This window comes from Lawsonibacter hominis (assembly GCF_014287895.1).
Classification (GTDB): Bacteria; Bacillota; Clostridia; order Oscillospirales; family Oscillospiraceae; genus Lawsonibacter_A; species Lawsonibacter_A hominis.
Window position 1 is genome coordinate 1 of the sequence record NZ_JACOPP010000009.1, and the last position, 56,107, is coordinate 56,107.

Sequence of the window (56,107 nt, forward strand, 5' to 3'; positions counted from 1 at the left end):
TGAAAGCCCAAGGAGGGATTGGTCAGCCAGTTGCTCCCCTTATTGTAGCTTAGGCAATGATATGGAAAAAGACACGGCTGGCTGCCGTGCCTTAACCCTAAACATATTATAATAGGAGGAAAGGAACATGGAAAAATGGAACTGCTCTGTCTGTGGTTACATCCACGAAGGCCCCCTGCCAGCCGATTTTGTCTGCCCCGTATGCAAACACCCGCAGAGCTACTTTGAGCCGCACAAAGAAAATTATTGATGGGGCGGGAACAGCGCCGCTGCCGGATGCCACGGACGGTATGACCGGCGTTCCGGAGCCCCCGGATTGGCTGCGGGGCAGGAGCGGAGACCCTCTGCTTCAAGTCCGCCGCGGTCCCCCGAAAAGCGGACGGTGAAGTTCGGTTTTCCGGGGAAATAACGTAAGATTACGGTACGGTTGGGCGCGGCCGGACCGGCGGTTTCCGCATTCCGCGGAACAAGCGGCCCGGGACGCGGGGCGGAAAGCGATCAATAAAATTCGGTGAGAAGGAAGCGTTGCCGAAGAAAGGAAACGAGAATGAAGGTTGTCATTGTTGGCGGGGTTGCCGGAGGAGCGACGGCCGCAGCCCGTATCCGCAGATTGGATGAGAACGCGCAGATCGTTGTTTTTGAGCGCTCTGGCTTCGTTTCCTATGCCAACTGCGGCCTGCCCTACTACATCGGCGGCGTCATAACGGACCCGGAGGAGCTGACGCTCCAGACGCCGGAGCGCTTTTGGCAGCGGTTCCGGGTCGACATGCGGGTACGGCATGAGGTGACCGCGCTGCATCCGCAGCGAAAGAGCGTTGCGGTGCGTGATCTGGAGACCGGAAGAGTTTTTGAAGAACGCTATGATAAGCTCCTCCTGTCGCCCGGGGCCCGCCCCACCCAGCCGGAGCTGCCCGGTGTGGGACTGGACAGGCTCTTTACGCTGCGGACCGTGGAGGACACTCTGCGCATCCGGGCGTTCGTGGAGCGGGAGAAGCCCCGCTCCGCAGTCCTGGCGGGCGGCGGATATATCGGCCTGGAGCTGGCGGAAAACCTGCGCGGGCTTGGAATGGACGTGACCATCGTTCAGCGGCCCCAGCAGCTGCTCAACCCCCTGGACTATGATATGGCGGCCTTTGTCCACGCCAAGATGCGGCAGGAGGGCGTTAAGCTGATGCTGGGCCATTCCGTCGCGGGATTCGAGGCGGATCGTAACGGCGTGAAGGTACTGCTCAAGGGAGAAGCGGCGCTGAAGGCCGATCTGGTGATCTTGGCCATCGGCGTTACTCCGGATACCCGCATTGCCAAGGAAGCGGGCCTGGAGCTGGGCGTCAAGGACAGCATCGTGGTGAACGACCGGATGGAGACCTCTGAGCCGGACATCTATGCCGTGGGCGACGCGGTAGAGGTTAAGCACTGCGTCACCGGGGAACAGACGCTGATCTCCCTGGCGGGCCCGGCCAACAAGCAGGGACGCATCGCCGCGGACAATATCTGCGGCGGGCACAGCGTTTACGGCGGCTCCCAGGGCTCCTCGGTCATCAAGGTGTTCGATATGACGGTGGCCACCACCGGCATCAACGAGCGCACGGCGAAAAAGGCCGGGATCGACTGCGATAAGATCTATCTCTCCCCGGCCAGCCACGCCGCGTACTATCCGGGCGGCAGACTCATGACCATGAAGGTGGTTTTTGAGAAAGGAAGCTGCAGGCTGCTGGGCGCGCAGATCGTGGGCTATGAGGGGGTGGATAAGCGGATCGACGTGCTGGCGTCCGCTCTGTATGCCGGGCTGAATGGGGTGCAGCTGAAGGAGCTGGATCTTGCTTACGCGCCGCCCTATTCCTCGGCAAAGGACCCGGTGAACATGGCCGGCTTTATGATCGAAAACATTGCGCAGGGAAACGTCAAACAGTTCCACTGGGAGGAAGCGGACGCGCTCCCCCGGGACGGTTCGGCACTCCTGCTGGACGCCCGGACGCCGGCGGAATATGCCCGTGGGCACCTGGAGGGGTTCCGCAATCTCCCATTGGACGAGCTGCGGGAGCATCTGGAGGAGCTGGAGCGGGACAAGCCGGTCTATGTGGTCTGCCAAAGCGGCCTGCGAAGCTATCTGGCCTGCCGCATCTTGGCTCAGCACGGTGTGGACTGCTGCCACCTCGCCGGCGGCTACCGGCTTTATGAGGTGATCGCCAAAGAGCGCTGCGCCGCAGAGTGCGCATTCCCCTGCGGCATGGAAGGGAATCATTGAGGAAGGAACACACCCGGGGCGTGCCCCGGGTGTGTTCCGGTTTATGGTTGGGACCCGCCGGTATGCGTCCCATCGCCGGGGCGCTTGCCCCCTGAGCAGCGCCGGCCAGCACGCCGGCGAAAGGACGGCTTTGCCAAGGCCCTTGCCCGGGCAGGGCGGGGGGACTGCGGCACAAGCGGACGGAAAGCGGCGGAACGGACGGGCCTAAAATGCGGATATGGGTAAAATAAACAACTTTTGGGCGAGATATTGCTGGACAAAGTGCACGAAAATGAAATTTTCGAAGATTTTTGTTTGCAAGGACATTTTTTAAAATGCTAAGATAAAGAAAACCAAAAGGGAGGTGTCCTGCATGAAGCGAATCAAATATGCCTGCCTGGCGCAGACGATCCATTTTGCCCTGAAGGACGATGTCAGCCATGAGGAGGCGGTGAACCTGGTCAAACGGGAGGCGGAGGCCTACAGGCAGGGGCTGGATCGCCGCAAGATCCGATATAGGGTAGAGGAGGAGCTCACCCAGCCTGACGGGTCCATCCTGCTCAGGCTGCGCCGGCAATATAACGCCTATCCCTGCGGGGATTATCTGGCATGAGTACAACGGCGCCCTATCCCGTCGGCGCGCTTATCGTCTACGGCGGCAGCGGCGTGTGCAGGGTCATTGGAGTGGGGGTGCCGGAAGGGCAGAGCAAAACGTATTATACCCTTGCGCCCCTGTACGGCACAGAGGTCATTTACGCGCCGGTGGACACCAGGGTATTTCTGCGCCCAGTGCTTACCAAGGAGGAGGCGGACGACCTGATCCGCTCCATGCCTTCTATCCGGGCGGAACGGGTGGAAACAGGCAATTTGCAGCTGCGTTCCCGCCAGTATCAGGCATCCTTCCAAAGTCACGATGCCGCCGACTTGGTCAAACTCATAAAGACCATTCATTGGAGAGACGCGGCAGCCCGGGAGAGCGGAAAGCGCCCCGGGAAGCTGGAAGAAAAGTACCGCAAGCGTGCGGAGGAGCTGCTCTACGGCGAGCTGTCGGCAGCATTGGGGATCTCCCGGGAAACCGTGCCCCAATATATCCGGGGGATGCTGAAGGAAGGAAAGAGCGGGGCGGGCAAAGCGGAGGCGGCGTCTTGAGGATGCCGCCTCTCTTTCGTGCGCTCAGACCGGGGGATCTGCCGTACCGGATTGCAGAACAGGGTGAAATGAGGTATAATTACATTCAAATGGTAGCAGAACGACGAAGGGATGCTACAATTTAGTAGCATTTCTTTGAGGTGTTGCCTTATGCATTTTGGACGGCTGGAGGATCTGCGGGTCGACCACGACAAGACCCAAATCGAAATCGCCCAATATCTGAATCTGAATCGGGAAGTCTACCGCCGCTATGAGAAGGGCATCCGGGAGATCCCAGTGTGGGCCCTGCTCAAACTGGCCGACTTCTATCAGACCAGCACCGACTATATCCTGGGGCGCACGGACCATCCCTCGCCGCCCCATGCGTAAGCTGTGTGCCTTCGCCGGGCCCTTTTCGGCGGCGGTCTTTGCGGCGTTGTTTCTCCTCCCGGAGCGTTTCTGGCTCCCAGTGGGGCTTTGCTGCGGGCTGGGGGCGCTGGCGGGGATGTTTTTCCGGGGGGACGGACGGCTGCGCTGCATTCTGACCGCCCTGGGCCTGTCGGCGGGACTGCTCTGGCTGTGCGCCTATACCGCCCTGTTTCACACGGGGGCCGAAGCCCTGGCGGGAAGCGAGGAGACGGTGGAAGCGGTGGCAGCGGACTAGCCCCGGGAAACTGCCTACGGCTGCTCAGTGGCGGTGCGGGTCTGCCCGGAGGAGGGCGGAAGCGTCAAGACCCAGCTCTACCTGGCTGCCGGGAAGGACGGGAGCCTTCCCGCGCTGCGTCCCGGAGACCGGCTGACCTTCTCCGGCCGCTTCCGGCTGGCGGATACCGTGGCCGGGGAGGAGAGCGAGTACTACCACGCCAGAGGGATCACCCTCATCGCCTATGCCGACGGCGGGGCGACCGCCGTAATCCGGCCGGAACGGATCCCGCCCCGGTACTGGCCCGCCTGGATCGCCAAGGCCCTGAAGGACAGCGTCCGGCGCTGTTTTCCGGACAGCGCCGCGCCTCTGGCCGCCGCCCTGATCACCGGCGACCGTTCCGGCCTGCCGGGGGCGCTGTACTCCGCGCTGCGCCGTTCCGGCATTGCCCATGTGGTGGCGGTCTCGGGATTGCACGTATCCGTCCTGTCCGGGCTGCTTGCCGTCCTGCTGGGGCGGCGCAGGCACTCCGCTGTGGCGGGGATTCTTTTGGTCTTCTTTTTTGCGGCGGTGGCCGGAGACAGCCCCTCGGTGCTGCGGGCGGCCTTTATGCAGTCTATGCTGCTGCTGGCCCCTCTGCTGGGCCGGGAGAACGACACGCCTACGTCGCTGTGTGCCATTTTGCTGCTGCTGTTGGTGCACAACCCCTACGCCGCGGCCAGCGTATCCCTGCAGCTGTCCTTCGCCGCCGTGGCGGGCATCTGCCTGTTTACCGGCAGGCTCTGGGAGCGTTGGGACGGGAAGCTTCCGCGGAAGGGACTGGGGGGCAAGGCGCTGCGCTTTGCCGCGGCCAGCCTGGCCACCACCCTGGGCGCCGTCGTGTTCACTACGCCGCTCTCGGCGTACTACTTCGGCTCGCTCTCTTTGATCGCCCCTGTGACCAATCTGCTTACCCTCTGGGCGGTATCCGGCGCGTTTTTGGGTGCCCTGGCCGTGGCGCTTTTGGGGCTGCTGTTTCCCGCGGCGGCGGCGCTGGCGGCCTGGGCGGCGGCGCTGCCGGTCTGGTATCTTCAGAAGATGGCCGAACTGCTCTCCAGACTCCCCTTCGCGTCGGTGGGGACCGACTCGATCTACCTGCGGCTGTGGCTGCTGCTGGGATACGCCCTGCTGCTGCTCTGGCTGTTCTGGCGGGGGGAACAAAAGCGGATGCTGCTGCCGGTGGGCGCAGGCGGGCTCTGCCTGTGCGCGGCGCTGCTGCTTACCGCAGCCTCCCGTACCTCCGGCCGCCTGAGCGTCTCGGTGCTGGACGTGGGGCAGGGGCAGAGCGTGGTCCTCTACTCCCAGGGGCGCTGTGCGCTGGTGGACTGCGGCGGCAGCGGCCTCAGCGATCCCGGCGACACGGCGGCGGACTACCTGCAATCCCTGGGGACGGCCCGGCTGGACCTGCTGGTGCTCACCCACTATCACACGGACCATGCCTGCGGCGTGCCCCAGCTGCTGGAGCGGCTGGAGGTGGAGCGCCTGCTCCTGCCCGACGTGGAGCCGGAGGAGCCTTTGCGCCGGGAGATCGAAGCGGCGGCGCAGGCGCACGGGGTGGAGCTTGTCTATCTCACACAGGACGCCCATGTCACCCTGGGCGGAGCGTCCCTGCGTGTCTACGCGCCGCTGGGCGACGGGGGCGCCAACGAGGAGGGATTGTCCGTGCTGTGTACGGCGGGGGCGTTCGACGCCCTCATCACCGGCGATATGAACGCCGCGGTGGAGCGCCGCCTGATCAAATACGGGGCGCTGCCCGATCTTGAGCTACTGGTGGCGGGACACCACGGCTCCAAATACGCCACCTCGGAGGAGCTGCTGCTGGCCACGACGCCGGAGCGCGCGGTCCTCTCCGTGGGATACAATACGTATGGCCATCCGGCGGACGAGACGCTGGAGCGCCTGGCCGCCGCCGGGTGTGAGATCTACCGCACCGACTGGATGGGAACGGTGCGCATTACCGCAGAGTAAGGAGAAAATGATATGCCGCCAAGAGGAAAGCCGGATAAGGCCGCCTATCAAAAGCTGAAAAAGGACCTGAAGGAGGGGACGCTGGGCTCCCTTTACGTCTTCCATGGGGAGGAGGTCTATCTCCGGGATTATTACCTGGGAGAGATGAAGCAGAAGCTTTTGCCGCCGGGAATGGAGGAGTTCAATCTTCATACGCTCAGCGGAAAGGAATTTGACGTGAAGGTTCTGGAGCAGCTGGTGGACTGCCTGCCCATGATGAGCCGGCGCACCCTGATCGTGGTCAGCGACTACGATCTTTACAAGGGGGACAAGGAAGCGCTGGCCGCCCTGCTGAGCGATCTGCCGGAGTATGTCTGCCTGGTCTTCGTCTACGACCTGATCGAATACAAGGCCGACGCCCGCACCAAGCTGGCGGGCGTGCTGAAGGAAAAGGGCAGCGTGGTAGGCTTCCAGCGGCAGGAGCAGGGGGATCTGATCGACTGGATCTCCCGCCGCTTCCGGGCCCTGGAGCATGACATCAGCACCGAGGACGCCAAGTATCTCCTGTTCCTGTGCGGGGATCTGATGAATACCCTGATCTCCGAGATCGGAAAGGTGGGCGCTTACGCCAGGGGGCGGCGGGTCACCCGGGCGGATATCGACGCGGTGGCTACCCCACAGCTGGACGCGGTGGTCTTTCAGATGACCGACGCCATCGCTGCGGGGAACTTCGACAAGGCCGCCTCGGTACTGGGAGACCTGCTGCACCTGCAGGAGGCGCCGATCAAACTGCTGGCGGTGCTGGGCCGGCAGCTGCGGCAGCTCTATTCCGCCCGGCTGGCCATCGAGGAGAAGAAGGGGGCCAGTTACCTGATGGAGCTGTGGGGCATGCGCTCGGCTTATCCGGCGGAAAAGCTGATGCAGTCGGCCCGGCGCTTCTCCCTGCCCTGGTGCCGCCGGGCGGTGATCCGCTGCGGAGAGACCGATCTGGCCATGAAATCCACCGGCGCCGATGGGGAGGAGCTGCTGATCTCCCTGCTGATGGAGCTGGCGGTCAAAAAAGGAGCGTAGCCGGTGCTGAAGATCAAAGAGGCCATCGTGGTGGAGGGCCGGTATGATAAGAATACCTTGTCCCAGCTGGTGGACGGCGTGATTTTGGAGACGTCGGGCTTCGGCATTTTCAAGGATGAGGAGCGTCTGGCGCTGCTGCGCCGGCTGGCCGGGCAGCGGGGGATCATCGTGCTCACCGACTCGGACGGCGCGGGGTTCGTCATCCGCAATTTTTTGAAAGGCGCGCTCCCGGCCGGGCAGGTCAAGCACGCGTATATCCCCGACCAGTACGGCAAGGAACGCCGCAAACGCGCACCGGGGAAGGCGGGCAAGCTCGGGGTGGAGGGCATGCGTCCCGAGGTGCTGGAGCGGGCCCTGCGCCGGGCGGGCGCCACCGTTTTGGAGGAAGGGAAGGGGGAGGCGCGGAGGCAGCCTCGACGGGAGATCACCAAGGCCGATCTGTTCGCTCTGGGGCTCTCCGGCGCGCCGGGGGCGACCCAGCGGCGGCAGGCGCTGCTGCGGTCGCTTGCGCTGCCGGAACATCTGAGCGCCAACGCCTTGCTGCCGGTGCTCAACGCGCTGTATTCTTACGAGGAATTCGCATCCGCAACCGCCGGTTGCGAATCTTCCGGCCACGCTTGGTAGCGTGCAACCGGACGCTTTGGTACGCTGGATCCGGAAAGAAGGGCGATGCAATGTCGTTGGGAGAACGCATACAGTCCTGCCGCAAAAGGAGCGGCCGATCACAGGAACAGCTGGCCGAGCATCTGGGCGTATCCCGCCAGGCGGTGTCCAAGTGGGAACGCGGAGTTTCCCATAGTTAAAGACACCACACCGGATAGAACAACACCACGCTTATACATTATTCGCTATAATAAAACGCAAGGGCAGCAACTGCTGTCCGTTTGCCTTTACGAATTTGCGGTAAGCAGAGAAAAAATGTGTAATCAGGGATATATTTTGTCCGCTGTAACGTTTCGCGGACATTTGCCTGTTATGCTATCTGCAAAAAGCAAAGGAAGTGAGGATATGAAGCAGATTTTAATTGTCGAGGACGACAGTTTTTTGAATAAGATGTTGGCCTATAACCTGACCGCAGACGGCTACGGCGTGACTTCTGCCCTAAATGCCAGAACCGCAGCCGAAGCCATCCGCCAGCGGGAATTTAATCTGGTGCTGCTGGACATCAACCTGCCGGACGGGAACGGTTTTGAGTTGTGCAAGCTGATAAAGCCCCGGCACCCGGACACCATTGTGATTTTCCTGACCGCCAACGATCAGGAGAGCGATCAGATACGGGGCTATGAGGTGGGCGCGGTGGACTACATCACAAAGCCTTTTGTGATCGGGGCCTTGCAGCGGAAAATCAAAGCTATGTTTGCCATGCTGGAACGCCACAAACCGGCCAAGGACATTTACAACGACGGGCGGCTGTTTCTGGACTTCTCGGAGCAGACGGCTTCCTTAAATGGCAAGCCCCTGACCCTATCCCCGATGGAATACAAAATGATGAACCTGTTCCGTAAAAATCCCCGGCAAGTGCTGACCCGTGGGCAGCTTTTGGAAAAGCTGTGGGATATAGACGAGAAGTTTGTGGACGAACACACCCTGACCACCTCCATCAGCCGGATTCGCAGCAAGATCGAATCCGACGGCGGAGTGCCCTACATCAAGACCGTCTACGGCATGGGCTATCAATGGACGGGAGGCGAGGCAAAATGAAGTTTAAGAACCTCTCGGTAAAGCGGCTGTTTGGCCGGGTGGCACTGGGGCTTGTCCTCTCCATGTCCGGGATCACCATAGCCCTGTTTCTTGTGACAAAACAGACGGCGGTGCTGTTGACTGGCGGAGCGCTGCTGCTGTGCGCCCTTGTGGGGATTTTTGTACTGACGCAGGCGTTTGGAAAGCGGCTGTCGCAGTTCACCGCTGATCTGTGCCAGACCTTAGACCACATGATCGCCGGGAATGAAGCGCCCCAGCGCCCAGAGGACAGCGAAACCCAGCTTGCCAGAATCGGACACCGGCTGGCAAGGCTTTATCAGATCATGCAGGAAAACCGCCGCCGGGTGGATGAGGAACGGCAGGAATTACAGACCCTTGTATCGGATATTTCCCATCAGGTGAAAACGCCGGTAAGCAATCTGAAAATGGCGACGGACACCCTGCTGGAAAAGCCCATGACCGAGGCGGAGCGCACCGACTTTATCCGGGGAATCCGCAGCCAGACGGATAAGCTGGACTTTCTCTTTCAGGCCCTTGTGAAAACCTCCCGTTTGGAAACGGGCGTGATCCAGTTGGATAAGAAACCGGGCCGCCTCTTTGATACCGTGGCGCAGGCCATGAGTGGGATCGTGTATGCAGCGGAGAAAAAGGAAATCGCCGTGTCCGTGGACTGCCCGGAGGATTTGACCGTTTTCCATGACAGCAAGTGGACATCCGAAGCCCTCTTTAACCTGCTGGACAATGCGGTGAAGTACACCCCGGCAGGCGGGAAAATCGCTGTGTCGGTGGTGCTGCGGGAAATGTATGTGGAGATCAAAGTGACCGACACCGGCAAGGGCATTTCCGAGAGCAACCAGGCCGCCATCTTCCGGCGTTTCTATCGTGAGGAAGAAGTCCACGAACAGCAGGGCGTGGGCATTGGCCTGTATCTGGCCCGCGAGATCGTAACGCGGCAGGGCGGCTATATCAAAGTGGTTTCGGAGCCGGGCAAGGGTTCGGAATTTTCCATTATGCTGCCTATAAAATAGAACGCGGCGGACGGCCATTTCCGGCTGCCCGCCGTAATTTTTTTTGAAATGTCCGAGCGTTGTAACATTTCACCCCGATTTTCAATGAAATTTTTTGGCCGCTGTAACATTTCGCGGACATTTGGGTTTTACAATACCCTTATCAACAGGCAGAAAGCCTTGAAAGGAGTTTTGAGTATGAGCATTTTACAGACCATCGACCTGAAAAAGTATTACGGCACAGAGCCAAACATTACCCGCGCCCTTGACGGCGTGAACTTCGACCTGGAGGACGGCGAGTTTGTGGCCGTTGTGGGAACCTCCGGCAGCGGCAAGTCCACCCTGCTTCACATGATGGGCGGGCTGGACACCCCTACTTCCGGTAATGTCATTGTTCGAGACAAAGAACTGTCGAAAATGAACGACGAACAGCTCACCATCTTCCGCCGCCGCAATATCGGCTTTATCTTCCAGAACTACAACCTTGTTCCCATCCTGAATGTGTATGAGAACATCGTCCTGCCGGTGGAGCTGGACGGGGACACGGTGGATCAGAAGTTTTTGGACGAGATCGTTCACCTGCTGGGGCTGGAAGATAAACTGAAAAATATGCCGAACAATCTTTCCGGCGGCCAACAGCAGCGTGTGGCGATTGCCCGCGCCCTGATTACCAAACCGGCTATCGTGCTGGCCGACGAGCCGACCGGCAACCTTGACAGCAAGACCAGCGCCGAGGTGCTGGGGCTTATCAAGCGCACCAGTGCGGAGTTCCGGCAAACTGTTGTAATGATTACCCACAACAACGACATCGCCCGCCTTGCAGATCGGATCGTCCGCATTGAGGACGGCAAGATTGTGGAGTAAGGAGGTGGCAGACTATGACATGGCCTTTTGAGAATGATACCAGTGCGATTACAAAGAAGCTGGCAAACAGAAGCATTAAAGCAGATAAGCGAAGAAACATCTTTATTATTGTAACGATTGCTTTTGCTGCTTGTCTTATGACCGTTCTTGCGCTCTATACATTCGGAAAATCACATGAATTGAAAACATTTTTACAGGGGCGCTACCAAGCGGCAGTTATTGATGTGGATTTGGAAACAATCAATGATTTAAGGCAAGATTCTAACATTGAAATGGTAGGAACAGAGGCTTTAGTTGACAGTTTCCGTGTTGATGATTATACATTGAATGTTAATTTTCGGGACAGCAATAATCTATATTTGTATTCCACAGAATTTGTTGGGAACTTACCTGATAAGGAAAATGAAGTTGCAGTTTCGGAAGCCTATTTGAAACATATTGGCCGCCCTGTTGAATTGAATCAGGAAATCGAATTGCCGTTGCAAAATGGGGAAAATGCAAATTTCACTGTATGCGGTCTTTTACATGACGATGGTGCAAATAGGCGGTATCAAGTATTAGTATCTGATTCTTTTCTGCAATCGTATTTTCAAGATCACATCCCTTATAATGCTACACTACGGATAATGGGAAGCGGATCATTCAAAGAGGACGAATTGAAAGATTTGATTAAATCCTGTTTGACCCCTTATGGAATCAGAGAAGAACAGATCGCTTATAGTTCGTCTTATTTTGATAGTGTTGATAATTCAAGTCGAGATATGCTGGGGGTAGCGGCAATTAGTATTCTAATTGTGATTGCCTGTTCCACCGTCATATACAGTCTATTTTATATTTCAGTCGTTGGGAAAGTCAAAGAATATGGCCGTTTAAGGGTAATTGGCATGACCCAAAAACAGATTAAACGCATGGTAAAAAGAGAAAGCTGGCAATTATCCCGTACTTCAATTCCATTAGGGATCGTGGTTGGCTGCTTAATAGGATATGTGCTTGTACCCAAAGGCTGGAATTGGCTAAACACATTGGCGATTATCGTTATTATCTCTATATTGACTGAATTATCGGTTGTTCTATCAATTCGCAAGCCGATTAAAATTGCAGCAAGTATTTCTCCCATTGAAGCTGTACGCATATCAACGACAACTGATAACGAAAAGGTAAACACCAAAAAATTAAGGAGAAAACTAACTCCTGAAAATTTAGCTAAAATCGGTTTTATGCGAAACCACAAAAAAGTGATTTTGACTTTAATATCATTGGGATTTTCAGGAATTTTACTGATGAGTGCAGCAACATTTCTGGCTTCTATTGATGAAGAAGATATGGCCCGTCAGTCATTTGGTGATAAGGAATTTTTGATTACACTTTCCGATGAATATAGTGGCAATTCCTTGAAAGATAATCCGCTGGACGATAGCATGATGAATCTTTTGACAGATTCTCCATACATCACAGAGGTTAAATCTATAAAGGGATGTTCCGCAGACATTTTACTTCCAGATAAAAAAGAACCGTCCTCGTTCCGTGAAATTATAGGATTGTCGGACGATGAATTTTCCAGCTTATCGAATAACCTGCTATCAGAGGAAATAAGCTACCAAGAACTTGTCGAGAAAAATGGTATCTTAATTGACGACACAGCCGGTATGCTAAAGTCATGGGAAGATTATAGTGTTGCTTTAGGAGATGTGGTAACAATAGTATCTGCTTCTGGAAAGAAAATCGAATTAGCTGTCATCGGAACTATTGATATGAGCGATACGGACTACAACGGAACATATTTCTTTGTCCCGGAAAATGTACTATCCGAGATATATCCAGAGAAGAAGAATTTTAATACTGAATTTGTTATAAATGCAGATGTGAACCAACTTTCTGCGGCAGAAAATGTTGTCTTAAATGCAATCGGTGACAATCCTGATATTCAATTTAATAGCTTTGATGATGCACTATCTTCCATAAAAATGCACATGACAGGGTATCAGATTCCGATCTACGGGTTAATTGTTTTTATTGCAATTTTCGGTATTATCAACCTTTGCAATACCTTGATGACGAACCTTATATCCAGACAACAAGAATTTGGAGTATTGCAATCTATCGGTCTGTCAAACAAGCAATTATATAAGATGTTGAGAATGGAATGTCTGTACTATGTGTTCGGTACAATGGCGATAACATTTGTTTTCGGCACAGCGGCAGGTTATATTCTATGCCAGATATTTAATCAAGTTGGAGTGTTTGGAAAATTGCATTATACTTTCCCGTTCTTGCAAGTGCTTCTATTTTTTGCGGTTCTCGTAGTAATTGCATTGATATATTCGACTTTAGCCATTCGCTATTGCCATAAGCAATCACTTGTAGACCGCATTAAGGCGATGGAATAACCGTATGGGATTGGCGGGGCGGCGTGTGCTGCCCCGCTTTTTCCGCCATTTCTCAAAGGAATTTTTGAAATGTCCGAGCTTTGTAACAATTCAGCCTGTTTTTTATCAAAACCAGGTTGCCCCGGACACTTGTGTAACATTTATACTGTATGATAAAGGTAGATCAGATAATAAATATCTGCCCGGCGGCGAACGCTCCGTTCCACAACCTCTTTTTTCACTTTTTATTTTTTCCTCCATGCTTTCCGGCCTGCCGGGACACCAACCAGACAGGCCGCTTTACGCCCCCCTGACGGCCGGAGCAAACGCTCCGGCCGCCGTTTGACCTCATAAAAATTTTTCCAGGAATTCGAAAAAAACACTTGACGAACAGAGTGGCCTGTGGTATCTTATAAACAGAAATGATAATCATTACTGATTATCAGATTCAAAAATGATTTGTAATATGTAGAATAAGAAAATTTGTAGGAGGTAACGTATTATGAAAAAGTGGGTTTGCTCTGTCTGCGGTTACGTACATGAAGGCGACACCCCCCCTGATTTCTGCCCGATCTGCAAGGCTCCCAAGGAGAAGTTCATCCTTCAGGGCGGCGATCGTTCCTGGGCTGCCGAGCATGTGGTCGGCGTAGCCAAGGGCGCGCCCGAAGAGATCCTCCAGGGCCTGCGTGAGAATTTCCAGGGCGAGTGCTCCGAGGTCGGTATGTACCTGGCCATGGCCCGTGTGGCCCATCGCGAGGGCTATCCCGAGATCGGCCTGTACTGGGAGAAGGCCGCCTATGAGGAGGCCGAGCACGCCGCCAAGTTTGCAGAGCTGCTGGGCGAGGTGGTCACCGATTCCACCAAGAAGAACCTGGAGATGCGTGTGGACGCCGAGAACGGCGCCACCGAGGGCAAGTTCCAGCTGGCGAAGAAGGCCAAGGAGCTCAACCTGGACGCCATTCACGACACCGTCCACGAGATGGCCCGCGACGAGGCCCGCCACGGCAAGGCTTTTGAGGGCCTGCTGAAGCGTTACTTCGGCTGATTTGACCTGGAGATGAGGGTGGAGCGTAAGCTCCGCCCTCATTTCTTTGTACCAATAGAGCGGAGGGACGGAAAATCCGCCCCTCCGCTGCCGTTAAAGCGCATCCTCGTTCAGACGTACCATGTGAATATGATCTTCCCAGACGCCGTTGATGTTCAGGTAACGCCGGGAGAGGCCCTCCCGGACGAAGCCCGCCTTTTCGGCCGCCCGCAGGGAGGCCGGGTTCCTGGGCATGATGTTGGCCTCCACCCGGTGCAGGCCCAGATTGCGGAAGGCCCAGGCCGTGGCATACCGGATGGCCTCGGAGCCATAGCCGCGGTTCCAGAGGGTGCGGTCGATCTTATAGGAGAGAAAACAGGATTGGAAGGCGCCCCGGACGATTTCGTTGAACCCGAGCATCCCAACGACCTTGCCGGGGTGGCGGGGCTGGACCAGCAGGAAGCGGTACGCCCGGTCACACTCCGCCCAGGAGCGCTCCAGCTCCAGACGCGCCCGCTGTCCCGGCTCAGTGAAGAATTCCTCTTCCGGGACAGGATCAAAGGGGGCGAAGGCAGCGCGGTTGCGGCGGTAAAAGGCGGCCGCCGGTGCGGACAGGGACGGCTCCACCGCCCGGAAGCCCAGGCGGGGCGAGCGAAATACATAAGAATTCATCTGCGTTCCTCCGGCGTCCAGAGATCGGTGAGCGCGGTAACGGTGTTCCCCTGCCAGCCGACGGTGGTATGGGCGGTGAGGAGACTGTTGAGCACCGCTTCCTCGGCGCATTCGGCGGCGGGCAGCTTGTGGACGAAGGGATTTTCCGGGCAGGGGAGCAGGATGGTCACTCCGGTCTTGTGTTCCGGCGTGTCCACGGTGCAGTGGCCCACCGTCACGCCGGGCACGTCGGTGATTTTATTTCGTGGCCTGCGGGGAGCCGCCCTATGGTCAGCCCCCAGTCGCGGGCGCGCTTGCGCGTCATGACGTCGCCTCCTAAACATGGCGTTGGCTATGCTTATCAGCCGCAGAACGGCTTGGTTTCTCCGCGACATTATAGCACAGCGGCTTAGAAAGAGGAATAGAAATAAAAATCTTGTTTTCATAAAAGGAAAAGGTGGCGCCGCAACAAATCATTGCTTGACCGTTTGCGGCGGTCTGTGCGATGATATCCACGAGGTGATCGATTCATGTCAATTCATAATAACCTTCGCCAACTGCGTCTGTACAGCGGCATGACACAGGAACAGGCGGCAGGAAAGCTGGGCGTTGCCCGTCAGACCTTATCCAGCTACGAATCAGGGCGGACCAGGCCGGATATTGATATGCTTGTACGTCTGTGCGATATATATGAAACGGATTTGGACGGAATGATATACGGGCAAAATCGCACGCTGAAAGCGGTGCAGCGAGTGAAAAAGACGGCTGTGCTGATTTTGATCCTGCTGATCGGGCTGACGCTGGTCAGTTCGTCCTTGCTTTGGAGCGCCAATCACTTTTTCCCGGTTGCAGAAGGGTGGCTGACGTCGGCGGAGCAAGCGGTGTTCGAATCCCATCGCCGGTTGACCGGGGCGTGGGAAGCCGCCGATAAAACCATCCTGGCGCTCTCCCTTTTGGGGTTTGCCGCCTTGCTGATGTTTATGCTGACCGGAAAGTGTGTCGTGCCCTTGAAGCAAAAAATACTATATATGATGGTTTTAGCGGCCGGAATTCTGCTGGCTCCTCTGCCCTTTGCCGTCACAGACGCCGTGTTTTTGAAAATAGATTATTATATGACGCCAACCTATGTCATTGGCCGTATGCTGCTCTTTTTTGGAGTTGGCCTGATCATAGAACTGGTGCGGAAACGGAAAAGGCGTGTTTCCGGAGCATGAAGCAGGAAGCGCGTCTTTCGGCGCGGCTGTTTTCGGGGCCAAACGGAAAAGATTCCTGCCGGGTGGTTGACCTTGTCCCCGCTTTCGGATAAAATAAGGATACACGAAAAGAGCCGTCCACGGGTTGGGCGGCTCCTGCATTGCTTGAAGGAGCGTATCCATGCTGACAAGAGAAGAAGAACTGCGCTTTTGCAAAGCGCGCCGGGCAGCCATCGAACTGGATTTCCAGAACCTGAATCCGGAGCAGCGCCGCGCCGCGCTGTGTACCGAGGGGCCGCTGCTGCTGCTGGCGGGCGCGGGAAGCGGCAAGACCACGGTGCTCATCCACCGCATCGCAAACCTGATGAAATACGGCCGCGGGTCGGATTCGGACGAGGTGCCCGCCTGGGTGCAGCGGGCCGACCTGGACGTTCTGGAGCAGTACGTGCGCGCCCCGCGTCCGGAGCAGAAGCAGGAGCAGGAGCGGCTGTGCCGCCTGGACCCCGCGGTCCCCTGGTCCATCATCGCCATTACCTTTACCAACAAGGCGGCCGGAGAACTGAAGGAGCGGCTGGAGCGCCTGCTGGGCCCGCAGGCCAACGACATTTGGGCCAGTACGTTCCACTCGGCCTGTGTGCGCATCCTCCGGCGGGACATCGAGCGTCTGGGCTTCCGGAGCGGCTTTACCATCTACGACAGCGCCGACTCCGAGCGTGTGGTGAAGGATATCCTCAAGGAGTTCGGCCTGGACGACAAGACCTTCCCGCCCAAGTCTGTTCTGGGCTATATCTCCCGCGCCAAGGACGCCATGAAGCTGGGCGCGGACTACCTCCGGGAATGCGAAAAGAGCGGGGATTTCCGTCTGGTGAAGATCGCCAGGATCTATGCGGAGTACGAACGGCGGCTGCGGGACGCCAACGCCCTGGACTTTGACGATATCATTCTCCATACCGTGCGGTTGCTGAAGCAGTTTGACGACGTGCGGGCCTATTATCAGAAAAAGTTCCGCTATGTGCTCATCGATGAATACCAGGACACCAATCACCTCCAGTACCAGCTGGCCTCCGCGCTGGCGGGGGGGTATGAGAACATCTGTGTGGTGGGAGACGACGACCAGTCCATCTACCGCTTCCGGGGCGCTACCATCGAGAATATCCTCTCCTTCGAACATCAGTACAAGGGGGCGCGGGTCATCCGCCTGGAGCAGAATTACCGCTCCACAAAAAATATCCTGGAGGCGTCCAACGCCGTCATCCGCAATAACCAGGGCCGGAAGGGAAAGGAGCTGTGGACCGAGCACGGCGCGGGCGATAAGGTGATGTGCTATACCGCCATGAACGAGCACGACGAGGCCCAGTACGTGGCGGCTCAGATCCTGACAGGCTTCTCCGGCGGGCGGGCGTGGAAGGATCACGCGGTGCTCTACCGGATGAACGCCCAGTCCAACCAGCTGGAGCAGGCCTTCAAGCGCAACGGGATCCCTTACCGCATCATCGGGGGCATCCGCTTTTTCGACCGGGCGGAGGTCAAGGACATGCTGGCCTACCTGTGCGTGGTCAATAACCCGGACGACGATCTGCGCCTGGGGCGCATCATCAACAATCCGCCCCGGGGGATCGGCGCCACTACGGTGGAGCGGGCCCAGACCATCGCACAGCAGGAGGGGCGCTCCCTGTGGCAGGTGGTCAGCCGCCCCGGGGATTATCCCGAACTGCAGAAGGCGGCGGCCAAGCTGGCCCAGTTTGCCGAGCTGATCGGGGCGCTGCGGCGGCGCTGCGCCGAGCTCCCGCTGCCCGATTTTTACGAAGAACTGGCGGCGCGTACCGGCTACGCGGCGATGCTGGAGCAGAAGAATACGATAGAGGACCGCACCCGCCTGGAAAACGTCCACGAGGTGCTCTCCTCCATCCAGAATTACCTGGAGAATACCCAGGAGGAACCTTCCCTGGCGGGCTTTTTGGACGAGATCGCCCTTTACACCGACTTGGACAGCCACGACGCCGGCGAGGACTGCGTGGTGATGATGACCATGCACTCGGCCAAGGGACTGGAGTTCCCAGTGGTCTTTGTGGTGGGCGTGGAAGAGGGCATCTTCCCCGGTATCCGGGCCATCGGGGAGGCGGAGGAGATGGAGGAGGAGCGGCGCCTGTGCTACGTGGCCATGACGCGGGCCAAGGAAAAGCTGTACATGACCTGTGCCAGCCAGCGCATGCTCTTCGGGCGCACCAACGCCAACCGGCCTTCCCGCTTTTTGGGGGAGATCCCGCCGGAATACCTGGAGCGCTCCGGCCGGAGCCTTTACGGCGGGCACAGGGAAGAGGAGCAGGGCGGCGGACAGACCCCCGAGCGGGAGCAGCGCGCCTTCCAGCGGCCCGCCCGCGTCCGGCGGACCTATGACCGGGGCTATTCGATGGGCAGCCCGTATGGCGGCAGCTCCGGCGGCGGGGCGGCGGAACGCTCCGCGCCGGACTGGAAGAGCCCGGCGGCGGGTGCGGCCGCGCCGAAGGCGGCCCTGCCCGGGTTTCGGAAAGGGGATACGGTGTTCCATCGCGCCTTCGGCAAGGGGCTGGTCACCGGCCTGACCCCCATGGGGGGCGACGCCCTCATCGAGATCGCCTTCGACAGCGTGGGCACCAAAAAGCTCATGCTGAAGTCTGCCGCCCAGTACATGAGCCGGGACGAGGGATAACGCCCCGGCAGGGGAGAACTCACCCGAGCAACTCGGTAAAGCTTTTGAGATACCCGTCGCAGCTGCGCCGCAGCTGCTGTTCGTAGGACGCGTAAAAGGGGTCGTATACCGCTACCACGGTCAGGCCCGCGGCCTTCGCGGCGGCGCAGGCGGCGGGGGAGTCTTCGTAGAGGGTGCACTCGGACGCCTGGACCCCCAGCCGCTCCAGAGCCATACGGAATGCCCGGGGGTCCCGTTTTTCCACCCCAAGCTCCTCCACATAGACCACCGCGCGGAAGTATCCGGTCAATCCATGCCGCTCCAGGGCGGCTTGACAGAAGCGCGGAACGCAGGCGGTGACCAGGGCCATGTCCTCGCCGCGTCCGGCGCAACGCTCCAAAAATCCCGCAGCGCCGGGCTTCATGGGGATCTGGTGGGCGTAGGCCTGCCAGCCAAGCTCCAGCCATTCCGCCATGATGGCCTGGGGGGTCAGGTCCAGATGATAGAAATCCTTCGTGATCTGCGCGGCGATGGGGAAAATTGAGTGGCCCATCTGCTCACTGTATTCCCGGGTGGGAGAGAGCCCGCGGCGGGCGAGGAAGGCCCGGTCGATCTCTTCCCATACGCCGTTGGAATCCACCAGGGTGCCGTCAAAATCAAATAAACGCATAGCCGCCTCCTGTATGGCTCAGATCCAAAAGCGCCAGGGGAACTCCACCGCCTCCTGGGCGTAGTCGATCCCGATGCGCGGTCCCGTATGGCAATCAGGCGCCGGTTCGCCGGCGTCCCAGAGGAACAGCTCGTCGCCGGTCAGGTCCAGCCCGTTCTGCGCCCGGGTGAGCCCCAGCGCCTGGCAGACTTTTCCCGGACCGTTGAGAAACTGCCTGCGCTGATAGGCGTTCAGTTCGTCCTGGGGCTTGCCGTACCGCATCCGGGCCAGGGCGTCTCCGTCCCCTGCGCACTCCAGGCCCCGCAGCAGCACCGCGCAGGGCTCCCCCTCGGGCTCGGTGACGAAGTTGAGACAGTGGTACATGCCGTAGATCAAATAGAGATAGGCGGTGCCCGGCTGGGCGAACAGAGTCTCGGTGCGCCGGGTGCGCTTGTAGCCGTAGGCATGGCAGGCTTTGTCGATGCGGCCCACGTAAGCCTCGGTCTCCACGATGCGGCCGCAGAGGACCATCCCGTCCAGCCGCCGTACCAGATACTTGCCCAAAAGGTCACGGGCCACGTCCAGCGTGTCCCGATTATAAAATTCCCGCGTCAATTTTGGCAATGCAGCCACCTCCTGTGAAACCTGTCGTAATGCGTGCGACAGTATCGTAACACAACTGCGGTAAAGGAGACAAGAAGCGATGAACGAATCCGTACTGAAAAAACTGGCAAAGCCCATGCTGATCCTGGCTCCGATCATTTGGGGCAGCTCCTTTGTGGTGATGAAGCACTCTCTGGACAGCTTCACCCCCTTCTATCTGCTGGCCTTCCGCTTTACCGCCGCGGCCATCGTGCTGGGCCTGGTATTCTGGAAATCCTGGAAGGTCATGGACCGGCAGTATTTCAAGGCGGGCGCCATTATCGGCACGTTCCTGTTTCTGGCCTATGCCTTTCAGACGTTTGGACTGGACCGCACCACTTCCGGCAAAAACGCCTTCCTTACCGCGGTATACTGCGTGATCGTACCCTTCCTGTACTGGCTCATTGCCCGCAAGCGGCCGGACAGATACAATATCCTGGCGGCGGTGGTGTGCATCGTTGGGATCGGGCTGGTCTCCCTCTCCAATGACGGCGGCGCCCTGAGCATCAACCTGGGGGACGTGCTTACCCTGATCGGCGGCTTCTTCTTCGCGGCCCATATCGTAGCGGTGAACAAATACGCGGAGGGCCGGGACATTTTTCTCATCACCACCCTCCAGTTCGCCTTTTTCGGCGCCTGGAGCTGGGTGGGGGCTCTGGCCGTTCGGGAGCCATTCCCCGCGGCGGTCTCCGGCGGCGCCCTGTTCGGTATGTTCTACCTGGTGATCTTCTCCTCCTGCGGGGCCCTTCTGTTCCAGAACATCGGGCAGAAGTACACCGCGCCCGCCACCGCGGCCGTGCTTTTGTCCCTGGAAGCGCCCTTCGGCGTACTGTGCTCCATCCTGGTGGGGGAGGAAGCGCTGAACGCCCTGATGGTGCTGGGCTTCGTGCTGATCTTTTTCGCCGTCATCTGCTCGGAGACGAAATTCGCCTTCCTGCGCAAAAAAAGGGTTGACAAAGTCTGAACAGGTGCGTATAATGCGTTATAACAATTGAACCACGCAAACCTGTGAGGAAGAGAAGTAACCGGCGATTCCGATGCAAAGAGAGCCCCGGAGGGTGAGATCGGGGCCTGAGGAGACCGGCGAATGGACTTCTGAGGGCGGCTTGAACGGGCGACCAAGTAGATGCCGACGGGATCCCACCCGTTACCCATCGGGCACGCATGATGGTGCGTGAAGCGAGCGGACGTTTTTAACGTCAATTTGGGTGGTATCGCAGGAGCGTTCAAACGCTTTTGTCCCAGCAATGGGGCAAAAGCGTTTTTTTGCGCTTCAGCCCCGGCACCCCCGGCAAGGGGCCGGCTCCATCTGCCGCCTGGATTTTACTTTATTGGAGGAAACGAACATGAAACTGCACACTGGAACCAAACTCGTCTCCCTGGCCGCCGCTGCGGCCCTGACCCTGTCTCTGGCCGCCTGTTCCGGCCCCGCCGCCTCTCCCACGCCCGCCGGAGGCGATACTCCCCCCACCGGAGAGCCCGCCGCCGTCTACAAGGTGGGCATCTGCAACTACGTGGACGACGCCTCCCTGAACCAGATCGTGGAGAACATCCGGGACCGGCTGGCCGCTATCGGAGAAGAGAAGGGCGTGCGCTTTGAGGTCTCCTATGACAACTGCAACGCCGACTCCAACGTAATGAACCAGATCATTGCCAACTTCATTGCCGACGATGTGGACCTGATGGTGGGCGTGGCCACCCCGGTGGCCATGGCCATGCAGGCCGCGACCGAGGATAACCGGATCCCCGTGGTCTTCTCCGCCGTGTCCGACCCGGTGAGCGCCGGCGTCGTGGAGAGCCTGGAGGCCCCCGGCGCCAACCTGACCGGCACCTCTGATTACCTGGATACAAACTCCATCATGAATCTGATCCTGGCCGCCGACCCCGAGGCATCCAAGATCGGCCTGCTGTACGACCAGGGCCAGGATTCCTCCGCCACGCCCATCGCCCACGCCAAGGAGTTCCTGGAGGCCAATCATATCGATTACGTGGAGCGTACCGGCACGACCACCGACGAGGTGATGCTGGCCGCCCAGGCCCTGGTGGCCGACGGGGTGGACGCCGTTTTTACACCCACCGACAATACCATTATGACCGCCGAGCTGTCCATCTATGAGACCTTTATCGAAGCGGGGATCCCCCATTATACCGGCGCCGACTCCTTTGCCCTGAACGGAGCGTTCCTGGGCTATGGTGTGGACTATGCCAATCTGGGCGTGGAGACCGCTAATATGGCCGCCGGCATCCTGCTGGACGGCAGCGACCCGGCTTCCACCCCGGTCATGACCTTCGATAACGGCACCGCGACCGTCAATACCGATACCTGCGCGGCGCTGGGGCTGGATTTCGATGCCGTAGAGGCTGCCTTCGCGCCTCTGTGCACCAAGGTCGCCACCATCACCACGGCCGAGAGCTTCGGCGAACTGGCCCAATAATCCGGCTTGTCGAAAAACCCTCCCGCAGGAGCGCCCGGCAGAAGTATGCCCTCCTCCCCGCGCTGCGCGCCGGAAATGACGCTTCTCGTGAACGGTATGCCGGCCATTTCGCAAGAGCGCAGGGGGAAGCGTTCGTGCAGCCTTCCGGAAGAAGCGGCGCAGCGCTTTTCCACCGTCTCAATCATCATCCCGATTCCATACGCAGACACCGGGGGATCGCGTGAAGCGGTCCCCGCGGCGTGTCTTAAGGAGGCTTGTCCGATATGGACCTGACGACCGTCCTCTCCCTGGGCCAGACCGCCCTGGAGCTTGGGCTGATCTGCTCGCTGACCGTACTGGCGCTGTTTTTGAGCTATTCCATGCTCAATGTGTGCGACCTGTCCACCGACGGGTGTTTTACCCTGGGGGCTGCGGTCGGGGCCGCGGTGGCCCTCTCCGGTCACCCCTTCCTGGCGCTGGCCGCGGCCATGGCGGCGGGGGTGTGCTCCGGCTTCATTACCGCTCTGCTCCAGACCCGGCTGGGGGTGGACAGCCTGTTGGCCGGCATCATCGTCAATACCGCGCTCTATTCCATCAATATCGCGGTCATGAGCGGCGCCTCCCTGCTGAACATGAACAAGGCGGAGACGGTCTTCACCCTGGTCAAAGATCGGCTGGAGGGCACCCCCCTGGCGGGGCAGTATAAGCTTGTGGTGGCCCTGGCCGCAGTGGCGCTGGCGCTGGCGGTGCTGACGCTGTTCCTGAATACGAAGCTGGGGCTTGCCATCCGGGCCACCGGCAACAACCCGGACATGGTGCGGGCCTCCTCCATCAATCCCATCTTCACCACTACCGTGGGCCTGTGCGTGGCAAACGCCTTTACCGGCCTGTCCGGCTGCCTGCTGGCCCAGTCTCAGAAGTCGGCGGAGATCAACATCGGCACGGGTATGGTGACCATTGCCCTGGCCTCCCTGCTCATCGGCCGCACCATCCTGGGCAGGGGGAGCATCCTCAGCCGGGCCGTGGGGGTGGTGCTGGGCTCCTTCCTGTTCCGGCTGGTATACACCGTGGCCCTGCGCTTCAACATGCCGGCCTTCATGCTCAAGCTGGTGTCCTCGGTCATCGTGGTGCTGGCCATCTCCGGGCCCTATCTGAAGCGCCGATGGCCCATGATCCGCCGCCGCCTGTCCCACCGCAGCGGCACGGCGAAGGGAGGGCGGTAAGCCATGCTGACCATTTCCAACATCTCAAAGACCTTTAACCCAGGCACTGTCAACGAAAAGCAGGCGCTGACCGGGCTGTCCCTCCACCTGGAGCGGGGGGATTTCGTCACCATCATCGGCTCCAACGGCGCGGGCAAGTCCACGCTGTTCAACGCAATCTCAGGCAGCTTCCTCACCGACTCCGGCTCCATTCTGCTTGCCGGGCGGGACATTACCTTCCAGCCGGAGTATCGGCGGGCCAAGCGCATCGGCCGCCTGTTCCAGGACCCTCTGCGGGGCACCGCCCCCGGTATGACCATCGAAGAGAACCTGGCCCTGGCTGCGGGAAGCGGCGGCTGGTTTTCCCGGGTGAGCCGGGCGGAAAAGACCCGCTTCCGGGACCGGCTGGCCCTGCTGGACATGGGCCTGGAGGACCGGATGCGCCAGCCGGTTGGCCTGCTCTCCGGCGGACAGCGGCAGGCGCTGACCCTGCTGATGGCCACCATGGTGCCCCCCAAGCTGCTGCTGCTGGACGAACACACCGCCGCCCTGGACCCCGGCGCGGCGGAAAAGGTACTGGGGCTTACCCGGGACATCGTGGCCGAGCATAAGCTGACCACCATGATGATCACCCACAATATGCAGCAGGCCCTGTCCCTGGGCAACCGCACTCTGATGATGGATTCCGGCCGCATCGTGCTGGATGTGTCCGGCGAAGAGCGCTCGGGCCTCACCGTCAGCGGCCTGCTGGAGCGCTTCAAGGCGGGCGTGGGGAAGGGACTGGACAACGACCGCATCCTGCTGTCCGGCTGACGCGCACCGGCAGGCCGCCCAGCGGCCTGCCGGTGCGCGCTGTGTCTGTTCGAAGAACCATTGGAGCTTCATGGCCTTTCCGCCGGGGCCCGGCCGGACGGGCAGGGATCCGGCGTATTTGCAGCCCCTTTCCGCATGGGCGCGGCTGATCGCCGCGTGCCCCGCCAGCTCTGCGGCGGCGGCCTTCGCCGGCGTATCCAGGGTGTAATGGCGCCGCAGCCGCTTCAGGTTTCGGGCCAGAATACGGCGCAAAGGAATACCCCCTTTTGGATAGGATACGGCCGGGAGAGCGCCCGGTCAGCCAACCGGAACGGGTATCCCGCGTTAGATCTGGTTACAGCTGATCACGGCGCGCCCGGCTTTTCAAGGCGGCGCTTGACACCATCGCACCCGCGTGATAATATACTAAAGCATAGGAAACGACCGCGAGGAACGGAAAGAGTAACCCGGCAAAGACCCGCCAGAGAGGGAGCGTCACCGGCTGAGAGCGCGCCCAGGGAGGAACCGGGCCAAGTGCGTCCGGGAGCGGTGGGAGTATCCCCGGTTGGCCCCGTTAACGGCTTTCAAGTGAGAAATGAGAGTGGAACCGCGATTTTGTCGCCTCTTATGCCTGCGGGCATAAGAGGCGTTTTTCGTTTTGCGGACAGGGGGGCGCCATGGACATCGACCTGCATGATACGCAGCGGGGGAGCGGATTTCCCCTGGTGCTCCTCCACGGAAACGGGGAAGAGAGCGGTTACTTCCTCCACCAGTTGGAGTACTTCGCCCAAACGTACCGCGTGATCGCGGTGGATACCCGCGGCCATGGGCAAAGTCCGCGGGGCAGCGCACCCTTCACGCTGGAGCAATTTGCCCTGGATCTGAAGGAATTCCTGGACGGACGGGGGCTGCGCCGGGTCCATCTGCTGGGGTTTTCCGACGGGGCCAACATCGCTCTGCTCTTTGCCTTGCGCTGGCCGGAGTATGTGCAGACGCTGATCCTCAACGGGGCGAACCTGGACCCCGGGGGAGTCCGGGCGTCGGTACAGCTGCCCATCTGTCTGGGCTGGGCTTTGGCCGGCCTCTGCGCCAGGTTCGATCCCAGGGCGGCCGCAAAGCAGGAACGGCTGGGCCTCATGGTCACACAGCCGCACATCGATCCGGCTTCGCTGGGTGCGCTGACCATGCCCACCCTGGTGATTGCAGGAGAGCGGGATATGATCCGCGCCGGCCACACCCGGCGCATCTGCGCCTCCATTCCGGGGGCGGAGCTGGTCATCCTGCCTGGGGACCACTTTATTGCAAACCGAAACAGCGCGGCCTTTAACCGGGCCGTGGAAGATTTTTTGCGCGAGAGGAGCCGCTTATGACCAGACTCGGCGAGACCCTGCGGGCGTATCAGGCCCGCGACCCGGCGGCCCGCAGCCGCCTGGAGATTTTTTTGCTCTACCCCGGCGTGCACGCCGTCCTTTACCATCGGATCGCCCATTTCCTGTACTGCCGCAGGCTGAAATTCCTGGCCCGGGTGGTCTCCCAGTGGAGCCGCTGCTGGACGGGGATCGAGATCCACCCCGGCGCCAAAATCGGACGCAGGCTGGTCATCGATCATGGCATGGGCATCGTCATCGGCGAGACCGCCGAGGTGGGGGACGACTGCCTGATCTATCACGGAGTGACCCTGGGCGGTACCGGTAAGGACCAGGGCAAGCGTCACCCCACGCTGGGCAACAATGTGCTGGTCTCCACCGGGGCCAAGGTGCTGGGACCGTTCAAGGTGGGGGATAATTCCCGTATCGCCGCCAACGCGGTGGTCCTGAGCGAGATCCCGCCGGACTCCACCGCCGTGGGCGTACCGGCGCGGGTGGTGCGGATCGCGGGCGAGAAGGTGGACTATGCCGGCCAGGTGGATCAGATCCACGTGACGGACCCCGTGCAAAAGGAACTGCAGGCCCTCAGCTCCCGGCTGGAGTGGCTGGAACAATTACTGGATGAACAGGCAAGGAGTAAAAACGTATGAAACTGTATAATTCCGCGACCCACAAAAAAGAGGACTTCGTTGCCCGGGAGCCGGGCAAGGTGAAGATGTACACCTGCGGCCCCACCGTTTACCACTTCGCCCATATCGGCAACCTGCGCAGCTACATCATGGAGGACGTGCTGGAGAAATTCCTGCGCTACGAAGGCTATGACGTGCTGCGGGTCATGAACATCACCGACGTGGGCCATCTGGCTTCCGACGCGGATACCGGCGAAGACAAGATGCTCAAGGGGGCCAAGCGGGAGCATAAGGGCGTCATGGAGATCGCAAAATTCTATACCGACGCCTTTTTTGACGACTGCAAAAAGCTCAACATCAAGTATCCCGACGTGGTACAGCCTGCCACCGGCATGATCGGGGACTATATCAAGGTGATCTCCGCCCTGCTGGAGAAAGGCTACGCCTATACAGCGGGGGGCAACGTGTATTTCGACACCTCCAAGCTGGCGAAATACTACGCCTTCAACGACCACGACGAGGAGGATCTGGCGGTAGGCGTGCGGGAGGGCGTGGAAGCAGACGCCAACAAGCGCAACCGGAACGACTTTGTCCTGTGGTTTACCAAGTCCAAGTTCGAGGACCAGGCCCTCAAGTGGGATTCCCCCTGGGGGGTTGGCTATCCCGGCTGGCACATCGAGTGCTCCTGCATCTCCATGAAATACTGCGGCGAGCATCTGGACATCCACTGCGGCGGCGTGGATAACGCCTTCCCCCACCACACCAACGAGATCGCCCAGTCCGAGGCCTATCTGGGCCATCCCTGGTGCAACTACTGGATGCACGTGGCCCACCTGGACACGGCCGGAGGGAAAATGTCGAAGTCCAAGGGCGGCTTCACCACCGTCTCCACCCTGGAGGAGCGGGGATACGACCCCTTGGTCTACCGGCTGTTCTGCCTTCAGTCCCACTACCGCAAGGCGCTGGTGTTTTCGTGGGAAAACCTGGACAATGCCAAGGCCGCTTACGATAAGCTGGTCTCCCGCGTGGCCGCTCTCACCGAAGCGGGTGCGGTGGACGCACAGGCGGCGGCGCAGTACGAGGCGGCCTTCCGGGAGGCGGTGGGCAACGACCTGAACACCTCCCTGGGGGTCACCGCCCTGTACGACGTGCTCAAGGCGGACCTGAACGACGCGACCAAGCGCGCGCTGATCGCAAGCTACGACCAGGTGCTGGGACTGGAGCTGCTGGAGCGCGCCGCCGCCCGGAAGGAGCAGCAGGCCCAGGCTGCGTCCGGCGAGGGGGCCGCGGAGATCGAGGCGCTCATCACCCGGCGCTCCGAGGCCAAACGCGCCAAGGACTGGGGGAAGGCCGACGCCATCCGGGACCAGCTGAAGGCCATGGGCGTTGAGATCAAGGACACGCCCAACGGCGTGGAGTGGAAACGGATCTGATCCGACACAGCGGCGCCCCGGACGGCTTGGACGTCCGGGGCGCGTTTTAATGGAGCGGCTCCCCAGGGGCGTCCAGCCCCAACAGGGCCGACTGCGCCAGCAGGGCGGCGCCCAGAGGAAGTGCGGAGTCGTCGGTGCAAAAGCGCTCGCTGTGCCAGCAGGCGTTGGCCCGGCCGGGGAAGCCGGAACCCAGCCAGTAGAAGAAGGCAGGCATCTCACGGGCGAGTACGGCAAAGTCCTCCGAGCCCATATCGGGCGGGGGGCAAAGCACGTTGGCCTTCCCGGCCAGGGCCTCGGCGGCCCTGCGGGCCAGGGCGGTCAGGGCGGGGGAGTTGACGGTGGCGGGCACGCCGGGCTGGAAGGTCACTTGGGCGGTACAGCCGTAAGCGGCGGACACGCCCTCGGCCAGCATCTGGAGCCGCTGTTCGGCCCGGGCGTGGACCGCGCCGTCGTGGGCGCGGATGCTGCCCGTCATCGTCAGGGTATCAGGGACAAAGTTTTCCGGCGTGCCCGCGTGGATGGAGAGCACGGAGCACACCAGACTGTCCAGCGGATCGGTACTGCGGCTGACCACCGTTTGCAGGGCGCTCACCACCGCGGAGGCCGCCACGATCACATCGGCGCACTTGTGCGGCGAGCCCCCGTGGCCCGCCTTGCCGTGAAGGGTGATGGTGAAGTGGGATTTCCCGGCCATCACCGGCCCTTCCATGACTGCGATGGTCCCGGCGGGCAGCTCGGGGCGGTTATGAAGGCCGAACAGGCAGCGGGGCCGGGCGGGAAGCTTCTCCAGCAGGCCGTGCTCCAGCATGGCCCGGGCGCCTTGCGTGATCTCCTCGGCGGGCTGGAACAGGAAAACCACGTTTCCCGCCAGCGCCTCACGCCGCTGGGACAGCAGCCGGGCCGCGCCCCAGAGACAGGCGGTATGAAAATCGTGCCCGCAGCCGTGCATCACGCCGGGGACCTCCGACCGCGCTCCTTCCCGGGGGGCCTCCTGCTGGGCGATGGCGTCGATGTCGGCGCGCAGGGCGACCGTGGGGCCTGGCCGGCCGCCCCGCAGCAGGGCGGCCGCGCCGGTGGGCATGCCAAGCTCCGCCAGCTCCAGGCCCAGGCCGGTCAGGCGCGCCTTCAGAAGCGCCGTGGTACGTGTTTCCTGAAAGCTCAGTTCCGGATGCCGGTGCAGGTCGTCCTTCAGAGACCGGAGCTCCGGCAAAAGCCGCCGGGCGTCCGGTAAAAGCGTATCTGCGCAAAGCGGCTGCATAGACGATCCCTCCCTCTTGTCCAACAGGATAAAAGAAGTTATAATATTATATTAAAGCCTATTTTCTGTAAAAAAGCAAGAGAGGGGGGCCAAGGGTGGCTGCCGACGCCAACGACTTTTCCAAGGGGAGCGTGCCCCGCAATATTCTGCGTATGGCTGTGCCCATGACGGTGGCGCAGCTCATCAATATTCTTTATAATATCGTGGACCGGATGTACCTGGGCCGTCTGCCGGGCCATTTGGCCCTGACCGGCCTGGGGCTGTGCCTGCCCATCATTTCCATTCTGATGGGCTTTGCCAACCTGTGCGGTATGGGCGGCTCGCCCCTGTGCTCCATCCACCGGGGGCGGGGGGAGAACGAAGAGGCCGAGCGCATCATGGGCAACTCCTTTGTGCTGCTGCTGCTGTTCGGCGCGGGGCTGTCCGTGTTCTGCCTCGTGTTCCGGCGTCCCATCCTGTATTTGTTCGGGGCCAGCGACGTGACCTTTCCCTACGCCAACGACTATCTGACCATTTACCTGCTGGGGACCCTGTTTGTGATGATCGGGCTTGGGATGAATCCCTTCATCAACGCCCAGGGCTTTTCCGTGATGGGCATGCTCACCGTGGCCCTGGGGGCGGTGGTGAATATCGTGCTGGACCCCATCTTCATTTTTGCGCTGGATCTGGGCGTGAAGGGCGCGGCTCTGGCCACCATCCTCTCCCAGGCCTGCTCCGCCGCCTGGGTGCTGAAATTCCTGACGGGAAAGAAGGTCATCCTGCGCCTGCGCCTGTCTGCCTTCCATCTTCAGGCCGCCCGGGTGAAGCGCATCCTCGGCCTGGGCCTTTCCGGCTTTGTCATGGCCCTGACCAATTCCCTGGTGCAGATCCTGTGCAACGCCAGCCTCCAGCACTATGGCGGGGATCTGTATGTGGGCGTGATGACCGTGGTCAACTCCATCCGGGAGGTCATCTCCATGCCGGTCACGGGCATCACCCACGGCTGCCAGCCGGTGCTGGGCTATAATTACGGAGCCGGAGCATACGGGCGGGTGCGGCAGGGCATCCGGTTCACCGCCGTGGTGACGGTAGGCTATTCCATTGTGGTCTGGGCCTTGACGCTGGTTTTTCCGGAGACCCTGATCCGGATCTTCAACGATGAACCCGACCTGATCGCCGAAGGGATCCGGGCGTTTCGCATTTACTTCGCCACGTTCTTTTTCATGTCCTTTCAGTTCGTGGGACAATCTACCTTTGTTGGCCTTGGAAAGTCCAGGCAGGCGGTCTTTTTTTCCCTGCTGCGCAAGGCCTTTATCGTGGCGCCCCTGACGCTGCTCCTTCCGCCGCTGGGCCTGGGGGTGGACGGGGTGTATCTGGCCGAGCCCATCTCCAACGTGATTGGAGGCCTGGCCTGCATTATCACCATGTATTTCGCCGTGTACCGCCCCCTGGACCGGATGAGGCCCGAGCGGCCGCATTAGGCGTTGGCGGAAGCGCCCTGCCGCCGGCGCAAAAAGGGATGAGGCCGGGCGTTCAAGCGTCGTGGAGCGCCGCCCCGCGGGGCGGCGCTCCACGTTCGGTCAATGTGCCGGGGGGGAGGAAAACGGCCGGATGGCGCTTGCCCGTTTTGGGGAAAACTGTTATACTGTATTCTGATATCTTATGCCCGGGTATTTTTACCCGGAGGCGGGAGGTTCCCCATGAAGCTCATGGTCATCGACGGCAATTCCATCATCAACCGGGCTTTTTACGGCGTGCGGATGCTCACCACCCGGGACGGCCAGCCCACCAACGCCGTCTACGGATTTTTGAACATCCTTCAAAAGCTGACGGACGAGGAGCAGCCGGACGCCCTGTGCGTCACCTTCGACCTGCCCGCGCCTACCTTCCGGCATTTGGCCTACGAGGGATACAAGGCCCAGCGCAAGGGGATGCCCGACGAGCTTGCCAGCCAGATGCCCCTTTTGAAGGACGTGCTGGAGGCGATGAACATCCCCCGCTACGAGCTGGAGGGCTGGGAGGCCGACGACCTTATCGGCACCATTGCCGCCCGGGACGCCGCGGCGGGCTGGGATACGGTGGTGGTGACCGGAGACAAGGACTCCCTGCAGCTGGTGGATGAGCATACCCGGGTCAAGCTGGTGTCCACCCGTATGGGGCAGACCACCACGAAGGAGATGACGCCCGAAACCTTTCGTGCGGCCTACGGCTTTGCGCCCATCCACATGATCGACCTGAAGGCCCTGATGGGGGATGCCAGCGACAACATCCCCGGCGTCAAAGGCATCGGGGAGAAGACCGCCATGGACCTGATCCAGCGCTACGGCAGCGTGGAGGCCGTCTACGCGGACCTGGAGCAGGTGGAGGCCAAGCCCGCGGTGCGGAAAAGGCTGGCCGAGGGAGCGGAGCAGGCCCGTATGTCCTATGAGCTGGCCGCCATCCGCTGCGACGCGCCCCTGGACTTCCGGCCTGAGGACGCAAAGTGTGTCCCGGTAAATGCCCCCGCCCTCTACGAGCTGTTTTTGCGGCTGGAGTTTTCCAAGCTGATCGAGAAGCTGGGCCTCTCCGCGCCGGGGGTTTCCCCGGCGGAAGCGTCTGCTCCGGCGGCCTGCGCGCGGGAAACGGTGACCGAGCGGGCGCGGATGGAGGAGCTGCTGGCCCTCTGGCGGGAGCGCTCCCACGTATCCCTGGTGGCGCTGCCCGACCGAAACGCGGTGTGCGTGGAGTGGGGCGAGCCGGAGCACAGCCGTACCGCGCTTTTCTGCGCAGACCGGCTGGAGAGCTACAACGACTTTCTCCGGGGCCTGTTCGCCCCCGACATCCCGAAGGTGGCCCACAACGTCAAGGACCTGATGCGCGGTTTACTGGAGGAGGGGCTGCCCATCGGGGGCTTCGTGTTTGATACCGCCCTGGCGGCTTACCTGCTCTCTCCCACCGACGGCAGCTATGAGCTGGAAAAGCTCTGCGTCACCTACTTCAACCGCGAGATTTCAAAGGCCGGGGAGTACCTGGCTCCGGACGCCTTCGGCCCTCTGGCCGATCCGGCGGGGCCGGAAAAGGCCCTTTCCAGCCATACCGCGCTGGTCGAACAGCTCTACCGCACCCTCGCGCCCCGGCTGGCCGAGCTGGGGCTGGAGCAGGTCTTCTCCCGGGTGGAGCTGCCCCTGTGCCCGGTGCTCGCCGAGATGGAGCGGGCGGGGATGCTGGTGGACCGGAAGGCCCTGGCGGACTTCGGCGTCATGCTGGACGAGCGCCTCCGCTCCGACGAGGCGGCGATTTACGCCTTGGCGGGGGAGCGATTCAATATCAACTCCACCCAGCAGCTGGGGAACATCCTGTTCGACAAGCTGGGCCTGCCGCCGGTGAAAAAGACCAAGACCGGCTGGTCCACCAATGCGGAGGTGCTGGAGAAGCTGAAGGGCCGGCACGCGATCATTGACACGATCCTGGAGTACCGGCAGTACGCCAAGCTCAAAAGCACCTATGTGGACGGCCTGAGCAAGGTCATCGCCTCCGACGGGCGCATCCACACCTGCTTCCAGAACACCGTCACCGCCACCGGGCGGCTCTCTTCCACGGAGCCCAACCTTCAGAACATCCCTGTGCGCACCGAGCTGGGAGCCGAGCTGCGCAAGATGTTCGTCGCCCCCGCCGGCTGGGTGCTGGTGGATGCGGACTACTCCCAGATCGAGCTGCGGCTGCTGGCCCACATCGCCGGGGATGAGGCCATGATCGCCGCCTTCCGCTCCGGGGAGGATTTTCACACCGTCACCGCCGCCCGGGTATTCGGCGTGGCGCCGGGGGAGGTCACCCATGAGATGCGCCGCCGGGCCAAGGCGGTCAACTTCGGCATCGTCTATGGGATCTCCGACTTCTCCCTGTCCCAGGACCTGGGCGTGACCCGGGCCGAGGCCAGGGCATATATGGAGAAGTATTTTGAAACTTATTCCGGTGTGCGCGCCTACATGTCCGGCGTGGTGGAACAGGCCCGGAAGGACGGCTATGTCTCCACCCTTATGGGGCGCCGCCGCTGGCTGCCTGAGCTGAAGTCCTCCAACTTCAATCTGCGTTCCTTTGGAGAGCGGGTGGCGCTGAATATGCCCATCCAGGGGACTGCCGCGGATATCATCAAGCTGGCCATGATCCGGGTACGGGACCGGCTGCGCGCCGAGGGCTTGGCGGCCCGGCTGGTGCTTCAGGTCCACGACGAGCTGATCGTGGAGTGCCCGGAGGAGGAGGCAGCCGCGGTGAAGCGGCTGCTGACGGAGGAGATGGAGTCGGCGGCCGCCCTGGCGGTGCCCCTCACCGCAGAGGCGCATGCAGGCCGCAGCTGGGCGGAAGCAAAGGAGTAGGCCGGAGCGGGAGAGGAGTGCGCCATGTATCTGCGTCCCATGACAGCGTCCGAAGTGAAGCAATGGTATGACCGTGAGCTGACCAGGGCCTTCCCGCCCGATGAATGCAAGCCGCTGTCCGAGATCGCCGCGCTGATGGAGCGCGGTCGGTACGAAGCCCTGGGCCTCTATGCGGAAGACGCCCTGCTGGGCTACGCCACACTGCTGTGGGAGCCGGCTTGGCCGGGCTATGTGCTGCTGGATTATTTGGGAGTCACCGCCGCGCACCGGAACAGAGGACTGGGCGGGCGGATCTGTTCCCAGCTGAGGGCGCGCTGCCGGGACAGGGCTGTGATGATCACCGAGGCGGAGGCCCCGGTACCCGGCGGCGACCCGGCGGAGAACGCCCTGCGCTGCCGGAGGCTGGCATTCTATGAGCGCTGCGGATTCCGGCCGGTGTATGAGATAGGCGCCTGCGGAGCGCGCTTTCAGGCGCTGGTGCTGGGGACACCGCCGGAGGGCCGGGCGGAGCTGGCGGCGGCCCATCGGGCCATCTACGGGCCGGAGCGGACCGACGTGAAGGTGCCCCTTGGTCCGGAAGAGTGTCCCCCGCCGCCCCGTGAAAGGAAAGGATGAACGGAATTGAACTATCGCTTGGTCCCCATGGACCGTTCCCACCTGATGCAGGTGGCGGACATCGAACGCGCCTGCTTTTCCCATCCCTGGTCGCTGGAACTGCTGGAGCAGGAGCTTTACAACGACATGCTCTCCCTGATCGTGGCCGAGGGGGAGGACGGCACGGTGCTGGGCTACGGCGAGGTGCGGGCCATTTTGGACGAAGGAACGCTGGAGAAGATCGCGGTGGCCCCGGCGTACCGCCGCCAGGGGGTGGCCGAGGCCATCCTCTCCGCATTCCTGCGGTTTGGACAGGCGCACCTGGCGTTTCTGACCCTGGAGGTGCGGGAAACGAACGCCCCCGCCATTGCGCTGTACGAGAAGCTGGGCTTTGAGCCGGTGGGCCGCCGGAAGAACTATTACCGGCAGCTTCATGAGGACGCCCTCCTCATGACACGTACCTTCCGCCCGGCCGGCTGAACCGGCCACGCGCCCCACAGGGCAGAAAGGAGCGCCGCGATGCGCCGCGAGATTCGTCCCATGACCGTTCCCGAGATCGAGAAGTGGTACGCGGAAGAACTGGCCGAGGCCTTCGCCCCCGCCGAGCGCAAGCCCCTGGCCGACATCCTGTCCCTCCGGGCGGAGGGGCGCTACGAGCTGTTGGGCCTGTTCAACGAGCGGGACGAACTGCTGGGCTATGCCACCATCTGGCGGCAGCCGGACGGGGCGGGACTGGTACTGCTGGACTATCTGGGCGTGTCCGCCCGCCTGCGCAACGGCGGCCTGGGGGCCGAGCTGTGCGCCCACCTGGCCCGGCGCTACGGCGGGCAGGGCCTGATCCTGGAATCCGAGGCCCCGGTACCCGGCGGCAGCCCGGCGGAGAACGAGCTCCGGCGCCGGCGCATCGCCTTTTACGCGCGCAACGGCTTTCAACCAGTATACGAAATGGCCACCTGCGGGATGCGGTGGCAAGCCATGCTCTGGGGCCCGCCGCCCCGCGACCTGACCGCTGTGATGGCGGCCCATCGTGCGCTCTATGGCCCTGAGCGCACGGATGTAAAGGTGCCTCTTGCTCCGGACGAGGTGCCGGAGCGTCCCTATTGGATGAAAGGAAACTGATAGCGTCAGATCCTTGCCATGGAATGCTCCTGCGATGCGTGCCCAGAAAGCGCGGGGCGCTTTCTGGGCGCCGTTTGATTTTATTTCTTGGCCGCGGGAAGTGAATCCACGCGGCCGCCGCGTCAAGAGGCGCTGGCGCGCCGGGCCGTCTTGCCCGTCGGTCTCCGTGCCCGCGGAAGAAGGGATGATAGCCATGAATATCCTTGCCATTGAATCCTCCTGCGATGAGACGGCTGTGGCGGTGGTCCGGGACGGACGCACCGTCCTGGCCGACGCCATCGCGTCCCAGGTGGACATGCATACCATCTACGGCGGCGTGGTGCCGGAAATCGCCTCCCGAAAGCACGTGGAGGCCATCGTCGGTCTGGCCGACCGGGCTCTGGCCCAGGCCGGTATCCCGAAAAGCCGGATCGACGCGGTAGCCGTCACGTATGCCCCGGGGCTGATCGGGGCGGTGCTGGTAGGCGTCAACTTTGCCAAGTCGGTCTCCTATGCGCTCAACGTGCCGCTGATCCCGGTCCACCATGTCCGGGGCCACATCGCCGCCAATTACATTGCCCATCCGGAGCTGGAGCCGCCCTTTGTCTGCCTGTGCGTCTCGGGCGGAAACACCCTGATCGTGGACGTGCGCGGCTACACAGAACTGGAGCTGCTGGGCGCCACCCGGGACGACGCGGCGGGGGAATGCTTTGACAAGGTGGCCCGGGTGCTGGGCATCGGCTATCCCGGCGGGGCCCCCATGGACCGGCTGGCCCAGGGAGGCGACGATACCCGTTATGAGCTGCCCCGCGCGCACGTAGCGGACGCGCCGCTGGATCTGTCCTTCTCGGGCTTGAAGACGGCGGTGCTCAATCTGGTGCACAATGCCCAGCAGAAGGGCGAGACGCTGGATTTGCCGGGGCTGGCGGCCAGCTTTGCCGCCGCGGTCAGCGACACGCTGGTCCCCCGTACGATGGAGGCTGCCGGCAGGTTGGGTTACGGGAAGGTGGCGGTAGCCGGAGGCGTGGCGGCCAATTCCCGCATCCGGGCGGATTTGGAGTCTGCCTGCCGGGCCAGCGGAGACAAGCTTTACCTGCCGCCGCTGTCTTTGTGCGGGGATAACGGCGCGATGATCGGCTGCCAGGGCTATTACGAGTATTTGGCGGGGGTCCGGGCCGGGATGGACCTGAATGCCTATGCCAACCGGGACATCGGAAAAGGCTGAACGGGCCGTCCCTTTTTGAAAGAGAGTCTGCAGGAAAGTGCAGATAAAATGGATTGCAGCATTATGTTTACCGAAAGCGGAGGGGGGAAAAATGGCGGACTTTCATTAAAGTATGTGGAGAAACATGTGGACAAGTGGAAAAGTCACCTGTTTTCAACGGAAAGAGCCGGTGGAAAAGCTGGTGGAAAATGTGAATAACGCTAAGTAGATGAAATTACTGGATAAAGTTATGTAAAGTAAATGGAGAAAAATGGAGATTAAAAGCGGGCGTAGTAAGCGGAAGGAAAGCCGCATGGTTTCAGCAATACCCATGTTCTGGAATAGGGCGAAAACGGGCGCGTGAGGGGTGCAGGGGACAAAAATATTGCAGATGTTCCGCCATGTACGGCGGGGATATACGTATTGTAATCTGAAGGAAAAAAGAAAACAGACCATTTACGCGAAACTCTACCGTTGACGGCAGGGAAAAAATGTGCTATCATTTTATATCGCTGATGGCATGGCGCTCGGGCGGCGGCACAGAAGGCGCAGCGATCAGCCCTCGGTATGAAAACAGGAAATGCTGGTATAGCTCAGTCGGTAGAGCAGCTGATTCGTAATCAGCAGGTCGTGTGTTCGAGTCACATTACCAGCTCCAGAACAAAAGGACATCCGTAAGGATGTCCTTTTGTTCTGAGCTCCGCCGCCGGAGGCGGCTCTACCCTCCGGGATCGAACCGCCCGGGTAAATTCCCGCTGCGCCCGGCCGTGTTGCGCGGGCGCTGACACAGGTATCCTTCAGAGCTGCTGTAGGGGGCGCACCGTCCAAGCGCGCCCCATTCCTAGGCCCATGGGCGGGGGAGCGCACTCCGGCGGGTCCGGCCGCCGGCATGCACCTCGGGAAATAAAGAGGCAGCGGTTCCAAGTGAACCGCTGCCTCTTTGCGCCGGGCGGCCCTCCGAACGGAACGGACCACTCGTTTGAAATTGGGATGCGCCGCAGAAAAGACATCGTGCAGAGTCTGGACAAAGCACTTGGGAAAGCGGTTGCCGGAACTCACAAACGCAGGGGATACAAACTGTGTTCTCCGCCGAAATCATTGAGATCATCCTTCAAATACTGCAGGATGGCGTCCAGGTCCTTCGCCTGGAGCGCGTGCAGGATGGCGCTGTGATTTTTCGTGTCGAATGCCAGGGCGGCCTGAGGCTTGCCCCAATAGAATTGCGCGTAGGCCCGCTTGAGCCGGTCCATACACCGCTGCAGCTGATCCAGCGCATAGTTGTTGCCGCAAAATGCGGTCATCCGCAGGTGAAATTCCGTATTAAAAGCCCAATGCGACCAGATGTCGTCCGTGGCGCTTCTGCAGGCCTGGTCGATTTGCTCCAGACAGTCCAGCTGGGCCGCACCGAATTTTTCACAGTTGGCGCTCAGAAGGCCGCCCTCCAGGACGAGCCGGAATTGGAGCATCTCCTGGATGTCTTCGACGGTCAGCCGCACCACCTCGTATCCATACCGCGGGATATTGCGCAGTACGTTGTCGTTGCACAGCGATACCAGCGCCTCACGGACAGGGCTCTTGCTGCAGCCGTATTTTTCCACCAGTGTTTTTTCATTCAGCACCTGGTTGGGCCGGTACTCCTGGGAAATGATGCTTTCCAGGATCGCGTTATAGATGGCGTCCTTGAGGCTGTCCTTGCCCTTCATGGAAGATTGCTCCTTTGTGGGGGATCCGTCTCCGGTCCCGGATTATGGTAGCAATATTCTATCAAACCGGGCGGAAATTGCAAGGGAAAACATCCGGCGGAAATTCGGCCTTGACATTTTGAGAAAGAGAGCTGATAATATTAATGAAAATACTATTAATATGATTAGAGAGAAAGGATGGATCGCTATGGATGCGCTGCAGGAGGCCAATTATATCAATATCCTGAAAAGCGAGCTGGTCCCGGCCCTGGGATGTACCGAACCGATCGCGATCGCCTATGCCGCGGCCAAAGCAAGAGCCGTCCTGGGGGAATTCCCGGAGCACATCGAGATCTGCTGCAGCGGAAATATTTTTAAAAATGTAAAGGGCGTCACAGTGCCCAACTCCGGGGGCCTTAAGGGCGTGGGCGTGGCCGCGGTCCTGGGTGTGGTGGGCGGAAACCCGCAGCGTGAGCTGGAGGTTTTGGAAGAGATCACGCCGGAGCACATCGCACGTACCCAGGAGCTGATGGAGCAGGGCTACTTTTCCTGCACCCTGCGGGAAAATGTCGCCAATTTGTACATCGACGCCAGGGTGCGGGCCGGGGAGCATTCCGCCCATGTGACCATCATCAACCGGCATACGCTGATCACGGAGATCGGGCTGGATGGAAGGGTACTCTACCAAACCAGCCCGACCGAGGGGGACGAGATCGCTGTGGACCGGTCCAGGCTCAACGTAAAGGACATCCTGGAATTTGCGGATACGGTGGAGCTGGAGAAGGTCCGGGCCATCCTGGACCGGCAGATCGAGCTGAACTCGGCCATCGCGGATGTGGGACTCAGCCACGGATACGGCACGCAGGTGGGGCGGACCCTGCTGGATATTTACGGCGACAATGTGCAGGCCCGTGCCAAGGCCAGGGCGGCCGCCGGTTCAGACGCCCGTATGGGAGGCTGCTCCCTTCCGGTGGTCATCAACTCCGGCAGCGGGAACCAGGGCATGACGGTCTCCCTTCCGGTGATCGAATACGCCAAAGAGCGGAAGGTCTCCCGGGAGACCCTGTACCGCGCACTGCTCGTCAGCAACCTGATCTCCATCCATCAAAAGCATTACATCGGCAGCCTTTCGGCCTTTTGCGGCGCCGTTACGGCAGCCTGCGGCAGCGGCGCGGCCATCACCTATCTCAGCGGCGGGCGCTATGAGGAGGTCTCCCGCACCATCGTCAATACCATCGCCAACGTGGGCGGTATCATCTGCGACGGCGCCAAGGCGTCCTGCGCGGCCAAGATCGCCTCTGCCGTGGATGCGGCGATCCTGGCCCATCACCTGAGCATGCGCGGCTTGACCTTTCATGCGGGCGAGGGGATCATCCAGGACGATGTGGAGGCGACCATCCAGAGCGTGGGATACATCGGACGGGTGGGCATGAATCATACCGATACCGAGATCCTCAACATCATGATGGATCAGGTCAAATTCGAGCACGCCGAGTAAACGAAACCGGGGTCCGCTGTGCGATCACTTGAGATCGCGCAGCGGACCCCGGCTTTTTGCGGGCGGGGCTCGGCGGAGCTTCAGTCGGCCGCCGGGAGGAGACGGGCGGTAAGCTCCACCTCCACCGGCAGCCCGAAGGGCAGGCCGTACACCCCCACGGCAGAGCGGCTGTGGCGGCCCCGGACGCCCAGTACGGAGAGAAACAGGTCGGAGGCCCCGTTGAGCACTCCGGGGTAGTCGGCAAAATCGGGTCCGGCGGCGATAAAGCCCAGTACACGCACCAGCTCCACCCGCTCCAGGCCGCCGGCTGCCTGACGGAGCACGGCCAGGAGGTTCAGGGCAGAGAGACGGGCGGCGTCATAGCCCTGCTCCACTGTCAGGTCCACGCCCACCCGGCCGGTGTAGCGCAGCACGCCCTCCACCAGCGGGCCCTGGCCGGACAGCGTGATCCATTCCCCGGCCTGCCGCCAGGTGCAGTAGCTTCCTTTGGGCTGGGGCGCTTGGGGAAGCGTCAGTCCCAGCTCCTTCAGCCGCGCCTGCGCACTCATGCGTCCGTCCCCCTTGCCTTGATGTAGTGGTACAGGGTCTTCACGCCGAAGCCCGTGCCGCCCTCGCCCTGACAGTCGCTTTTGCTCTTGACGAAGGGCATGGCGCCGAAGTCTACGTGGAGGAAGGGGACGTCCTCGTGGAAGGACGCCAGAAACAGCCCGGCCAAAATGCCGCCCGCCCCGCCTTCCGGGGCGTTGTTCAGGTCGGCCATGGGCGTTTTGAGCAGCTCCCGGTACTCCGGGAAGTCGGGCATCCGGGCATACTTTTCCCCGGTCACCGGCATGAGGGCGGCGATGCGGTCAAAAAGCGCCGGATCGGTGGTCAGGGCGGCGGCACACACTTTGCCGTAAAAATTGCACACGCTTCCGGTAAGGCCCGCCACCTCCAGGATCTCGGAGGGGGATTCCTTCCGGACGCAGTAGGTGATGGCGTCGGCCATGGTGAGGCGGCCCTCCGCGTCGGTGTTGCGCACGTATACCGTCTTGCCGCTCATGGAAGGGAATACGTCCCCGTTGCGGTAGCTCCTGGCGTCCACCATGTTCTCACAGGCGGCGACCACCGCCACCACGTTCCGGGGCAGGGCGTTGTCCGCCACGGCGCACATCGCACCAATGACGGCGGCGGCCCCATTCATGTCGTAGCGCATCAGCTCCATGCCGCTGCCCTTGAGGGCAAGGCCGCCGCTGTCATAGGTAATGCCTTTGCCCACCAGGGCGATGGGAGGCTGCGCGCCGCCGCCCCGATAGCGCATGACGATGAATTGAGGCTCCAAGGCGCTGCCGCGGGCTACGGCGAGGAAGAGCCCCATGCCCAGCGCCTGACACTGCGCCCGGTCCAGCACTTCCACCGAAAAACCGTGGCACGCGCCCAGGTCCCGGCAGCGGCGGGCCAGTTCGGCGGGGGTGAGGGTTTCGGCAATGTCGTTGACCAGGTCCCGGGCGGTCATGACAGCGCCGGCCAGGGACGCGCCCTCCGCAAGGACCGGAGCGAGCGCCCCGTCCGCCAGTACGGAGACGGTGTGCTCCCTCCTGGGGTCTTTTTCGGTACGATAGCGGTCAAAGGTATACTCGCACAGGGGCAGTACGGCGCATGCCTGGGCCAGCAGTTCCGCCTCTGAGGCAAAGGAAAATTCGTTCAGGGCGTCCAGAAAGACATTGGACGCCCTGCACTCGGCCAGAAGGGCGCCCAGCCGAGCCCAGAGGGACCGGAATGCATCCATGGGGGCAGGGACGCCCGCGTCGAAGCCGGCCAGCAGCAGGGTGGTGAAGCCGCCCAGCAGAGGCAGACGCAGGGTCAGCACCTGCCGATGCTCCAAAGTCAGGGGGTCGCCCCCCAAATGAGCCTGCCAGGCCGCCTGAAGCGCCTGGTCGCAAAAGCGGACCGGCGCGCCTGCGGGCAGGACGCGCAGCGCCGCGTCATAAGGACCCGCGGCGGCGGATACGGTTTTGAATTGCATGGATCTCCCTCGCTCTTTCCTAAAGTCTGCGGCACAGTCCTCACATCCGGAACCCGGGCGGACTGCGGCAACCGCAGGGGCTCGTCCAAACCGTCCATGGAGCCTCCGCCTGCGGAATCAGCAGACATCATTATAGTGCCATTCTTCGTGTTTGTCAAACAAAAATTGACTTTTTGCACAAATGGAATGGGAAAATAATGTGCAATTTTGTCATATATACAGCTGAAATATCACGTGATATAATTTAAAATATACTGGAAAAGATACTTTATTGCTTTAAGGGGCTGAATTTATGGATACCAGAGCCATGGTCAATATCGCGCTGAAGCTGGCGGGGCTGGAGGAGGATACGGTGGATACCGAGATCGGCTGTGCAGGTCAGGACGTCAAGCGGGTGCTGGCGGGCATCGATATGGATACCGCCACTCTGCTGGCCGCCAAGCAGAGGGGTTATGACTGTGTGGCCGAACACCACGGCATCATGGGCCGGGCGGTGCGCATTGGAGAGCAGATGCTCAAGGACCAGATGATGCTGATGTACCGCTTCGGCGTGCCCATCAATGTGGCCCAGAAGGCCATTGAGAAGCGGGCGCGGCAGGAGAGCCAAAAGATGCACTCCAAGAACCTGAACCGGCAGGCAGACTTTGCCAAATTCATCGACATGCCCTATCTCGGCCTGCATACCCCGGCCGACCTGATCGGCCAGGCCATCGTGCAGGAGCGGATGGATGCGCTGACGAAGGACAAGCCCTTCACCACCCTCCAGGATGTGGTGGACGTCCTTAACGAGTTTCCGGAGGTGCGCGGCGCCCTCCAGGACCCGGCCATCCGGGTGGGAGAGCCGGGCAGCTACGCGGGAAAGGTGTGCGTGCTCTTTGCCGGCGTCACCGGCGGCGGAGCCCAGGTGTACAACACCTTCTTCGACTACGGCGTCGGCACGCTGATCGTGATGCATATGCCGGAGGACGACATCAAGGCGGTGGCGGAACACAACAAGGGCAACGTGATCATCGCCGGACATATGGCCAGCGATTCCATCGGCTTTAACCGTGTGCTGGACGCATGGCAGGCCGAAGGGCTGGAGGTCACGCGCATCGGCGGACTGGTATCATCCGCCGGCTGTTGAAGAAACGCTTTGACGCGCTGGAAGCCTGCGGCGGTTCCCGCTGCGGCGGGCGGCCCCGGCGGTCGAAACGAGGAGAAGAGGATTTTGAATGGATGAGAGGTGGGTCCGGGCGCTGCGCGCGCAGTTCCCGGTCACAGAGAAGACTGCCTTTTTCGACATCGCTTACGAAAACTGCGGCTCCCGCTTCGCCCGGGAGGCAATGGAACGGTTTTATGAAGATAAGGCGGCAGTGGGACCCGGCCTGGTAAAGGCGGGAGGGGCGGGGAAGGGCCCCGCCATTGAGGTCATCGCCCGGACAAGAGCGCGCCTGGCCCGTTTTCTGGGCGCGCCGGATATCCGTCGCATCGCCTTTACCAAGAATACCAACGAGGGCGTCAACCTGCTGCTGCAGGGCTTTCCCTTCCGGCGGGGGGACAGCGTGGTGGTGGGGGATCTGGAGCACGCCTCGGTGCTGATGCCCTGCCTGAATGTGCGGCGGCTGGGGGCGGAGTGCCGGGTGGCCCGCTCGCCCGACGGCTGCACCCTGCCGGAGGAGCTCCTGCTCTCCGCCGCCGACGAGACGACCCGCATCATGGTGGTCAGCGCCGTCCAGTCCTGTTCCGGCTATCAGCTGGATCTGAAGCGGCTGGCCGGGGAGTGCCATACCCGGGGGATCTATCTCATCGTGGATGGGATCCAGGCCCTGGGGTTCCGGCGCATGGATGTGAGCGACCTGGGGATCGACGCGCTGACGGCCTCCTGCTACAAGGGGCTGCTGGCGACCGAGGGGGTCGGGTTCCTCTACTGTGCACAGGCGCTGATGGAACAGGTGGCGCCCGTCTTTGCCGCCGACAGCCCCGCCCTTGGCATCGACCGGGAGAGCTGGAGCATTACCTGCCCCGATCCCGGCGACGCCCGAAAGCTGGAGAACGGTACCATTTCCTTTATGGGCATCTATGGGCTGGATGCGGGCCTGGAGCGCCTGATGGAGATCGGCATGGACCGGGTGGAGCGCCACGTGTCCGACTGCTTCGAATACCTGTACCGGGGCCTGGAGGGGCTGGGCTTTGTGATCGATACCCCCTTCCTTCCGGCCCGCCGCTGCCACAGCCTGCTGGTGCGGGAGCAGCGCAGTCAGGAACTGGTGGACTACTGCCTGGAGCGGGGGGTGCTCTTCAGCCGGGGAAGGGACGGCCATGTGCGCATTTCTGTGGCGCCGTTCACCACCCGCGGAGATATGGACAAGCTGCTGGATACCTTCCGGCAGTGGAAACAGGCATAAAATCACAATCTGGGAAAGGAGGCGGTAGGATGCCGTCCAAGGCGATGGAGCTGTACGAACGCATCAAGGAGGATGTCATTCGGCTGAGGTTCCGAGCCGACGAGATCATCAACGAGAAGGACCTGGCAGAGCAGCACGGCGTCAGCAAGACGCCGGTGCGGGAGGCCCTGAGCATGCTGGTCCAGGAGGGGTATCTGAAAAAGATCCCCCGCGTGGGCTATCTGCTGCGGGAACTCAGCGAGGAGGAGTACGCCAAGCTGATCTACCTGCGCTATACCCTGGAAAAGGGCGTAGTGCAGTGGATCATCGACCACTGCAGCGACACGGAGATCGACTCGCTGCGGGAATACTGCCAGGCCACCGACGTGGCCTATCGGGAATTTGCGGGGATCAACTATGATTTCCATATGGCCATGGCCCGGCTCACCGGCAACGAGCCGCTGTACGCCAGCGTGCAAAATACCTTTGACCGGATGATCCGGGTACCCAGCATGAACCTGTTTGCCGAGATCCAGAGCGAGCCGCACCGGTACCACCTCCGGTTGGTGGACGCCATGAAGGCCCGGGATAAGGATCAGGCACTGGAGCTCATCCGGCATGAATGCCGGAGAGACGACGACAAGGACCCAATGTTTTAACACATCAGAAAAGAGGGGAATTTTATGAAAAAGCGTACTTTTGCACTTCTGCTGGCAGCCGTGATGGCCTGCTCCGCCCTGGCCGGCTGCGGCGGCGGGAACGCTGCGCCCGAGACCACCCAGCCCAGCGCCGGGCCCCAGACGCCCGACGCCCAGGGGACCCAGCTGGCCGAAAAGCAGGAAATCCAGCTCCACTGGGCGGCCGCCAACTTCTACTCCTTTGACAACAATGCCAACTATGCCGCCGAGGAGATCCAGGTCCAGTCCCACGTGCTGGAGGGCCTGGTGCGTCCCACCACCGACGAGGCGGGCAACCAGATCCTGGCCCCCGCGGGCGCCGAGCGCTGGGATGTCTCCGACGACGGGCTGACCTATACCTTCCATCTGCGGGAGTATTACTGGTCCGACGGCGTACAGGTCACGGCCCAGCACTTCGTGGACTCCTTCCGCCGCATCGGCGATCCCCGCAACGCCTTTGACTTCGCCTCCTTTATCGGCGATATCGTAGGCGGCGAGGCGCTGTATACCATGGATACCGAGACGGCCAGCGACGCCGACATCGAAGCGGCAAAGGAGGCCCTGGCGGTGAAGGCCCTGGACGACACCACGCTGGAGGTCACTCTGGCCAACCCGGCGCCCCAGTTCCTCTCCAAGGTGGGTGCCACGTATCTCTACCCCGTGCGCCTGGATGTGATCGAGGCCGCCGGCGAGCTCTACGACACGGACTATACCACCCATGTCTGGTGCGGGCCCTTCGTGGTCACCGGCTTTGTCAAGGACAACAGCATGACCCTGGAGAAGAACCCCACCTACTGGGACGCTGAGAACGTACACCTGACCCGTGTCACACTGATCAACATCGATGAGGTCTCCACCCAGAATACCATGTTCAAAAACGGCGAGCTGGCCGCCATCGTGCCCACCGGCGATTATGTGCAGCCCTATCGGGAGGGCCTGGCCGGCGACAACTACAGCTATGTCCACGGCGACTTCCCCGGCGTGAGCTATTTCTACTTCAACCGGGGCGGCAACTCCACCTCCGGTTTGATGGAGAGCCAGAAGGTCCGCCTGGCCATGTCCCTGGCCATCAACCGGGAGGAATTCACCCAGGTGGTCTTTGACCGCTACTATGCCGCCTACGGCTTTGTGCCCTACGGCGTGCAGAACGGCGAACTGACCTTCCGCGACGATGTGACCGAGCCCCTGAAGGCGGAGTTCGACGCGTACGCGCTGGACAACGAGAAGCTGCGGGCCCTGTTTAAGGAGGGCATGGAGGAGCTGGGCGACACCCGCGAGCTGTCTGAGGTCACCATCACCTACATCTGCACCGGCGATACCGCCATCAAGCGCCAGCAGCAGGAGTACTGGAAAAACGCCTGGGAGACGGCGCTGGGGATCACCGTCAACGTAAACGTCCTGGGCGACAGCTCCCTGTTCCGGGAAGAGCGCAACGCCGGGCGCTATGACATCGGGCAGGCCGGCTGGAACGGCGACTACAACGACCCCATGGCCTTCGTGGAGATGTGGAGCAGCCATGGCACCTCCATCCGCTACTCCGGCTGGACCGAGGAGCGGGCCGCGCAGTTCGACACCTTTATCGACCGTCTGAACGCCGAGCCCGATCCCGCCGGGCGTGAGAAGATCTTTGCCGAAGCCGAGCAGTGGATCGTCTGCGACGAGGTGGCGGCCATCCCCTATATGTACAGCGACACCATCCTCTGCGTCAGCAACCAGATCCAGGGCATGACGTTCCCCTTTGTGGGTCCCCGGTTCGACTTCTCCCGGGCGTATGTCGTCGCATAAGAGAAGGGCTCCATAAGTCCTGTGGTCAAAAGGGGGCCAGACCGACCGTTGGCCGGTTTGGCCCCCTTTGACAGAAACGAGGGATAGACTGTGTTGAAGTATACGGTGCGCCGTTTCTTTGAGATGCTCTTGACGATCTTCGTCATTGCCACGGCCACTTTTTTCCTCCTGGCCGCTGTGCCCGGAGACCCGCTCTCCGACCGGGCTGACCGCCTGCCGGAGTCCATCCGGGAAAATCTGTACCGCAAATACGGCCTGGACAAGCCCGTGCTGGAACGCTACGTCATCACCATGAAGGGGATGCTCCACGGCGACTTCGGCGAATCGGTGCGTATGCCGGGCTATGATATCCAGAAGCTTTTGCAGGAGACCCTGGCGCCCTCGGCCCGGCTGGGACTGCAGACCATCGTGGTCGGTGTGGGGGTCGGCCTTCTCTTAGGCATATTGGCAGCCATGTTCAAGGGAACGTGGCTGGATTATATCATCGTCTTTTTTTCCGTGCTGATGATCTCGGTGCCGACGCTGATCTTCGGCCTTCTGCTGCAAAAGTATGTGGCGGGGGAGATGGGGCTGTTTCCCATCATCGGCTGGCCGTCGGGGGAGGAGCTCTGGTTCGGCGGCTGGGCGTATACCGTGCTGCCTACCCTCAGCGGCTGCTTCAGCTATATCGCCACCTATTCCCGGCTGCTCAAGACCTCCATGCTGGATGTGATCAACCAGGACTACGTGCTCGCTGCACGGGCCAAGGGGCTCAGCGAGCCCCAGATCGTCCGCCGCCATATCCTGCGCAACTCCTTTATTCCCATCATCACGGTGCTCCCCATGAGCATTGCCTTTGCCCTGACGGGCTCCTTTTTCATCGAGAAGATCTACGCCATCCCCGGCTTCGGCCGCTACTTCATCGAGTCCGTCCAGTCCCGGGATCTGTCCATCATCCTGGGGCAAACGGTGCTCATGTCCATCGTATATGTGGCCGTGGTCTTTCTGGTGGATATCCTCTATACTCTGATCGATCCCCGCATCCGTGTGGGCGGAAAGGCGTGAGGTGAGCAAATGGAACAAGCGGCAGACAATCGTTTCGTCATCATCGGCTGCGCCGACGCGGACAAAGAGGCCATCGCCCGTCCCACGATCACCTATGCGCAGGACGCCTGGCGGCGGCTGCGGAAAAACCCCATCGCCATGGCTTCCATCGTAGTGCTGGTGCTGATGGTGGTGCTGGTGATTTTTGGCCCGCTGCTCTGCGGCTGGGAGTATGATTACATGCAGCCGACCCTGAAAAACCTGCCCCCCAGCGCCGAGCACTGGTTCGGCACCGACATGCTGGGCCGGGACATCTTTGCCCGGGTGTGCGTGGGCGGACGGGTATCCCTGCTCATCGCTCTGGTCTGCACCTGCGTGCAGGTGGTGGTGGGCTGCGCCTACGGCGGCATCATGGCCTATTTCGGCGGCTGGGTGGACAATATCATGATGCGCGTCATTGAAGTGATGATGTCCATCCCTTACCTGCTGGTGGTCATCATCGTCATGATGGTGCTGGACAACAGCGTGCCCAGCCTGCTGGTGGCACTGTGCGTCACCTCCTGGTGCAATACCGCGCGGGCCATGCGGGGCGTGATCCTCCAGCTGAAAAGCTCGGAGTACGTCATGGCGGCCCAGTCCCTGGGCGCCCCCGCCCGGCGGGTCATCCTGAAGCACCTGATCCCCAATACCATCGGCATCCTCATCCTCAACACCGCGACCTCCATCCCCAATTATATCTTTCAGGAATCCACCCTGGGCTTCCTGGGGATCGGGCTCCAGCCCCCCAACACCTCTCTTGGCGTCATGATCTCTCTGGGGCAGGCGGCGATGGAGTTCTATCCGCTCCAGCTCATTTTCCCCGCCGCGGCCCTGGTGCTCATCGTTCTGGCCTTCAACCTGCTGGGGGACGGACTGCGGGACGCGCTGGACCCCAAACTGAGAAAGTAGGCGCAGGCTATGGGAGAAAAATTATTACAGGTCCAGGACCTGCGGGTCTCCTATCACACTTACGCCGGAGAAGTCCAGTCGGTCCGCGGCGTGTCCTTTGCAGTGGAGAAAGGGGAGACCCTGGCCATCGTGGGAGAGTCGGGCTGCGGCAAAAGCGTGACCGCCAAGTCCATCATGGGCCTAATCCAGGACCCCGGCGAGATCAAGCCGGGCTCCCGGATCCTCTATGAAGGGCGGGACATCCTGAAAATGAAAAAGCGGGAATGGCGCGCGTACCGGGGCGAGCAGTGCGCCATGATCTTTCAGGATGCGCTGACCAGCCTGGACCCCACCATGCGGGTGGGAAAGCAGATCGCCGAGACCCTGCGGGTCCACGGCCGGGCGGGAAAGGCCGAGGCCGCGGAGAAGGCGGTGGAGCTGCTGCGGCGGGTGGGCATCCCCAATCCGGAGCGCAGGGCCCAGGAATTTCCCCATCAGTTCTCCGGCGGTATGCGCCAGCGGGCCATGATCGCCACCGCGCTGGCCTGCGATCCCAAACTGCTCATCGCGGACGAGCCCACCACGGCCCTGGATGTGACCATCCAGGCCCAGATCATCGACCTGATGAAGCAGCTCCAGCGGGAGCTGGGCGCGGCGATCGTCCTGATCACCCACGATTTGGGCGTGGTGGCGGGCATCGCCAAGCACATCTGCGTCATGTATTCCGGCAAGATCGTGGAGCGGGGGACCTCGGCGGAACTCTTCTATCATCCCCGCCACCCCTATACCTGGGCCCTGCTGAAGGCGGTGCCCCGTCTGGACCTGAAGAACAAGCAGGAGCTGGCCACCATTGAGGGCACGCCGCCCGACCTGCTCAGCCCTCCGGCGGGCTGCCCGTTCTGTACCCGGTGCAGGTACTGCATGCCCGTATGTAAAGAGGAGATGCCCCCCGATACCGATTTCGGCGGGGGGCACCAGGCGGCCTGCTGGCTTCACGACCCCCGGGCGCCCAAGGTGGACGCGCCCTTCGTCGTCAGAAAGGAGGCGGGCGGGATATGAAGGAAAAGGAGCCTCTGCTGGAGGTCCGGCACCTGAAAAAGTATTTCCCCGCCGCCGGAGGGGCCACCGTCAAGGCGGTGGACGACGTGTCCTTCACCATCTACAAGGGCGAGACCCTGGGCATGGTGGGGGAGTCGGGCTGCGGCAAGACCACCTGCGGGCGCACCGCCATGGGGGTGTATCCCAAAAGCGGCGGAGAGGCCCTCTTTGACGGGCGGGATGTACACAAGCTGCGGGGCGCGGACAAGCTGGCCTTCAGCCGCCGGGCCCAGATCATTTTCCAGGACCCTTACGCCTCCCTGAATCCCCGCATGACGGTGGCCGATATCATCGCCGAGGGCATCGACATCCATGGCCTGGCCCAAAACCACGCCCAGCGCACCGAGCGGGTCTATGAGCTTTTGAACATGGTGGGCCTGAACAAGGAGCACGCCAACCGCTTTGCCCATGAGTTCTCCGGCGGACAGCGCCAGCGCATCGGCATTGCACGGGCCTTTGCCGTCAATCCGGACTTTATCATGTGCGACGAGCCGATTTCCGCTCTGGACGTGTCCATCCAGGCCCAGATCGTCAACCTGCTGGTGAAGCTCCAGCGGGAGATGGGCCTGACCTACCTCTTCATCGCCCACGACCTGGCGATGGTCAAGCACATCTCCGACCGCATCGCGGTCATGTACCTGGGGACGCTGGTGGAGCTGACCGAGTCGGAGCGGCTCTATGACAAGCCCCTGCACCCCTATACCCAGGCGCTTCTCTCCGCTATTCCCATCCCGGACCCGGAGATCGAGCTGACCCGGGAACGCATCCGGCTGGAAGGGGATATCCCGAGTCCTGTGGACCCGCCTCCGGGCTGCCGCTTTGCGGGCCGGTGCAGCCGCACCTGCGCGCGCTGCCGCCGGGAGACGCCCGCCCTGCGGGAAGTCGAGCCGGGCCATTTTGTGGCCTGCCATCTGGTGTAGCGCCATGCGGAAGCTGCAAACGGTCCTGCGGGATCTGCTTCTGGCTCTGGTGCTGGGACTGGGGATCGGGCTGGCGCTGGGCGCCGTCCTGTGGGGTGTGGGGACCCTGGCGGGAGGAGCCGCCAACGGCCTTGAGACGGCCCGGTCGGGACTGATGCTGGCGGGAGGATTTACCCTGCTGTTCGGCGGTATCCTTCTGTTGAAAGGAGACAGTCTGCCCAAGCAGGCGTTTCAGTTGCGGCCCCGTCCCCAGCAGGAGGATGCGCCGGACCGGCCGCGGCCCTCCGGGCTGTTCCGGGCGGCAGACCGGCGCTATACCGCGCTGCTTCTGGGAGCGGGCATCCTGCTGGTGTCGGCGGCGGCGGACTATCTGGTGCGCATGGGCCGCTGACGGCGTTATAATGCTGTTTCTTGATAAAAAGGTTTAGTAAGCCTTTTTATTGCGGTGTATGACGCCGCAGCGCCTGTGGAGCAAGGAACAGTATTGACGACATTCTTGGCGGCTACGCCGCCGAGCCACATTCTGTGGCCTCCCTAAAACGGTTCAACCGTTTTAGGGAGAATTGGTATAAGACCAACAAAAGACTGCCTCCGACTTGCGCCGGAGGCAGTCTTTTTCGTCCGGGTCCGGACGAAAGCCGGAACCCGTCTTGCCCCCGCGTTCGCATTCCGGGGTGCGCTTTGATTTGGAAAAATGGGCTTGACTTTTTGGTATAATCCTATATAATAATATAGCTTGTTTCTGAAACAGGCACATCCTTGCCCCCGACAAAGGGCGGGGGCCATATGTCCATAAGGAGGTGCAAACAATGGCAAAACTCAGCGGAAATTACGAGGTGGTCTACATCCTGGATCCCAATCTGGGCGAGGAGGCCACCGCTGCCATGGTGACCAAGTTCAAGACCCTGGTGGAGAACAACGGCACCCTGGCGGAGGTCGACGAGTGGGGCAAGCGGCATCTGGCCTATCCCATCAACGATCTGACCGAGGGCTACTACGTGCTGATGACCTTCAGCTCCAAGCCCGAATTCCCCCGTGAGCTGGATCGTATCCTGCGCATTACCGACGGCGTCATGCGCTCTCTGATCGTCTGCAAGGACGAGTAAGGGGGAAGCAGATATGCTGAACCGGATCATTCTCATGGGTCGGCTGACCCGTGACCCGGAGCTGCGCCACACGCAGACGGGGACCGCCGTGGCCTCCTTCTCCCTGGCCGTGGACCGGGACTTCAAGGACAGAAATACCGGCGAGAAGGCCACCGATTTTATTGATATCGTGGCCTGGCGGCAGACGGCGGAGTTTGTCTCCCGCTACTTCACCAAGGGCCGTATGGCTGTGGTGGAGGGCCGCCTTCAGATCCGCGACTGGACCGACAAGGAGGGCGGCAAGCGCCGCTCGGCCGAGGTCATCGCGGACAACGTCTACTTCGGCGATTCCAAGCGGGACGCTGAGGCGTCGGGCGCCTATGCGCCGCCCGCGGCCGGCGGCTATGCGCCGCCTCCCGCCGCTCCTTCCGGCGGCTATGGCGCGCCCTCCGGCGGCGACCAGTTTGCCGGTTTGACCGACGACGACGGTGAGCTGCCCTTCTAAAGGACCTTCGGCGCGCCGGACGGACGCGCCGGATCAAACAAGCCGGGCTGTCGGCCCGTGAAAAAAGGAGGTTTCCCGTAATGGCTATGGATAGAGAGCGTCCCCGCGGCCGCAAGCGCCGCAAGGTCTGCACCTTCTGTGTGGATAAGGTGGAGCATATTGATTATAAGGATGCCGTGAAGCTGCGCCGGTTCCTGTCCGAGCGGAGCAAGATCCTGCCCCGCCGCACCACCGGCACCTGCGCCATGCATCAGCGTCAGCTGACCGAGGCCATCAAGCGCGCCCGTCAGATTGCGCTGCTGCCCTTTGTTACCGACTAAACAGCATAAAAAGGCCTGCTGCCAGCGCAGCAGGCCTTTTTTCCATGCCGTTACAGGATCGTAAAGGCAAAAAAACGATTGACCTCATACCAGTCGTCGGATTCAAACACGATGGTGCAGGGATCCGCCCATGCGGCGCCGGGGTAGAAGCTTTTCCGGTAAGCCATGGCGTGATCCTTATAGCACAGCTGCACTTGAAAATGCTCCGGCAGGGAGATCCGCGCGGCCTGCAGATCCTGACGCAGCGCCTGTTCCGCCGCCGCGCGGATCAGGCGGCAGGCGGCCGGTGAGCTGAGGCTTTGCGCCCGCCCGCCCACATCGTTCCGCACCGGCACGGTCACCAGAGCGGGATGCAGCGCCTTGCCCGCCTCACACAGGGCGCGATCTCCGGTGAGCAGGACGCTGGGCACGCCGTAGTAGGCCGCCAGCCAGCTGTAGATCAAAAACTCCGATGCGGGCTGACCGTTGACGCGGATGGAGTGGAGCGCCGCGCCGGAGATGGTGTGGCTGAGTGCGTTGCCCTCCTGGCCGGCCGCGCTGTGGTAGCCCACGAAAAGCGCGGCGTCGAAATGCTCGTCCAATCCTTCCACCATCATCCTTGGCTCATAGCTCCAGCCGCGGATAAGCTCCACATAGTCGGGCATCTGTTCGGGGTAGAGGTTGATGCCGGGGCCGTGGGCGTCCCGGACCACCACCCGGTCCGCTCCGGCGGCACGGGCCCCTTCCGCGGCGGCCAGGACCTCCAGCGTCATTTCCTGACGGCTGCGCTCATAGTCGTGCCCGCCGGGGCGCAGGGACTCCCGGGTGACGGCAAAGGCCGTGCCTTCAAGGTCCGCTGAAAGAAATACATTCATGCCGATTTCCCTCCTGTCGTGGAATATCATAGCAGAAACGTCCTCCCGCGTCCACTGTGAAAACCGGCCCGCAGACGTCTGGATGGCGTCTGCGGGCCGGTTGTATTCAAAGCTGGAGACGACAGGCGGCAGAAGAAGCCGCTCAGCCGGCGCTAGCGGAGCCGGTAGCGCTTCTGCTTGAGGTAGGAGCAGTGGAGCAGTGAATGGGCCTTATGGGAGCCGGGGCCGTCCAGATAGACCTGGTAGAGGGTCTGGACCACGGGGTTTTCATGGCTGCGGCGGTACTCCATATCCTCATCCTGGCGGTACAGGGCGGCGGCACGGAGGGCCTTGATATCGGTAAAGTTGCGCACGTCGGCATGCTGGATGGGCTGCCCGCCGCCGTTGATGCATCCGCCGGGGCAGGCCATGAACTCGATAAAGTCGTAGTGCAGGCTACCGTCCCGAACGCCGTCCAGCACCAGCTTTACGTTGTGCAGGCCGGAGGCCACGCAGACCCGTACGGTGCGGCCGGGCAGGGGATAGCTGGCCTCCTTCACGCCCTGCATGCCCCGCACCTCGGTAAATTCCAGGGGGGCCATGGGGTCGCCGGTGAGCTGCTCCACCACGGTGCGCAGAGCGGCTTCCATCACGCCGCCGGAAGCGCCGAAGATGGCGGCCGCGCCGGTGGAGACGCCCAGCATCTCGTCGAACGAGCCGTCGGGCAGGTGGTCGAAGAGCAGGCCGGCCTGGGTGATCATACGGCCCAGCTCGCGGGTAGTCAGAGAGACGTCCACCGGCATGCAGCCGTTGGGCAGCCGCTGCTCCTCCCGGAGCACCTCGTACTTTTTGGCGGTACAGGGCATGATGGACACCACGAAGATATCGTGGGGGTCGATGCCCGCCTGTTCGGCGTAGTAGGTCTTCACCAGACTGCCGAACATCTGCTGGGGGGACTTGCAGGTGGACAGGTTGGGGATCATGTCGGGGGCGTGCTGCTCACAGTAGCGGATCCATCCGGGGGAGCAGGAGGTGATGAGGGGCAGCGCGCCTCCGCCGTGAAGGCGGTGAAGAAACTCGGTGCCCTCCTCCATAATGGTAAAGTCGGCGGCGGTATCCACATCAAAGATCCGGTCGAAGCCCAGACGGCGCAGGGCGGTGACCATCTTGCCCTCCACATTGGCGCCCACGGGCAGGCCGAAGCACTCGCCCAGTGTGACCCGGATGGAAGGGGCGGGGCCGACCACCACATGCTTGGCAGGGTCGGACAAGGCGGCGAGGACCTTGCCGGTATCGTCCTTCTCCTGGAGCGCGCCGGTGGGACAGGCCACGATGCACTGGCCGCAGGACACGCAGTCCACCTCCGCCAGATCCCGGTCGAAGGCGCAGCCGATGTGGGTGTCAAAGCCGCGGTCGTTGCAGCCGATCACGCCGACCTCCTGGGTGGCCCGGCACACGGCGGTGCAGCGGCGGCAGAGCACGCACTTGGAGTTGTCCCGCACCAGATGAGGCGCAGAGTCCTCGATCCGGGGCATCAGATCGTCGGGCGCGTAGCGCACCGCGTCGATGCCCAGGTCGCTGGCCAGCTGGCGCAGCTCACAGTGGGCGTTGCGGGCGCAGGTGAGACAGTCCATCCGGTGGTTGGAGAGGATGAGCTCCAGCGTCAGCCGCCGGGACTGACGCACCCGCTCCGTGTTGGTATGCACCTCCATGCCCTCAGCCACGGGGTACACACAGGAGGCCACCAGACTTTTGGCCCCCTTTACCTCCACCACACAAATGCGGCAGGCACCGATCTCGTTGACGTCCTTGAGATAGCACAGAGAGGGGATGTTGAAGCCCGCAGAGCGGGCGGCCTCCAGCACCGTAGTCCCCTCGGGAACGGTGACGGGGATGTCGTTGATGCGCAGGGATACCATCTTCTTGTCCATGTCCGTCTCCCTCCCTTACTGCTTGTAGATGGCGTCAAAGCGGCAGTGGTCCATACAGGCGCCGCATTTGATGCACTTGGACTGATTGATGATATGGGGCGCGCGTACCGCGCCGGAGATGGCGCCGGTGGGACAGCCGCGGGCGCAGCGGGTGCAGCCCTTGCACTTGCTGGGATCCACCAGGTATTGAATCAGTGCCTTGCACACCCCGGCGGGGCAGCGCTTCTCGTATACGTGGGCCTCGTATTCATCCCGGAAGTGGCGCAGGGTGGAGAGCACCGGGTTGGGCGCGGTCTGGCCCAGGCCGCACAGGGCGGACTGCTTGATGTGGTTGCACAGCTCTTCGATGGTATCCAGGTCCTCCGGCTCGCCGTTGCCCTCGGTGATCTTGGTCAGCAGCTCCAGCAGGCGCTTGGTGCCGATGCGGCAGGGCGAACACTTGCCGCAGGATTCGTCCACGATAAACTCCAGGAAGAACTTGGCGATATCCACCATGCAGTTGTCCTCGTCCATGACGATCAGGCCGCCGGAGCCCATCATGGAGCCGATGGCGCCAAGAGACTCATAGTCGATGGGCGTGTCGATGAGGGAGGCGGGGATACAGCCGCCCGAGGGGCCGCCGGTCTGGGCGGCCTTGAACTTCTTGCCGCCGGGCACGCCGCCGCCGATCTCCTCCACCACCGTGCGCAGGGTGGTGCCCATGGGGATCTCGACCAGACCTGTGTTGGTGATCTTTCCGCCCAGCGCGAAGACCTTGGTGCCCTTGCTCTTCTCCGTGCCGATGGCGGCAAACGCTTCGGGCCCGTGGTTGAAGATCCAGGTAATGTTGGCGTAGGTCTCCACATTGTTGAGCAGGGTGGGCCGGTCGAACAGGCCCTTGTTGGCGGGGAAGGGGGGGCGGGTCTTGGGCTCGCCCCGATGGCCCTCGATGGAACGCATCAGCGCGGTCTCCTCGCCGCAGACGAAGGCGCCCGCGCCCAGGCGCAGCTCCAGGTCGAAGTCGAAGCCGGATTCGAAGATGTTCTCCCCCAGCAGGCCGTATTCCTTTGCCTGACGGATGGCTGTCTCCAGGCGTTTGACGGCGATGGGGTATTCCGCCCGCACGTAGATATAGCCCTGATGGGCGCCCACGGCGTAGCCCGCGATGGTCATAGCCTCCAGAATGGCATGGGGATCGCCCTCCAGTACGGAGCGGTCCATGAAGGCGCCGGGGTCGCCCTCGTCGGCGTTGCAGCAGACGTATTTGATGCCGTCGGGACTGACCGCGTCGTGGGTGAACTGCCACTTCATGCCGGTGGGGAAGCCCGCGCCGC

General features: G+C 61.4%; 56 protein-coding genes, 1 tRNA gene and 1 other annotated feature (1 of these 58 cut by a window edge). Of the genes, 46 read left to right on the forward strand and 11 right to left on the reverse strand.

Annotated elements, in window-relative coordinates:
- Positions 1–127: 127 nt before the first annotated feature.
- The 16 genes from H8S57_RS08080 (at position 128) to H8S57_RS08150 (ending at position 14,035) form a co-directional block, all read left to right on the forward strand.
- Positions 128–250 (forward strand): rubredoxin-like domain-containing protein, encoded by a 123-nt coding sequence (locus H8S57_RS08080; protein WP_287880399.1) that lies wholly within the window; start codon positions 128–130, stop codon positions 248–250.
- A gap of 297 nt (positions 251–547) precedes the next feature.
- Positions 548–2,245 (forward strand): FAD-dependent oxidoreductase, encoded by a 1,698-nt coding sequence (locus H8S57_RS08085; protein WP_186907580.1) that lies wholly within the window; start codon positions 548–550, stop codon positions 2,243–2,245.
- A 352-nt stretch (positions 2,246–2,597) separates the two neighbouring features.
- Positions 2,598–2,837 (forward strand): hypothetical protein, encoded by a 240-nt coding sequence (locus H8S57_RS08090; protein WP_186907581.1) that lies wholly within the window; start codon positions 2,598–2,600, stop codon positions 2,835–2,837.
- A complete protein-coding gene (locus tag H8S57_RS08095; RefSeq protein ID WP_186907582.1) occupies positions 2,834–3,373 on the forward strand; it encodes a CarD family transcriptional regulator in 540 nt (179 codons plus the stop codon). Before H8S57_RS08090 ends, H8S57_RS08095 begins: the two co-directional genes overlap by 4 nt.
- A gap of 150 nt (positions 3,374–3,523) precedes the next feature.
- Positions 3,524–3,742 (forward strand): helix-turn-helix domain-containing protein, encoded by a 219-nt coding sequence (locus H8S57_RS08100; protein ID WP_186907583.1) that lies wholly within the window; start codon positions 3,524–3,526, stop codon positions 3,740–3,742.
- Complete coding sequence (locus H8S57_RS17310; protein ID WP_243204745.1) at positions 3,735–4,016, forward strand: hypothetical protein; 282 nt, start codon at positions 3,735–3,737, stop codon at positions 4,014–4,016. Before H8S57_RS08100 ends, H8S57_RS17310 begins: the two co-directional genes overlap by 8 nt.
- 27 nt (positions 4,017–4,043) lie before the next feature.
- Positions 4,044–6,002 (forward strand): DNA internalization-related competence protein ComEC/Rec2, encoded by a 1,959-nt coding sequence (locus H8S57_RS08105; protein WP_369807605.1) that lies wholly within the window; start codon positions 4,044–4,046, stop codon positions 6,000–6,002.
- Between the two features lie 12 nt (positions 6,003–6,014).
- Entirely contained in the window at positions 6,015–7,052 is a 1,038-nt protein-coding gene (holA, locus tag H8S57_RS08110; RefSeq protein ID WP_186907584.1) for a DNA polymerase III subunit delta, read from the forward strand.
- 3 nt (positions 7,053–7,055) lie between these two features.
- On the forward strand, positions 7,056–7,676 hold the full coding sequence (locus H8S57_RS08115; protein WP_186907585.1) for a ribonuclease M5: 621 nt from the start codon (positions 7,056–7,058) through the stop codon (positions 7,674–7,676).
- A 50-nt stretch (positions 7,677–7,726) separates the two neighbouring features.
- Complete coding sequence (locus tag H8S57_RS08120) at positions 7,727–7,855, forward strand: helix-turn-helix transcriptional regulator (RefSeq protein WP_186907586.1); 129 nt, start codon at positions 7,727–7,729, stop codon at positions 7,853–7,855.
- 205 nt (positions 7,856–8,060) lie between these two features.
- The gene (locus H8S57_RS08125) at positions 8,061–8,753 is read left to right on the forward strand and encodes a response regulator transcription factor (RefSeq protein ID WP_186907587.1); all 693 of its coding nucleotides are present in this window, start codon (positions 8,061–8,063) and stop codon (positions 8,751–8,753) included.
- Positions 8,750–9,781: a sensor histidine kinase gene (locus H8S57_RS08130; RefSeq protein WP_186907588.1), complete on the forward strand. Its 1,032-nt coding sequence runs from the start codon at positions 8,750–8,752 to the stop codon at positions 9,779–9,781. Before H8S57_RS08125 ends, H8S57_RS08130 begins: the two co-directional genes overlap by 4 nt.
- A gap of 177 nt (positions 9,782–9,958) precedes the next feature.
- Positions 9,959–10,624 (forward strand): ABC transporter ATP-binding protein, encoded by a 666-nt coding sequence (locus H8S57_RS08135; protein WP_186907589.1) that lies wholly within the window; start codon positions 9,959–9,961, stop codon positions 10,622–10,624.
- 14 nt (positions 10,625–10,638) lie between these two features.
- Positions 10,639–13,011: an ABC transporter permease gene (locus H8S57_RS08140; protein WP_186907590.1), complete on the forward strand. Its 2,373-nt coding sequence runs from the start codon at positions 10,639–10,641 to the stop codon at positions 13,009–13,011.
- A 4-nt stretch (positions 13,012–13,015) separates the two neighbouring features.
- The gene (locus tag H8S57_RS08145; protein WP_186907591.1) at positions 13,016–13,336 is read left to right on the forward strand and encodes a hypothetical protein; all 321 of its coding nucleotides are present in this window, start codon (positions 13,016–13,018) and stop codon (positions 13,334–13,336) included.
- A gap of 156 nt (positions 13,337–13,492) precedes the next feature.
- Positions 13,493–14,035, forward strand: coding sequence for an NADH peroxidase (locus H8S57_RS08150; protein WP_186907592.1), 543 nt, complete (start codon positions 13,493–13,495; stop codon positions 14,033–14,035).
- Between the two features lie 93 nt (positions 14,036–14,128).
- Here H8S57_RS08150 and H8S57_RS08155 read toward each other — a convergent pair whose 3' ends face one another.
- Together H8S57_RS08155 and H8S57_RS08160 are read right to left on the reverse strand one after the other, a co-directional pair.
- Positions 14,129–14,686 (reverse strand): GNAT family N-acetyltransferase, encoded by a 558-nt coding sequence (locus H8S57_RS08155; RefSeq protein ID WP_186907593.1) that lies wholly within the window; start codon positions 14,684–14,686, stop codon positions 14,129–14,131.
- Complete coding sequence (locus tag H8S57_RS08160; protein WP_369807606.1) at positions 14,683–15,111, reverse strand: P1 family peptidase; 429 nt, start codon at positions 15,109–15,111, stop codon at positions 14,683–14,685. Before H8S57_RS08160 ends, H8S57_RS08155 begins: the two co-directional genes overlap by 4 nt.
- Positions 15,112–15,195: 84 nt before the next feature.
- Here H8S57_RS08160 and H8S57_RS08170 point away from each other — a divergent pair, with 84 nt between their 5' ends.
- The gene (locus H8S57_RS08170; RefSeq protein WP_186907596.1) at positions 15,196–15,879 is read left to right on the forward strand and encodes a helix-turn-helix transcriptional regulator; all 684 of its coding nucleotides are present in this window, start codon (positions 15,196–15,198) and stop codon (positions 15,877–15,879) included.
- A gap of 160 nt (positions 15,880–16,039) precedes the next feature.
- The gene (locus H8S57_RS08175; protein WP_186907597.1) at positions 16,040–18,547 is read left to right on the forward strand and encodes an ATP-dependent helicase; all 2,508 of its coding nucleotides are present in this window, start codon (positions 16,040–16,042) and stop codon (positions 18,545–18,547) included.
- A gap of 19 nt (positions 18,548–18,566) precedes the next feature.
- Here H8S57_RS08175 and H8S57_RS08180 read toward each other — a convergent pair whose 3' ends face one another.
- Together H8S57_RS08180 and H8S57_RS08185 are read right to left on the reverse strand one after the other, a co-directional pair.
- The gene (locus H8S57_RS08180) at positions 18,567–19,196 is read right to left on the reverse strand and encodes an HAD family hydrolase (protein ID WP_186907598.1); all 630 of its coding nucleotides are present in this window, start codon (positions 19,194–19,196) and stop codon (positions 18,567–18,569) included.
- Positions 19,197–19,214: 18 nt separating this feature from the next.
- The gene (locus tag H8S57_RS08185; protein WP_352408294.1) at positions 19,215–19,808 is read right to left on the reverse strand and encodes a DNA-3-methyladenine glycosylase; all 594 of its coding nucleotides are present in this window, start codon (positions 19,806–19,808) and stop codon (positions 19,215–19,217) included.
- A gap of 70 nt (positions 19,809–19,878) precedes the next feature.
- On the opposite strand from H8S57_RS08185, the gene H8S57_RS08190 reads away from it, so the two are divergent.
- From H8S57_RS08190 to cysS, 7 genes are all read left to right on the forward strand, one after another.
- Complete coding sequence (locus tag H8S57_RS08190) at positions 19,879–20,781, forward strand: DMT family transporter (protein ID WP_186907599.1); 903 nt, start codon at positions 19,879–19,881, stop codon at positions 20,779–20,781.
- Between the two features lie 35 nt (positions 20,782–20,816).
- Positions 20,817–21,064 (forward strand) — a binding site (T-box leader).
- Positions 21,065–21,163: 99 nt separating this feature from the next.
- Positions 21,164–22,252 (forward strand): ABC transporter substrate-binding protein, encoded by a 1,089-nt coding sequence (locus H8S57_RS08195; RefSeq protein WP_186907600.1) that lies wholly within the window; start codon positions 21,164–21,166, stop codon positions 22,250–22,252.
- A 263-nt stretch (positions 22,253–22,515) separates the two neighbouring features.
- On the forward strand, positions 22,516–23,454 hold the full coding sequence (locus tag H8S57_RS08200; RefSeq protein WP_186907601.1) for an ABC transporter permease: 939 nt from the start codon (positions 22,516–22,518) through the stop codon (positions 23,452–23,454).
- Between the two features lie 3 nt (positions 23,455–23,457).
- Positions 23,458–24,246: an ABC transporter ATP-binding protein gene (locus H8S57_RS08205; protein ID WP_186907602.1), complete on the forward strand. Its 789-nt coding sequence runs from the start codon at positions 23,458–23,460 to the stop codon at positions 24,244–24,246.
- A 656-nt stretch (positions 24,247–24,902) separates the two neighbouring features.
- Positions 24,903–25,595: an alpha/beta fold hydrolase gene (locus H8S57_RS08210; RefSeq protein ID WP_186907603.1), complete on the forward strand. Its 693-nt coding sequence runs from the start codon at positions 24,903–24,905 to the stop codon at positions 25,593–25,595.
- Positions 25,592–26,242 (forward strand): serine O-acetyltransferase EpsC, encoded by a 651-nt coding sequence (gene epsC, locus H8S57_RS08215; RefSeq protein ID WP_186907604.1) that lies wholly within the window; start codon positions 25,592–25,594, stop codon positions 26,240–26,242. Before H8S57_RS08210 ends, epsC begins: the two co-directional genes overlap by 4 nt.
- The gene (gene cysS, locus H8S57_RS08220; protein ID WP_186907605.1) at positions 26,239–27,654 is read left to right on the forward strand and encodes a cysteine--tRNA ligase; all 1,416 of its coding nucleotides are present in this window, start codon (positions 26,239–26,241) and stop codon (positions 27,652–27,654) included. Before epsC ends, cysS begins: the two co-directional genes overlap by 4 nt.
- Positions 27,655–27,700: 46 nt before the next feature.
- Here cysS and H8S57_RS08225 read toward each other — a convergent pair whose 3' ends face one another.
- The gene (locus H8S57_RS08225; RefSeq protein ID WP_186907606.1) at positions 27,701–28,912 is read right to left on the reverse strand and encodes a M20 family metallopeptidase; all 1,212 of its coding nucleotides are present in this window, start codon (positions 28,910–28,912) and stop codon (positions 27,701–27,703) included.
- A gap of 152 nt (positions 28,913–29,064) precedes the next feature.
- On the opposite strand from H8S57_RS08225, the gene H8S57_RS08230 reads away from it, so the two are divergent.
- The 8 genes from H8S57_RS08230 (at position 29,065) to H8S57_RS08265 (ending at position 36,797) form a co-directional block, all read left to right on the forward strand.
- Positions 29,065–30,372, forward strand: a complete 1,308-nt coding sequence (locus tag H8S57_RS08230; protein WP_186907688.1) for an MATE family efflux transporter — start codon at positions 29,065–29,067, stop codon at positions 30,370–30,372.
- A 219-nt stretch (positions 30,373–30,591) separates the two neighbouring features.
- Positions 30,592–33,243: a DNA polymerase I gene (gene polA, locus H8S57_RS08235; protein WP_186907607.1), complete on the forward strand. Its 2,652-nt coding sequence runs from the start codon at positions 30,592–30,594 to the stop codon at positions 33,241–33,243.
- Positions 33,244–33,267: 24 nt separating this feature from the next.
- Positions 33,268–33,858 (forward strand): GNAT family N-acetyltransferase, encoded by a 591-nt coding sequence (locus tag H8S57_RS08240; RefSeq protein ID WP_186907608.1) that lies wholly within the window; start codon positions 33,268–33,270, stop codon positions 33,856–33,858.
- Between the two features lie 6 nt (positions 33,859–33,864).
- Positions 33,865–34,317: a ribosomal protein S18-alanine N-acetyltransferase gene (gene rimI / locus H8S57_RS08245; protein WP_186907609.1), complete on the forward strand. Its 453-nt coding sequence runs from the start codon at positions 33,865–33,867 to the stop codon at positions 34,315–34,317.
- Positions 34,318–34,356: 39 nt separating this feature from the next.
- Positions 34,357–34,956, forward strand: a complete 600-nt coding sequence (locus H8S57_RS08250; RefSeq protein ID WP_186907610.1) for a GNAT family N-acetyltransferase — start codon at positions 34,357–34,359, stop codon at positions 34,954–34,956.
- A 193-nt stretch (positions 34,957–35,149) separates the two neighbouring features.
- Positions 35,150–36,160, forward strand: a complete 1,011-nt coding sequence (tsaD, locus tag H8S57_RS08255) for a tRNA (adenosine(37)-N6)-threonylcarbamoyltransferase complex transferase subunit TsaD (protein ID WP_186907611.1) — start codon at positions 35,150–35,152, stop codon at positions 36,158–36,160.
- Between the two features lie 15 nt (positions 36,161–36,175).
- Positions 36,176–36,358: a hypothetical protein gene (locus tag H8S57_RS08260; RefSeq protein WP_186907612.1), complete on the forward strand. Its 183-nt coding sequence runs from the start codon at positions 36,176–36,178 to the stop codon at positions 36,356–36,358.
- Between the two features lie 363 nt (positions 36,359–36,721).
- Positions 36,722–36,797 (forward strand) — tRNA-Thr (locus H8S57_RS08265).
- A 397-nt stretch (positions 36,798–37,194) separates the two neighbouring features.
- On the opposite strand, the gene H8S57_RS08270 is transcribed toward H8S57_RS08265, so the two are convergent.
- Positions 37,195–37,842 (reverse strand): GntR family transcriptional regulator, encoded by a 648-nt coding sequence (locus H8S57_RS08270; protein WP_186907613.1) that lies wholly within the window; start codon positions 37,840–37,842, stop codon positions 37,195–37,197.
- Between the two features lie 160 nt (positions 37,843–38,002).
- Between H8S57_RS08270 and H8S57_RS08275 the strand changes: the two genes are divergently transcribed.
- Entirely contained in the window at positions 38,003–39,319 is a 1,317-nt protein-coding gene (locus tag H8S57_RS08275; protein WP_243204747.1) for an L-cysteine desulfidase family protein, read from the forward strand.
- An 80-nt stretch (positions 39,320–39,399) separates the two neighbouring features.
- Here H8S57_RS08275 and H8S57_RS08280 read toward each other — a convergent pair whose 3' ends face one another.
- Positions 39,400–39,867, reverse strand: a complete 468-nt coding sequence (locus tag H8S57_RS08280; RefSeq protein WP_186907614.1) for a RidA family protein — start codon at positions 39,865–39,867, stop codon at positions 39,400–39,402.
- Complete coding sequence (locus H8S57_RS08285) at positions 39,864–41,324, reverse strand: leucyl aminopeptidase family protein (protein ID WP_186907615.1); 1,461 nt, start codon at positions 41,322–41,324, stop codon at positions 39,864–39,866. The genes H8S57_RS08280 and H8S57_RS08285 overlap by 4 nt, the downstream gene beginning before the upstream one ends.
- Positions 41,325–41,616: 292 nt before the next feature.
- Between H8S57_RS08285 and H8S57_RS08290 the strand changes: the two genes are divergently transcribed.
- The 12 genes from H8S57_RS08290 (at position 41,617) to rpsR (ending at position 52,030) form a co-directional block, all read left to right on the forward strand.
- A complete protein-coding gene (locus H8S57_RS08290; protein ID WP_186907616.1) occupies positions 41,617–42,450 on the forward strand; it encodes a cytochrome P450 in 834 nt (277 codons plus the stop codon).
- An 88-nt stretch (positions 42,451–42,538) separates the two neighbouring features.
- Complete coding sequence (locus H8S57_RS08295; protein WP_186907617.1) at positions 42,539–43,711, forward strand: aminotransferase class V-fold PLP-dependent enzyme; 1,173 nt, start codon at positions 42,539–42,541, stop codon at positions 43,709–43,711.
- Positions 43,712–43,740: 29 nt separating this feature from the next.
- A complete protein-coding gene (locus H8S57_RS08300) occupies positions 43,741–44,349 on the forward strand; it encodes a GntR family transcriptional regulator (protein WP_186907618.1) in 609 nt (202 codons plus the stop codon).
- 24 nt (positions 44,350–44,373) lie between these two features.
- Entirely contained in the window at positions 44,374–46,152 is a 1,779-nt protein-coding gene (locus H8S57_RS08305; protein WP_186907619.1) for a peptide ABC transporter substrate-binding protein, read from the forward strand.
- A 90-nt stretch (positions 46,153–46,242) separates the two neighbouring features.
- A complete protein-coding gene (locus H8S57_RS08310) occupies positions 46,243–47,196 on the forward strand; it encodes an ABC transporter permease (protein ID WP_186907620.1) in 954 nt (317 codons plus the stop codon).
- A gap of 9 nt (positions 47,197–47,205) precedes the next feature.
- Positions 47,206–48,123 (forward strand): ABC transporter permease, encoded by a 918-nt coding sequence (locus H8S57_RS08315; RefSeq protein ID WP_186907621.1) that lies wholly within the window; start codon positions 47,206–47,208, stop codon positions 48,121–48,123.
- 9 nt (positions 48,124–48,132) lie between these two features.
- Positions 48,133–49,161, forward strand: a complete 1,029-nt coding sequence (locus H8S57_RS08320; protein ID WP_186907622.1) for an ABC transporter ATP-binding protein — start codon at positions 48,133–48,135, stop codon at positions 49,159–49,161.
- Positions 49,158–50,120: an ABC transporter ATP-binding protein gene (locus H8S57_RS08325; protein WP_186907623.1), complete on the forward strand. Its 963-nt coding sequence runs from the start codon at positions 49,158–49,160 to the stop codon at positions 50,118–50,120. Before H8S57_RS08320 ends, H8S57_RS08325 begins: the two co-directional genes overlap by 4 nt.
- 4 nt (positions 50,121–50,124) lie before the next feature.
- Positions 50,125–50,511: a hypothetical protein gene (locus tag H8S57_RS08330; protein ID WP_186907624.1), complete on the forward strand. Its 387-nt coding sequence runs from the start codon at positions 50,125–50,127 to the stop codon at positions 50,509–50,511.
- A gap of 418 nt (positions 50,512–50,929) precedes the next feature.
- Positions 50,930–51,226 (forward strand): 30S ribosomal protein S6, encoded by a 297-nt coding sequence (gene rpsF / locus H8S57_RS08335; RefSeq protein WP_186907625.1) that lies wholly within the window; start codon positions 50,930–50,932, stop codon positions 51,224–51,226.
- A 13-nt stretch (positions 51,227–51,239) separates the two neighbouring features.
- Positions 51,240–51,710, forward strand: a complete 471-nt coding sequence (locus H8S57_RS08340; protein WP_186907626.1) for a single-stranded DNA-binding protein — start codon at positions 51,240–51,242, stop codon at positions 51,708–51,710.
- An 80-nt stretch (positions 51,711–51,790) separates the two neighbouring features.
- Positions 51,791–52,030: a 30S ribosomal protein S18 gene (gene rpsR, locus H8S57_RS08345; protein ID WP_007490771.1), complete on the forward strand. Its 240-nt coding sequence runs from the start codon at positions 51,791–51,793 to the stop codon at positions 52,028–52,030.
- A gap of 50 nt (positions 52,031–52,080) precedes the next feature.
- Here the strand turns inward: rpsR and H8S57_RS08350 are convergent, their stop codons facing one another.
- The 3 genes from H8S57_RS08350 to H8S57_RS08360 all read right to left on the reverse strand — a co-directional run.
- Positions 52,081–52,884, reverse strand: a complete 804-nt coding sequence (locus H8S57_RS08350) for a M55 family metallopeptidase (RefSeq protein ID WP_186907627.1) — start codon at positions 52,882–52,884, stop codon at positions 52,081–52,083.
- Positions 52,885–53,036: 152 nt separating this feature from the next.
- The gene (locus H8S57_RS08355) at positions 53,037–54,794 is read right to left on the reverse strand and encodes an NADH-dependent [FeFe] hydrogenase, group A6 (protein ID WP_186907628.1); all 1,758 of its coding nucleotides are present in this window, start codon (positions 54,792–54,794) and stop codon (positions 53,037–53,039) included.
- 15 nt (positions 54,795–54,809) lie between these two features.
- Positions 54,810–56,107, reverse strand: the 3' portion of a protein-coding gene (locus H8S57_RS08360) for an NADH-quinone oxidoreductase subunit NuoF (RefSeq protein WP_186907629.1). The gene runs 505 nt beyond the window's last position; only the last 1,298 of its 1,803 coding nucleotides appear in the window; its start codon lies off the right edge, out of view — the gene reads right to left on this strand; it ends in the stop codon at positions 54,810–54,812.

Bases quoted from the DNA above. Each gene is read 5' to 3' on its own strand.
- H8S57_RS08250 (WP_186907610.1), top strand. From the start codon at position 34,357: ATGCGCCGCGAGATTCGTCCCATGACCGTTCCCGAGATCGAGAAGTGG.
- H8S57_RS08155 (WP_186907593.1), bottom strand. From the start codon at position 14,686: ATGAATTCTTATGTATTTCGCTCGCCCCGCCTGGGCTTCCGGGCGGTG.
- H8S57_RS08205 (WP_186907602.1), top strand. From the start codon at position 23,458: ATGCTGACCATTTCCAACATCTCAAAGACCTTTAACCCAGGCACTGTC.
- H8S57_RS08270 (WP_186907613.1), bottom strand. From the start codon at position 37,842: ATGAAGGGCAAGGACAGCCTCAAGGACGCCATCTATAACGCGATCCTG.
- H8S57_RS08225 (WP_186907606.1), bottom strand. From the start codon at position 28,912: ATGCAGCCGCTTTGCGCAGATACGCTTTTACCGGACGCCCGGCGGCTT.
- H8S57_RS17310 (WP_243204745.1), top strand. From the start codon at position 3,735: ATGCGTAAGCTGTGTGCCTTCGCCGGGCCCTTTTCGGCGGCGGTCTTT.
- H8S57_RS08355 (WP_186907628.1), bottom strand. From the start codon at position 54,794: ATGGACAAGAAGATGGTATCCCTGCGCATCAACGACATCCCCGTCACC.
- H8S57_RS08195 (WP_186907600.1), top strand. From the start codon at position 21,164: ATGAAACTGCACACTGGAACCAAACTCGTCTCCCTGGCCGCCGCTGCG.
- H8S57_RS08300 (WP_186907618.1), top strand. From the start codon at position 43,741: ATGCCGTCCAAGGCGATGGAGCTGTACGAACGCATCAAGGAGGATGTC.
- cysS (WP_186907605.1), top strand. From the start codon at position 26,239: ATGAAACTGTATAATTCCGCGACCCACAAAAAAGAGGACTTCGTTGCC.
- H8S57_RS08200 (WP_186907601.1), top strand. From the start codon at position 22,516: ATGGACCTGACGACCGTCCTCTCCCTGGGCCAGACCGCCCTGGAGCTT.
- H8S57_RS08320 (WP_186907622.1), top strand. From the start codon at position 48,133: ATGGGAGAAAAATTATTACAGGTCCAGGACCTGCGGGTCTCCTATCAC.
- H8S57_RS08135 (WP_186907589.1), top strand. From the start codon at position 9,959: ATGAGCATTTTACAGACCATCGACCTGAAAAAGTATTACGGCACAGAG.
- H8S57_RS08340 (WP_186907626.1), top strand. From the start codon at position 51,240: ATGCTGAACCGGATCATTCTCATGGGTCGGCTGACCCGTGACCCGGAG.
- H8S57_RS08280 (WP_186907614.1), bottom strand. From the start codon at position 39,867: ATGAGTGCGCAGGCGCGGCTGAAGGAGCTGGGACTGACGCTTCCCCAA.
- polA (WP_186907607.1), top strand. From the start codon at position 30,592: ATGAAGCTCATGGTCATCGACGGCAATTCCATCATCAACCGGGCTTTT.
- rpsR (WP_007490771.1), top strand. From the start codon at position 51,791: ATGGCTATGGATAGAGAGCGTCCCCGCGGCCGCAAGCGCCGCAAGGTC.
- H8S57_RS08290 (WP_186907616.1), top strand. From the start codon at position 41,617: ATGGATACCAGAGCCATGGTCAATATCGCGCTGAAGCTGGCGGGGCTG.
- holA (WP_186907584.1), top strand. From the start codon at position 6,015: ATGCCGCCAAGAGGAAAGCCGGATAAGGCCGCCTATCAAAAGCTGAAA.
- H8S57_RS08150 (WP_186907592.1), top strand. From the start codon at position 13,493: ATGAAAAAGTGGGTTTGCTCTGTCTGCGGTTACGTACATGAAGGCGAC.
- H8S57_RS08325 (WP_186907623.1), top strand. From the start codon at position 49,158: ATGAAGGAAAAGGAGCCTCTGCTGGAGGTCCGGCACCTGAAAAAGTAT.
- H8S57_RS08190 (WP_186907599.1), top strand. From the start codon at position 19,879: ATGAACGAATCCGTACTGAAAAAACTGGCAAAGCCCATGCTGATCCTG.
- H8S57_RS08330 (WP_186907624.1), top strand. From the start codon at position 50,125: ATGCGGAAGCTGCAAACGGTCCTGCGGGATCTGCTTCTGGCTCTGGTG.
- H8S57_RS08350 (WP_186907627.1), bottom strand. From the start codon at position 52,884: ATGAATGTATTTCTTTCAGCGGACCTTGAAGGCACGGCCTTTGCCGTC.
- H8S57_RS08160 (WP_369807606.1), bottom strand. From the start codon at position 15,111: ATGAAAACAAGATTTTTATTTCTATTCCTCTTTCTAAGCCGCTGTGCT.
- tsaD (WP_186907611.1), top strand. From the start codon at position 35,150: ATGAATATCCTTGCCATTGAATCCTCCTGCGATGAGACGGCTGTGGCG.
- H8S57_RS08085 (WP_186907580.1), top strand. From the start codon at position 548: ATGAAGGTTGTCATTGTTGGCGGGGTTGCCGGAGGAGCGACGGCCGCA.
- rpsF (WP_186907625.1), top strand. From the start codon at position 50,930: ATGGCAAAACTCAGCGGAAATTACGAGGTGGTCTACATCCTGGATCCC.
- H8S57_RS08095 (WP_186907582.1), top strand. From the start codon at position 2,834: ATGAGTACAACGGCGCCCTATCCCGTCGGCGCGCTTATCGTCTACGGC.
- H8S57_RS08100 (WP_186907583.1), top strand. From the start codon at position 3,524: ATGCATTTTGGACGGCTGGAGGATCTGCGGGTCGACCACGACAAGACC.
- H8S57_RS08285 (WP_186907615.1), bottom strand. From the start codon at position 41,324: ATGCAATTCAAAACCGTATCCGCCGCCGCGGGTCCTTATGACGCGGCG.
- H8S57_RS08175 (WP_186907597.1), top strand. From the start codon at position 16,040: ATGCTGACAAGAGAAGAAGAACTGCGCTTTTGCAAAGCGCGCCGGGCA.
- H8S57_RS08080 (WP_287880399.1), top strand. From the start codon at position 128: ATGGAAAAATGGAACTGCTCTGTCTGTGGTTACATCCACGAAGGCCCC.
- H8S57_RS08240 (WP_186907608.1), top strand. From the start codon at position 33,268: ATGTATCTGCGTCCCATGACAGCGTCCGAAGTGAAGCAATGGTATGAC.
- H8S57_RS08180 (WP_186907598.1), bottom strand. From the start codon at position 19,196: ATGCGTTTATTTGATTTTGACGGCACCCTGGTGGATTCCAACGGCGTA.
- H8S57_RS08315 (WP_186907621.1), top strand. From the start codon at position 47,206: ATGGAACAAGCGGCAGACAATCGTTTCGTCATCATCGGCTGCGCCGAC.
- H8S57_RS08130 (WP_186907588.1), top strand. From the start codon at position 8,750: ATGAAGTTTAAGAACCTCTCGGTAAAGCGGCTGTTTGGCCGGGTGGCA.
- H8S57_RS08145 (WP_186907591.1), top strand. From the start codon at position 13,016: ATGGGATTGGCGGGGCGGCGTGTGCTGCCCCGCTTTTTCCGCCATTTC.
- epsC (WP_186907604.1), top strand. From the start codon at position 25,592: ATGACCAGACTCGGCGAGACCCTGCGGGCGTATCAGGCCCGCGACCCG.
- H8S57_RS08140 (WP_186907590.1), top strand. From the start codon at position 10,639: ATGACATGGCCTTTTGAGAATGATACCAGTGCGATTACAAAGAAGCTG.
- H8S57_RS08120 (WP_186907586.1), top strand. From the start codon at position 7,727: ATGTCGTTGGGAGAACGCATACAGTCCTGCCGCAAAAGGAGCGGCCGA.
- H8S57_RS08170 (WP_186907596.1), top strand. From the start codon at position 15,196: ATGTCAATTCATAATAACCTTCGCCAACTGCGTCTGTACAGCGGCATG.
- H8S57_RS08305 (WP_186907619.1), top strand. From the start codon at position 44,374: ATGAAAAAGCGTACTTTTGCACTTCTGCTGGCAGCCGTGATGGCCTGC.
- H8S57_RS08275 (WP_243204747.1), top strand. From the start codon at position 38,003: ATGATTAGAGAGAAAGGATGGATCGCTATGGATGCGCTGCAGGAGGCC.
- H8S57_RS08230 (WP_186907688.1), top strand. From the start codon at position 29,065: ATGGCTGTGCCCATGACGGTGGCGCAGCTCATCAATATTCTTTATAAT.
- H8S57_RS08295 (WP_186907617.1), top strand. From the start codon at position 42,539: ATGGATGAGAGGTGGGTCCGGGCGCTGCGCGCGCAGTTCCCGGTCACA.
- H8S57_RS08090 (WP_186907581.1), top strand. From the start codon at position 2,598: ATGAAGCGAATCAAATATGCCTGCCTGGCGCAGACGATCCATTTTGCC.
- H8S57_RS08210 (WP_186907603.1), top strand. From the start codon at position 24,903: ATGGACATCGACCTGCATGATACGCAGCGGGGGAGCGGATTTCCCCTG.
- H8S57_RS08125 (WP_186907587.1), top strand. From the start codon at position 8,061: ATGAAGCAGATTTTAATTGTCGAGGACGACAGTTTTTTGAATAAGATG.